This is a genomic window from Streptomyces luteireticuli, from assembly GCF_041519305.1.
Taxonomy (GTDB): Bacteria; Actinomycetota; Actinomycetes; order Streptomycetales; family Streptomycetaceae; genus Streptomyces; species Streptomyces luteireticuli.
This window is the reverse complement of the sequence record NZ_CP167928.1, coordinates 166,610-224,280: the sequence shown is the minus strand read 5'-3', so window position 1 is coordinate 224,280 and position 57,671 is coordinate 166,610. Positions and strand designations below refer to the sequence as shown.

Sequence of the window (57,671 nt, the reverse complement as noted above, 5' to 3'; positions counted from 1 at the left end):
CGACCCGTTGGCGGGATATCGCGCATTTCAACAGAGTGGATGACCCGAATCTGGTGGAGGCGGGGCGTCAGCTGGTGCTGCCCTCCCCACTGCGCGCTCTGGGGGGTGGACGGCGTGCCTAACACGGCCGAGGCGGTGGTGCAGCTGGCCGGTGCGAACCTTGCCCCGCAGTGGGTACAGGCTCTGACAGAGGTGTGTGTCGACACCTCACTGGCCCAACCTGCCAAGGCTTACCTGCGCTTCAAGGACCCTTTCCATCTGCTGCTGGGGACCTTGAAGGCAAAGATCGGTGTGCAGCTCACGATCGGTTTCTTGACCTCGGACGGACCTGCGGAGCAGGTGTTTGCCGGAGAGGTGACGGCCTTGGAGACCTCTGCTGACACCCAGGACGGAACGTTCACCGCAGTGTGGGCGATGGACGGAGGTCACCGTCTGTCCCGAGGCCGGCGTGTACTGACCTACGCGGACACCACAGTGAAGAAAGTCGTCGGTGCTGCTGCCAGCCGGGCTGGGCTGAGATGCGGGGAGGTAGAGGCCGACGAGCAAGCGATTCCCTATCTAGCCCAGCCCAATGTCACCGACTGGGAGATGCTCCAGCACCTTGCCTGCGAACGGGGGCTGCGGGTGAGCGTGGAAGGGGCCGCCGGGAACGTGCTGTGTCTGCGACGCGCGGCAGGGAAACAGGCATCAGTCCCTTTTGCCCTGGAACGAGGGAAGAATCTGCTGTCCCTGCGGGCCCAGCTGACCTCCATCGGTCAAGTCGACGCGGTCAATGTGCGAGGCTGGGAAGTGAAAGCCAAGAAAGCCCTCGCCAAATCCGAGAAGGTTCAAGGAAAAGACCGGGTGAAGGTGGGCATCACCTCCGCCGACACCAGCACTCCTTTCAAAACGGGCGAGGACTCGGTACTGCTGGTGAGCGGCCGGCCCTACGCCACAGGCCATGATGTGGACACCGCCGCGCGTGCCCTGGCCGACGACTGCGCGGCCGCCTTCGCGGAACTGGAAGCGGAAGCCGTCGGCCATGCCCGGCTGAAGGCAGGAGAAATGGTCACCGTGACTGGTGTCGGCGAACCGTTCAACGGCCTGTACACGGTGTCGTCTTGCCAGCACCGGATCGATCTCAGTGCGCCGGGAACCGCGGTGTTCCGCACAAGAGTGCTGGTGGGTGCCGTGCCCGCAGGACCGGTTCCACCGCCTGCTCCGTTGTCCGCCCACGGGGTGGCGATCGCGGTCGTCACCGATACCAAGGAACCGCACGAGGGCCAGCACGGCATGGTGCGGCTCAACTTCCCCTGGATGGGGCCCACGTATGTGACGGACTGGACACGAAGTGTGCAGTACGGAGGGGTAGGGGGCGGAGGCGTCCTGCCCCTGGAGCCGGGCGACGAAGTGCTGGTGGGCTTCGAACACGGCCGTCTGGACCGCCCGTTCGTACTCGGCGGCCTCTACAACGGACAGGACACGCCCAGCGAGCACGACGGCGTGGATCTAGTCGACCCCAAAACAGGGAAGGCCAACCGCCGGTCGCTGGCTTCCCGGGACGGGGACCGCATCGAAATCCTCACCCCGGCCAAAGGCGCACAAGGCATCCGCCTGATCACCGGCAAGGACCCCGACCGCTCCTCGCTCCTGCTGGACCGGTCCGCCAAAGCTGTCACCGTCTTCTCTGGAACGGACGACAACGCCGTCTCCCTCACCCTCGACCACGCCAAAAAGCATGCCGTACTCGCCTCCGGCACCGAAAAAGACCAAGAAAAAGAGCAAGTCAAAATCCTGCTCGACCAGGGCGGAAAAATCCTTACCCTCAGTGCAGGAACCGATGACAAGACCACGGTCTCGCTCACCCTCAGCCACAAAGAAAAAGAAGCCACACTCGCCTCCGGCACCGACCAGGACAAAGAGCAGGTCAAGATCCTCCTCAGTCAGAAAAGAAACCTCCTCACCCTCAACGCAGGAACCGACAGCCAAACCGGCATCTCACTCACCCTCGACCACAAAGGCCAGCAAGCCGTACTCGCCTCCGGCACCGACAACGACGCCGATCAAGTCAAGATCCTCCTCGACCGGAACAAAAAGTGCGCCCAGATCACCTCAGGAAAAGACAAACAGGAGATCAAGCTCGACCAAAAGACCAACACGCTCAGCATCTCCGGAGGAAAAGACGGCAGCATCGCCATCACAGGGACAAACATCAGCCTCAAGGCCACCGAAAAAATGGAGATGACGGCCCAAAAAAACCTGAATCTGAGCGGAGACCTGGGAGTCGCCATGAAGTCCGAGAATGGTGTGAAAATCGGCGGGTCCACAGTCGACATCAACTGAACGGCAGGGAAAGAGAGGAAACCATGTCTGTTCCTGACATCATCGGGGCCGGATGGGCCTTCCCCGCAGAAGAGGAACCCGACGGGAATGCGCGGCTCGCCACGGGTACGGACGACATCGAACAGGCCATGTACCTCATCCTCGCCACTGCGCCCGGCGAGCGCCCCATGCGCCCGGAGTTCGGCTGTGCCATCCACGACCTGGTGTTCGCCCCCGTCAATGCCAGTACCGCAGGGCTGATGGAACAGACCGTCAGACAGGCACTGGAACGGTGGGAGCCGCGCGCGGAGATCGACGACGTGAGCGTCCTCGGCGACGAAACTGCTCAAGAACGGGTGTACATCGACATCCGGTACCACCCACGCGGCAGCAACGATCCGCGCAACCTCGTCTTCCCCTTCTACGTCATCCCCGCACACGCTCGGGACACGCCATGACCGTTTCTCCTCCCCCACCCGACAACTCCTCCCCTGCCCCGGCCGGATCCGATCCTGCCGGGACCGCAGAAGAACAGACCACACTGGACACGCTGCGATTCCAGGACCTCGTGGACGATGCACGACGGCTGATCCCAGCCCTGTACCCGCAGTGGACCGACCACAACGCATCGGACCCCGGCATCACACTGCTGGAAGCCTGTGCCACCGAGGCCGACAAACTCTCCTACCAACTCGGCCGGATACCCGTCGCCGTACGCGACGCCTGGCTGAAACTCCTGGCCCCGCCACCCCGCCCGGCCACCGCCGCACGCACCCTGCTGACCTTCACCCGCACACCCGGCACCACAGCCGCAGAACCAATCACGATCCCGGCGGGGACCATCGTGACCACCGATCCCCAAGCAAGTCCCGTCATCGGCTTCACCATGCTGGAATCTGCCGTACTCCCCGCCCACTCCATCTACGCCTACGGCCGCCCCAGCGGCAGCAGGTTCCCCACCGCCGACAGCCAGGACTATTCCGAGACCCTCGATCTTGATGCCATCATGCCGGTCGGCAGGGGATCGGCAGGCGATCACAGCACAGGCAACGGCGCCTTGGTCCTGGTCCCCGACCCAGGGCCGGGAAAACTCCTCACCCTCTACATGGCGCTGTCACTGAACCCGCCCACAGCGGAGCAGTCGGCCACCGTGCACTGGGAGACACTCAGCATCTCCAAAGGCTGGGTGCCCATGAACGCCCTCGACAACGGCATGCCCGGCCGGCTCTCCGTTCCCGCACCCTTCACATTCCCCACACCTGTGGAGCAGCGGGTGCTGATCAAGCCTGCGCTCCGGCTGACGGGACGCCGGTACCCGGACAAGACAAGGCCGTCCTTCACCGGAGAGGGATCCATGGGACTTCTTGCCCTGCGGGTCACGGTCGACGGTCCGCCGAGCGCGACGTGGTCGATCGCCTCCCTTACACCGGCCGACGCCATCTCCGAACCGGTCCCAGCCGTCCAGAGCACACGTGCCTCCAAGCAACGCTGGACTTCGACCGGTGCTCCCGGTCAGTGCCTTGCCATCGCCAGCTTCCTGGCGCCTGAAACCCTGTCGTCCGCGGAGGTCCTCGTGTCCCGTGGTGGAGGCTATCCGACACAGACGTGGACCCAGTCCGAGTCGTTCGCCACCGCCGGCCCCGACACGCCTTACTACATCCTCGACCCGGCCGCGAATACCCTCCGATTCGGCCCCCTCATCACCACCAGCCAGGGCGCCAAACAATGCGGGCGGGTCCCGGAACCAAACGCGGAGGTCACCCTCGAAGCCGATGTCACCAAAGGTTCCGGTGGCAACGTCGCTGCCCACACCCTGACTTGCCTGAACTTGCCCGGAGACAGCTCCAGCCTGATCGACGTGACCAACCTCGCCCCTGCTGTCGGTGGCAGTGATCCGGAAACCCCCGAGGATCTACTCCGCAACGCTGCCGTCGGCATCAACCTACCCGCCCGGGCCGTCACCGATGACGACATCACACAGGTACTGCACGAGCGCCTTCCAGGCCTGGCCAAGGCCGTATGCCTCCCATCAGACGCCCCGGAACACTACGACCTACGTGTCGTCCTCATCCCGGAACTGCCGCTCGGTACCCCACCCTCCCCACGCTCCCTCCGGGTCACCGCTCCCCTGCTCAGCGCCGCACGTGAGCTACTGGACCGGCTGCGGTTACTGGGCACACGCCTCCAGCTCGCGGGCCCCGTCTGCCGACCCGTGAAAGTCACCGCCGACCTAATCACCGACATCCCCGCCCGGGGCTACCCACAACTGCGCGACCGGATCCGTGCCACACTCATCGACGCACTCCACCCGGCGACCGGCGGCCCCCACCACAACGGCTGGCCCCTCCTCCGCCTCCCGACACCAGGCGACATCGCAGCCGCCCTTGGCACAGTACCCACCATCCGCCTGCGCGCAGAGCCCGACCTCACCGCTCCCGGAGAGCCCCAGGGCCCCTGGCTCCCTTACCTGGGCACTCTGGACCTGTCCATCAACACAATTCGCTACTTCGACTCCACGGTCCTCGACCTGCAAGGAGGCACCGGCGCGGACCGCGGGCTGAAACTCACCGTCAATAACTCAAGCTACGGCTGGACCGTGCTCCACCCGGGCCTGTCCGGTGGGATCTGGTTCAAGGAGCCCCCCGTCACCATCAACAGCAACACCATCCTGGCCTGTCAGGCCTCAGAACGGGACGTCACCCTCAGCGGGTCCGTCACTTTCCAACTGCCTGGCACATCGGAAAGCGCAACCCTGACCTGGATCAACCCACCCTCCGGCGACAACACTTACACTCTGACTGCCACAGAACAGGTCTCCGCCAGACTCACAGGCGGTGACCATGTCTTGTCCCCAGACCGGGGAACAACCCTTCCCGCCATGATCACCGGAAAGGTCCTCGGCGGAAGCGGCCAGAACGCACACCCAGACCTCACCCTCACACTCGGCACGTCGCTCCAACGCTCGCTTACCATCCAAGCAACGGACATCAGCAAGGACCAATGGATAGCGGTGCCGTCTCAGCCCACAGGCACTAAGGAGGCACCCACGGTCAAGGACCTTGTCCTGAACGCAACAGCAGCCAACTTCAAGGACCCGATGTCCGGCACCGTCCTGTACACGGCCACCGCCACCGCCCACACCTCCGACATACACTCCGCCACACTCAAGTGGAGCGCCGCTCCCAACGGCACCGTCACCTACACCTGTTCCAGCACGAACAAAGTCCAGCTCACCCTCGACGGCAACGATCTCCCTCCGAACGAGCCAGTAGCCAGGAGTGCAGACCAGAAAGGGGGCGGTTTGAGGGCCCGCGCGCAGATCGCCCTCAGAGACACCTCTCACCGTCAGGTCAGCGTCACGATCCACAACCGCCTCCCCGTTACCCTGTCCTACGTTATAAAGGACCTGCAAAATGCATACTGGGCCTCGGAACCACCTCTTAGTATCCCAGCGGTAGCGCATTTTTCAGCCGTTGTCGACACCACCTCCGATAAAATGACAGGGCGTGCGACCTATCATTACGCGTTGCCCCACCAGGCAGGATCCGGTGACATCACCGTGGAGTGGTCGAGTTCGTCAAGCAATCCCCCCTCCTTCACCATCACCACCCCGGCCAATGCCAAAATCGAGCCCGGCCAGTCATGGAAGGTACAGCCCTCACATTGATCGGGTCGGGTGTGTCCGTGACTCCGTGTAAGTCCTGGGGTTTCAGTTGAGGGTAATACGGTCCTGGAAGTAGATCGAGAACGCGTTCAGCGCGGCCTTCCAGTGCGGCGCGACGTGTGTCTTGCTGCGGGTCTTCGGCTCGATCAGCTCGCGGATGGCCAGGTAGAGCACCTTGACCGCGGCCTGTTCCGTCGGGAAGTGGCCGCGGTTGCGGGTGACTTTCCGCAGCCGCGCGTTGATCGACTCGATCATGTTGGTGCTGTAGATCACCTTTCTGATCTCGGGCGGGAAGGCCAGGTAGGGCACGAAGTCCTGCCATGCCTGGGACCAAGTGCGGACCACAGCGGGGTACTTGTGTCCCAGGTCAGAGGCGGTGAACTCCTCCATCGCCTGCTCGGCGGCCTGTTCGGTCGGCGCCGTGTAGATCTTCCGCAGCGCCGGCACGCGCTTGCCGTGATCGGCCTTCGACGCGTATCGAAGAGAAGCCCTGACCAGGTGAAGCCGTCAAGAAACAACGCGTTGCTTCGCGGAGACGATCTCGTTGATGTGGTATGCGCATATCCGACGAGGTTCGCGTCCAGTTGGCGCGGCGGTTCGATGTTCTGTTCCCGCATCTGAACGAGCGTCAGCGGCGTCTGGCGCTGGCGACCGAGGCCCGGCTGCTCGGGCATGGAGGCGTCGGTGTGGTTGCGCGGATAGCCGAGGTCAGCGAGACGACTGTCCGCAAGGGCGTATGGGAACTCGAGGCCGGGGCCGATCCGCTGCCCGAGGGACGTGTCCGGCGTCCTGGTGGCGGGCGGATGCGGGCCGAGGCGGTCGGCCCCCGGCTGGTTCCGGCGCTGATGGCGCTGGTCGAGCCGGATGAGCGCGGTGATCCGATGTCGCCGTTGCGCTGGACGACGAAGTCGCTGCGGCACCTGGCCACCGAGTTGTCCCGGCAAGGGCATCGGGTGACCGCGCCCACGGTGGGTCGGCTGCTCAAAGAGCAGGGGTTCAGTCTGCAGGGCACCGCCAAGACCCTGGAAGGCGATCAACACCCGGACCGGGACGCGCAGTTCCACTATATCAACGAGCAGGTCAAGGAACACCAGGCCGCGGGCGAGCCGGTGATCAGCGTGGACGCGAAGAAGAAGGAACAGATCGGGCAGCTGCCGATGCCCGGGCGAGAATGGCGGCCGGCCGGACAGCCCGTTGAAGTCGAGGGACCACAGCTTCTTCGCCGGCCCGCACGTGGAGTCCGTGATCCCGTACGGGATCTACGACATGGCCGCGAACACCGGCTGGGTGAACGTCGGCACCGACCACAACACCGCCACATTCGCCGCCTCGTCGATCCGACGCTGGTGGCAGGCGCGCGGCCAGTACGACTACCCCGCGGCATCCCGGCTGCTGATCACCGCGGACGCCGGGGGCTCCAACAGCTACCGCTACCGGGTATGGAAGGCCGAACTGGCCGCGTTCGCCGCCGATGCCGGCCTGACAGTGACGGTCTGTCACTTTCCTCCGGGTACGTCTGGGTACGTCGAAATGGAACAAAATCGAGCACCGGCTGTTCTCCCACATCACCATGAACTGGCGCGGACGCCCCCTGACCAGCCACGAGGTCGTTCTCAACACGATCGCCGCGACCACGACCCGAAGCGGACTGCGTGTCGAGGCCGCTCTCGACGAGGGCTCCTACCCGACCGGCACCACCGCCCCCGCACCGCGCGCCGACGAACGGGCAAAGGCCCGCGCCGGGGCCCTGCAGATGCTCGCCGACCCCCGCCTGACCGGCATGAGCCCAGACGAACTGGAATCGCTGCGGGCCCAGTTGGCCCCGGCCCAGGCGGCAGCGGCCGAACAACACCGTTACATGCTCCGCAAGGGAAGACGCGTCGCCACCACCGGCCGCAGCCGATCCCTGTTGTCAGATGCGGACGAAGTCCTGCTCACCGTCATCTACCTACGGCAGGTCTGCCCGCAGAAGGTGCTGGGCGACCTGCTCGGGATGAACCCGTCGGCCACGGCATCAAGGCCACCCGGAAGCTGCTGGACGAACGGAAAATCAGCATCACGCCCACCGTCGTGCGCTACTTCACCCGTGCCGAAGACCTCCGCGCCTGGGCCACCGGCAGCGGCCCGGCCGAGCATGCTCCCGCGACACCGACCCGCCAGGCGCTGACGAACCCGGCTCTGACCGGCATGTCCCGCGAGGCACTGCATGCCTTGCTCGAAGAGCTGATCGTGCCCTATGCCGCCACGATCGAAGAGCGCAGGCACCGCCAGCGCGGCGGCAACCGGCGTCCGGGCACCCGCGGCGGCGTGTTCCGGCAGAAGATCACCGACGGCGACCGGATCCTCGCCACGATCCTCTACCGCCGCCGTGTCTGCGGCCTCGACGCTCTCGCCGAGCTGTTCGGCGTCTGCAAGCACCCCTGTGGAACGCGATCCGCGACGTCCTGTCGATCCTCGACGACCATCGCATCGACATCGCCCCCGCCGGCCACCGCCACCCCACCGCAGCCGACCTGCTCACCTCAGTCGGCGCCGATAACCACCAGGTTGTTTCTTGACGGCTTCACCTGGTCAGGGCTTCTCTTCGATACGCGTCGAAGGCCGATCACGGCAAGCGCGTGCCGGCGCTGCGGAAGATCTACACGGCGCCGACCGAACAGGCCGCCGAGCAGGCGATGGAGGAGTTCACCGCCTCTGACCTGGGACACAAGTACCCCGCTGTGGTCCGCACTTGGTCCCAGGCATGGCAGGACTTCGTGCCCTACCTGGCCTTCCCGCCCGAGATCAGAAAGGTGATCTACAGCACCAACATGATCGAGTCGATCAACGCGCGGCTGCGGAAAGTCACCCGCAACCGCGGCCACTTCCCGACGGAACAGGCCGCGGTCAAGGTGCTCTACCTGGCCATCCGCGAGCTGATCGAGCCGAAGACCCGCAGCAAGACACACGTCGCGCCGCACTGGAAGGCCGCGCTGAACGCGTTCTCGATCTACTTCCAGGACCGTATTACCCTCAACTGAAACCCCAGGACTTACACGGAGTCACGGGGTCTTCCAAGATTTTCGTAGTTGGTGATCGCCGGGCTCGCTGGAGTGTCAGTTGAGCAGGATGCGGTGGCGGAGGAGCGGGAAGCCGGCCCGGCCGTAGGTCTGGCGCTTGAGGAGTTTGATCTTGTGGTTGACGCCCTCGGTGCGCCCGTTGTGGAAGGGCAGGGTGAGGCCGGCGTCGACGGCGGCGCGGTCACGTTCCAGGCCGGTGGCGTAGGCATGGAGGAAGGGCAGGTCGGCTGCGCGGACGCGGGTGATCCAGCCGGTCAGGGCCTCGTCGTTGCCTGCGCGTGGGGCGAGGAGGGCGGCGAAGCCGGTCACGGCGGCGGCGAGCTGGGTCATCTGCGGGCAGGCGCCGGCGAGCTGGTCACGCAACACCTGCTGGTCTTCGCGCAGGTGGGCGGGGTCGGTGAGCAGGTAGCGGGCGGCCCGGCGTGGGGAGAGGGCGGAGTGGTCGGCCTCGACGCGGCCCTGGGTGATGTAGCGGACCAGGAGGTTGGCGCTGCCGGTGTAGCCCTGTTCGCGGATCTCGTGCAGGAGGTGGGTGACGGGCACCGCGGGATCCTCGGCGCGGCGCCGTCGCAGGTGGTCGCGGTAGGGGTCGACCAGGGTGGGCCGGTAGTTCGGGGCGCGGACCATGCGCTCGGGCTCGGCGTGGCGGGCGTAGCGTTTGACGGTGTTCAGGGCCAGGTCCAGGCGGCGGGAGCATTCCAGCAGGCCGACGCCGGCGTCCAGGAGCTGGTGGATCTGCTGCCAGCGCTCGCGGGTGCTGGCAGCGCGCTTGCCCTCGTGCAGCGGCGGGCCGATCTTGGCCCAGCAGGAGCTGTGCGCGGCGACCTCCTTGGCTGCCGCCTCGGCCAGTCCGTGCCACAGGTGCCAGCGGTCCAGCACGTGCACGATGGCGGGGTCGGCGGCGGTGACGGCCTGGGCGAAGGTGCCGGCTCCGTCCCGGCACACCACCGAGGTGCCGGGGTGGGCCGTGAGCCAGGCGGTCACCGTCTCGGTCCTGCGGTCGGGCAGGACCTCGACACGCCTGCCGGTCTCGGCGTCGATCAGGATCGTCGCGTAGCGGTGCCCTCGGCACAGCGCGAACTCGTCGATGCCCAGCACCTGCGGCATGGTCACGGCGGGCAACGGGATGCGCAGCAGACAGTTCAGCACGCTCGCCCAGGCCACCGCGTAGTGCAGCACGGCGAGGAGCCGGGCCCCGGCCGAGCCCGCCAGCGCCACCCCGACCGCCTCCACCACCCGCTGCAGGGCCGAGGTCCGCCGCTGGTAGCGCACGGTCAGCCCGTCCACCTGCTCGGCGAACGTCTTCCTGGAACAGTCCGGGTTCTCGCAGTACAAGCGGCGTACCGACAAGTCGATCACGACGGGGCGTCCGCCCACCGCCTCGTCCGCGACATGCCGCACATACCGGGAGTGCTCCCAGTCCGACGCCTGCCCGCACCCCGGACAAGCCACCGGGACACCGGCACGCGTCCGCGCCGTGATCCGTACCAGATCCCCGCCGGCCTCAACCGTCTCGACCTGCACCGCGGCCAGCTGCGGCAGCAGGTCCTCCAGCTCGATGGCACACGCGGACAGCTTGCCACCATCAACACCCCAGCACCACAGACCAGTTCACACGATCACCAGCTACGAAAATCTTGGAAGACCCGAGTCACGGACACACCCTAGTGTGATGCGCCAGAAATCAGAGGCGTAAGTGGCTAGGGTTTTCTCATGTCACCAGGGCCTCGTGCTGTTGAAATTGTGTTGTCCGCTGAGGAGTTCACGGAGCTGACGCGGTGGGCCGACGGGGCGGCAGGGGCGCGTCTGGCGGAACGGGCGCGGATTGTCCTGGCCTGCGCCGAGGGGCTGCCGACCGTGCGTGTGGCGGCGAAGCTCGGCGTGACGGCGGACACGGTCCGCAAGTGGCGAACACGGTTCGCTGAGCGGCGGATGGATGCTCTGACGGACGCGCCGCGGCCGGGCCGGCGCAAGGCGGGACTGGTCCTGACCGACGAGGAGCATGTCCAGCTGACGCGCTGGGCGAGGCGGGCGAAGACCGCGCAGTACCTCGCTCTGCGCGCGAAGATCGTGCTGCGGTGCGCGGAAGGCGGGACGAACAAGCAGGTCGCCGCCGAGCTGGGCATTGCCCATGCGACGGTGAACCGCTGGCGGTCCCGCTTCATCGCCCGCCGTCTGGACGGACTGGCGGACGAGCCGCGCGTGGGCCGTCCGCCGTCGATCCTGCTGGACCAGGTCGAGGACGTCCTCGTGGCGACGCTGGAGTCCACGCCCGGCCGGGACACGCACTGGTCGCGGGCCTCCATGGCGAAGCACTCGGGCCTGTCGAAGTCGACGGTCGGGCGGATCTGGAAGCGGTTCGATCTCAAGCCACACTTGCAGGACACCTTCAAGCTCTCCACCGACCCGCAGTTCGTCGCCAAGGTCGTCGACGTCGTCGGCCTGTACCACCACCCGCCCGAGAAGGCGGTAGTGCTGTGCGTGGACGAGAAGAGCCAGATCCAGGCTCTGGACCGTTCCCAGCCGGTCCTGCCGATGATGCCGGGGATGCCCGAGCGGCGTACCCACGACTACTTCCGGCACGGCATCACCAGCCTGTTCGCCGCCTTCAACATCGCCGACGGCACCGTCATATCGGAACTCCACCGCCGTCACCGGGCCATCGAGTTCAAGAAGTTCCTGGTCACGATCGACAAGGCAGTGCCGCGCGAACTCGATGTGCACCTGGTATGCGACAACTACGCCACCCACAACACCCCCGAGATCAGGACGTGGCTGGGCCGGCATCCCCGCTTCCACGTGCACTTCACCCCCACCGGTTCCTCCTGGCTCAACCAAGTGGAGCGGTGGTTCGGCCTGCTGACCGACAAACTCATCCGCCGCGGTGTCCACCGCTCTGTGAAGGCCCTGGAAGACGACATCAGGGCATGGATCGAGACGTGGAACGAGAACCCACGGCCCTTCACCTGGACCAAGACCGCCGACGAGATCCTCAACTCGCTCGCGGACTACCTCGCGAAGATCGCCCCGCCCGACACCAAGACTCCCTAGCCACTTACGCCTCTGATTTCTGGCGCATCACACTAGGGCCAATACCGCTATTTTAAGAGGTCATCTCATTTGGCGGTATGGTGAAGAAGGGGATCTGACCGGCCCGAACCCCGTCGACCGCGGCAAGTTCGGCTCGAAGATCCACCTGCTCACCGACCGCACCGGCCTGCCGTTGTCGGTCGCTATCTCCGGGGCGAACCTGCACGACAGCCAGGTGCTCGAACCCCTCGTCAAGAGGCATACCGCCGGTCCGCTCCCGCCGTGGGCCACGCCGGCGCAGGCCCGCCAAACTCCACGCCGACAAGGCCTACGACAACCGCCACCTGCGGCAATGGCTCCGCAGCCGCCACATCGCACCCCGCATCGCCCGTAAGGGAATCGAGAGCTCGCAACGTCTGGGACGCCACCGCTGGACCATCGAACGGACCATGGCGTGGCTCGCCGGATGCCGCCGACTCCACCGCCGCTACGAACGTAAAGCCGAACACTTCCTCGCCTTCGCCAGCATCGCCGCCACCCTCATCTGCTACCGCAGACTCACCAAATGAGATGACCTCTAAGGATGTTTCTGGCGTTTGCTGGTGGCTTTGGTGGGTGGCACCAGTCTGGGGACGGGGTCCGGGGGGTGGGGTGGGTTGCGGTGGTGGGGGTGTTTGAGGTGCCAGTTGGACATCTTGCGTTTGATGACGCGGGGGTTGGTGCGTGGTCTGCGGGGTGGCAGGAGCCGTTCCAGCAGTTCACGGGCGGTGTGTGCCAGGGCCCGGCTGAGTCGGGAGGGGGGAAAGTGCCGCCTGGTCCGTGACATGGCGACGGGTGGCGTTGAGGGTGCGGGTAAAGGAGATCCGGTCCGGGTCGAGGCCGGCCTGGTGGGCGGTGTGGTGCATGACGTCCCGGAGCGCGTGGTGGACGAGGAGGAATCCGTAGACCTCCTGCTCGACACCGCGGGGATCCCGCGAGCGTAGGACGAGATGTGCCCACCCTGGTGGGTCTTGATCTTGTCGAGAGTGTTCTCAATCTCCCACCGCTGGTGATAGAAGGCGGCGAGATCGGTGGCAGGTGCCTTGCCGGGGTCGCGGATAGTGGTGATCAGCCGGTAGGCCATGCCGTCGTCACGGCCATTGAGTGTGTACTCGATGACGCGGACCACGGCGGGATGGCAGCGTCGGCTGCGGTCGTCGGTGGCGACGATCTCGGACAGGTAGGAACCGTCTTCGAGGTGCTCGAGGACGGGGAGCACGATGTTCTTGCGGACTCTCCACAGCAGATCAGCACCTGTGTCCGCGGCTGCTTTCCACAGTTCGAAGCCGGTGATGCCCCGGTCGGCCAGGACCAGCATGCCCGGCTGAAGCCGATGGAGCAGGGCGGGAATGAGGTGCTGTTCATGAACCGAGAGCGGCCCCGTCGCGGCGGCGAACACCGCGTGTGTCCCGCACTCGACCAGAGCCGCGACTCTCACCTGCGGATACGCGCTCCGCTGCTGCCCACGCGCTGATCCGGGCCAGCCGAAGAACTCGGTGTTGGCGTCGGTGTCCGGGACGTCGAGGACGGTGCCGTCCACCGCGACCAGCCGCCACTGGCGATACCAGGCACCCGCCGTCTGCCGGCCGGCAACCGGTCGGCACACCCGGTCGAACAACACCTTCAGCGGTTCCGGCCCCAGCCTCCGGCGGGCCCGGCCGATCGCCCCGGTCGTCGGCACCCGCCACGGCTTCTCCCACTGCCGCACCCGCTCCAGCCCCTGCGTCAGCAACCGGGCGACTTCTTCATAGCCCTGGCCGGAGAACAGGCACATCGCCAGCACGAAGTACACCACCACGCGGGCCGGCAGCAGACGCGACCGCTGTTCCACCCGCCCGCACTCAGCGACCACCTCATTCACCAGATCCGGCGGGAACACCCGCGTCAGTACCCCCAGAGCGATCCGGTCCGACAGACGCTCACCCGACGACGACTTCAACTGACCAGGGCGCGGCACACCACACCCAACGACCCACGCCTCACAAAGTCACCAGTATTGACCCTAGGGCTTGTGGGTGGGGCGGTGGCGGGGTGTTGACGGTGGGGTGACGAACGGGCCACCCTGCTGGTTGGCAGGTCACCACAACTAGCCTGACCGGAAAACTCAGCGGTCAGGTGGGCATGGCGAAGTAGCCCCCGGTGGCGTGTGCTGAGAGCGTCGAGTGTTGTCAGGCGGCTGCCGGGGTGAGGGTGACGTCGTGGCCGAGGGCCTTGAGCTGGCGGACGAGGTCTCGGCTTTTGCGGCCCGGGTCGAGGTTGCGGGTGTGGAAGTCGGCGCCGAGGTCTCGGTAACGGGCGGTCGGGTCGTTCATGAGGTGCCAGACGGACACCAGGATGGAGCGGGCGACGGCGACCAGGGCTTTCATGTGGCCACGGTGTTTGGTGATCCTGCGGTAGCGGGCGCCGAGGAAAGTGTCGGTCCGTGCGGCGGAGATCGCTGCTTCGCCGAGGGCGCCGCGGAGCCAGGGGTTGCCCCTGCCGGTGGGGCCGGAGGTGTTCCTGTTTCCGGACTGCAGGGTGCGTGGGGAGAGTTTCGCCCAGGACACGAGATGGCCGGCGGTGGGGAAGACCGACATGTCCAGGCCGATCTCGGCGAGGATGACCTGCGCGGTGCCGGGGCCGACGCCGGGGATCTCGTCGAGGCGCTCGGTGTCGGTGATCGGCATCAGGGTGCCCTGTCCGGGGCCTTCGTCGTCCTCGGTGGTGGACAGTTCGGTCAGACGCAGGGTGATCCGGGCGGTGAGCTTGTCGATCTGCACGGTGAGGTGGTCGACGGTGTCCAGCAGCATCCGGCACATGAATGCGTGGTGCTCTTCGAACCGGCCGGTCAGGGCCTCGGCCAGGGTGCTGTGGCTGGCCTTGATCGTGCCGTGGGCCAGGTCCGCCAGGGCCTTGGGGCTGCGCTCGCCCGCGATCAGTGCCTCCAGCATCGCGCGTCCGGAGACGCCGAAGATGTCGGCGATCACGGTGGACAGCTTGATCTGGGCGTCCTCGAGGAGTTTCTCGGTGCGCTGCTTGTGGCGGGTGCGCTCGTGCGTCATGACCGCCCGGGCCCGGGTCAGATCGCGCAGTTCACGGACCGGCTTCGGGGGCACGAACGAGGGCCGGAGCATGCCGCGTTCGGTGAGCTTGGCCAGCCAGACCGCGTCCAGGCGGTCGGTCTTGGGCCGGCCCGGGACGTTCTTGACGTCACGGGCGTTGACCAGCCAGCACTCCAGACCACGCGACTCCAGCAGGAAGAAGTACGGCTTCCAATAGGTCGACGTCGCCTCCATCACCACCCGGGTGACGCCCTGGCAGATCAGGTGGTCGGCCAGGTCCAGGATCGCGCCGCTGGTCGCGACGGTGTTGAAGACCCGCTGCACGCGCTTGCCGGGCTTGTCCTCATGCGGCACCCGCACACAGACCATGCCCGACGCCTTGGCGATATCGATCGCCGCGACACGGGCCACGAGCTCCTCGGCCTGCTCGATCTCCTCGACGCCACCGCTGTCGTCGGTGTCCGCCATGCGCCACTCCCCGGTATCGATCCGTACGGGCCGACGCCTGCCCAGGGGGCCGCGGGGGGAGCGAGAATCTGACCGGCGTGCTCGATGGCAACAGTGCGTGGCCCCTCTGCGGCCCCGGCACCAGACTGACCTACGGGCTCAACGTCCCAACGAGCTACCGGCATCGGCGGGCAGGCGCCGCAGCCATGTTTTCACGCCGGCAAGGCGCACCCGAAGGGATCAGGGGGACTGACCTGCGGAGATGCCCCGTGTTCTCCTATCCTGCCGGATGCGACGTCGACGAGGAGCTCCTGGAGCTGGTCACGATGGTGATCGCTTCGTGCGAGGGCGACCGGCTGTGCCGGCTGCGCCCGTACGACCGGGCCCGGTGCACCCTGGTCTACCTGCGTAAGCACGACACTCTCGAACAGCTCGCCGTCGGCTTCGGCATCGGAGTGGCCACGGCATGGCGCTACGTCAACGACACGATCGGGTGTCTCGCTGCGTTCACGCCCTCGTTGACGGAGGCCCTCCGCAGCCATCACGCCGACAGCGACGTCCTGCTGGACGGCACCGTCGCCGAGACCGACCGGGTGCGGGCCGAAGGCCACTTCTCGGGCAAGGTCCACCGTGAAGGGGTGAACCTGCAGATCATCGCCGCAGAGAAAGGGAAACTGCTGTGGATCTCCCCCGCACTGAGCCTTTTCCAACCTGGTGGTGTGGTGTGGGGCAGTGGGGGTGCTGAGCTGGACGGAACGACGAAGCTCCTGGTAGACGGGTTGTCGACCAAGATCAACCGTGTCCAGCCAGGAGCTTCGTGTGCTTGTCTACCCGTCGGCGATCGATCTGTCCAGCTCGCACCTGCGGTTCCTGGCCCGTGAGCTGGTGGTGCGCCGCCGGGAGACCGGGACGCGGTGGCGGCGACTGTCGGCGGGCCGGCAGGCGCTGGTGGTCCTGGCGCATCTGCGGTGCGGTGACACCTACGCCCGTCTCGCGGCGGGCTTCGCGATCGGCATCGCCACCGTCTGCCGCTACGTCCACGAGGGCATCGACGTCCTGGCCGCCCTCGCCCCCACCCTGCAGCAGGCGGTACAGACGGCCACGGGCAAGGTGTTCGTGATCCTCGACGGGACCCTCCTGCCCATCGACCGCGTGGCCGCGGACCGGCCCTACTACTCCGGGAAACACAAGCGGCACGGGATGAACGTGCAGGTCGTCACCGATCCAGTCGGCCGGATCGTCTGGGCCTCACCAGCACTGCCGGGCACTGTCCACGACATCAAGGCCGCCCGGATGCACGGCATCATCGACGCCCTCGCCACAGCCGGCGTCACCTGCTGGGCCGACAAGGGCTACCAGGGAGCCGGCGGCACCGTCCGCGTCCCCTACCGAGGCCGCCGGAAGAACCTCTCCCGCGGCCAGCGGGCCGTCAACCGCGCTCACGCGAAGATCCGCGCCATCGGCGAACGCGCCATGGCCACCCTCAAGAACTGGCGGCTTCTCCGGAAGCTCCGCTGCAGCACCACCCGCATCACCCCCACTGTCCACGCCATCCTCACCCTCAACCTCCACACCCACAGCTAAGATTGGAAAAGGCTCACTGGCCGGCGGGACCCACGACGCGAAAGCCACCCGTGAGCACGACATCATGGACGTCTGCGCACAGCTGGACCTCGAGATCCTCGCGGACAAGGGCTACCAGGGTGCCGACGGCACCGTCATCAAGCGCCGCCCGGACACCGAACTCGCCGACAAGCATAAGAAGTCGAACAAAGTGCATGCGGCACTGCGCGCCCCCGTCGAGCGCACCATCTCCCGGATCAAGCAATGGAGGATCCTCCGGCATACCCGGACCAGCCCGAACAGACTCACGTCAGTCGCCGCAGCGATCCTCACCCTCATGATCTACACGTGAAAAAGGCTCCGGGACCACACCAAGATCAACCAGTTCTGAATAACCTTCCGGTGTCCGTCCGGTGACCAGCCCGGCGCGGTCACGCACTTCGCGTAATTCCGACGTATTCCCCCGGACCTGCCCCTTTTCCCACCGTACCCAGGTACGGACAGTTTCCGGGACCAAGTCGAAAGCACGAGCCGCCTTCGCGGACTGTCACCGGTTCCAGGACGGCCTTCATAACCTCGGCCCGCAGCTCAGGCGAATAATTCGGGGACTTGCTCGACAATTCCTCTTCCTTCCGGAACTCTCTCGAACCCTACGTGAGTCCGCGTCCGTCAGGCTCAAGGCACGTCACTCTCGCATTTGAAAGGCAGGAACCATGAGCAACAATGGCTCACTGATTCCCACAGAAAATAACCCTGATCCCAGCAGCATCCGCATCATCCTCGAAGGAGGGAAAATCTCCCCTCCAAGCAACCTTAAAATTGAAACCGACGGTCAAACTTTATCATGGCAGCCCCCAACCGAAGCCGACAAAGAGACCGCCTACCAAATCACTTATACGTCCGCCACCGACGTGCACACACAGTCCGCTAAAGACGCCAAAACCACCGTAGCCTCCGACCTAAAAGAAAGAAGGTACAGCGTCGCCGTGCGCGCTGTCAAGAATGAAAACTTCTCAGGCGCCACCAACCCGCTCTTCATCACTGATGGTCGCATCCCCAAGGACATCGTTACCTCTCTTCTCGTACAGCCCATGGGTCTGGCGTTGAGCAACGACGGCTGGCTATACATCAGCAACTTTGGCGGGCACACGGTGATGAAGGCGCGCACGAACGGTAAAAATGAGGAAGTCCAGACCATCATCACCTACTCGGAGCCCAATCACAACTTCGGCACTGCCCGGGGTATAGCGTGGAGCGACGGTTGGATCTACGTCGCCTTCCAACAAATGGTGCTGAGGATGCCCGCAAACGGTAACGAGAAAGATATCGTTTACATCGCCACCAACCTCAACGATCCCTGCGGCCTAGCGTTAAGCAACGACGGCTGGCTATACATCACCATCCCTGACGACGGAAAGGTGGTGAAGGTACGCGCAGACGGCAGCGAACACACTACCCACAACTTCGCCACCAACCTCAACCATCCCTACGACCTAGCGTTAAGCAACGACGGCTGGCTATACATCACCATCCCTGACGACGGAAAGGTGGTGAAGGTACGCGCAGACGGCAGCGAACACACTACCCACGACGTCATCACCGACCTCAACCGTCCCTACGGTCTAGCGTTAAGCAACGATGGCTGGCTATACATCACCAGCCCTGGCGACGGAAAGGTGGTGAGGGTACGCGCAGACGGTAGCGAACACACTACCCACGACGTCATCACCGACCTCAACCGTCCCTACGGTCTAGCGTTAAGCAACGACGGCTGGCTATACATCACCAGCTTCGACCAGAAAGTGGTGAGGCTGCGTGGTGGTGAAGATTGGGTGGAAGCGGGGAGTGTCTGATTTGTCCATCCCCTCTGAGCGTAGAGAGTTTCGTTAAGTGGCTTGGGGTTGTTGTTCTTTGGCGTGGTGTTGGTTCTCGTAGTCGATGGGTGACAGCCAGTCGCAGGCGGAGTGCCGTCGGCGTCGGTTGTACCAGTCGGTGATCCAGGTGGCGATCTTGATGCGGGCCTCGGCCCGGGTCCGGAATCGCTGCCGGTGGATGTACTCCACCTTCAGGGTTGAGTTGGTCGCCTCGGCGACCGCGTTGTCCAGCGCCGAACCCACGCGTCCCATGGACTGCACGACGCCCAGGCGGTCACAGGCGTCGCCGAACAGCTTTGACGTGTACTCGCTGCCGCGGTCCGAGTGGAACACCACGTCAGCGACGTTGCCGCCGCGGGTCGCTGAGGCCATCGACAGGGCCGCGACGACCAGTTCGGCGTCGTGGTGGGCGTCCATGCGTAGCCGAGCAGGCGGCGGGAGTGCAGGTCGATGACGGTGGCGAGGCAGAGCTTGCCCTCGCCGGTGACGATCTCGGTCATGTCCCCGGACCAGAGCACGTCCGGTGCCGGGGCGGTGAAGACGCGGCCCACCCGGTCCGGGGCCACGGGACGCTTGCCCTGCAGGGTCAGCGACCGCCGGCGCCGCTTGACGCGGCCGGCCAGCCCGAGCTCAGCCATGGTCTTCGCGACCGTGTTGACCGATACCTTGAGCCTTTTCCAATCTTAGCTGTGGGTGTGGAGGTTGAGGGTGAGGATGGCGTGGACAGTGGGGGTGATGCGGGTGGTGCTGCAGCGGAGCTTCCGGAGAAGCCGCCAGTTCTTGAGGGTGGCCATGGCGCGTTCGCCGATGGCGCGGATCTTCGCGTGAGCGCGGTTGACGGCCCGCTGGCCGCGGGAGAGGTTCTTCCGGCGGCCTCGGTAGGGGACGCGGACGGTGCCGCCGGCTCCCTGGTAGCCCTTGTCGGCCCAGCAGGTGACGCCGGCTGTGGCGAGGGCGTCGATGATGCCGTGCATCCGGGCGGCCTTGATGTCGTGGACAGTGCCCGGCAGTGCTGGTGAGGCCCAGACGATCCGGCCGACTGGATCGGTGACGACCTGCACGTTCATCCCGTGCCGCTTGTGTTTCCCGGAGTAGTAGGGCCGGTCCGCGGCCACGCGGTCGATGGGCAGGAGGGTCCCGTCGAGGATCACGAACACCTTGCCCGTGGCCGTCTGTACCGCCTGCTGCAGGGTGGGGGCGAGGGCGGCCAGGACGTCGATGCCCTCGTGGACGTAGCGGCAGACGGTGGCGATGCCGATCGCGAAGCCCGCCGCGAGACGGGCGTAGGTGTCACCGCACCGCAGATGCGCCAGGACCACCAGCGCCTGCCGGCCCGCCGACAGTCGCCGCCACCGCGTCCCGGTCTCCCGGCGGCGCACCACCAGCTCACGGGCCAGGAACCGCAGGTGCGAGCTGGACAGATCGATCGCCGACGGGTAGACAAGCACACGAAGCTCCTGGCTGGACACGGTTGATCTTGGTCGACAACCCGTCTACCAGGAGCTTCGTCGTTCCGTCCAGCTCAGCACCCCCACTGCCCCACACCACACCACCAGGTTGGAAAAGGCTCAGTGTCCACGATCGAAGTCCTCTCCTGCCGCCGTGACCACATCGCGGACGGGGAGGCCGTCCCGCCTCTTGAGCAGATGACCGGCCTGGCCGGAATCCTGGACGCACTGCCTGACCCGCGGCGGCGTCAGGGCCGCCGCTACCGGCTCGGCCCGCTGCTGGCCCTGTGCACCGTCGCGGTCCTGGGCGGTTGCTCCACGCTGGCGGCGATCGCCCGGTTCGCAGCCGCCGCCCCTGATGAGGTCCGTGCCCGCCTCGGCCTGGGGCGACGGGTGCCGCGGGCCTGCACGCTGGGCCGGCTCCTGGCACGCGTCGACGGCGACGCGCTGGACCAGGCGGTCGGCAGCTGGCTGGCCCGCCAGCTCGGCCCCGGAGACCGGCCCGGGCTGCGGGCCGTGGCGGTAGACGGCAAGTCGCTGCGCGGTTCGCGCACGGCCCTGCGGACTGCGGTGCATCTCCTGGCGGCCGTCGTCCACGGCGAACGTACCGTCATCGCCCAGCGCCAGGTGGACTCCAAGAGCAACGAGATCACCGCTTTCCAGCCGCTCCTGCGGCCGATGGACCTGACCGGCACCGTGGTGACCTTCGACGCACTGCTGACCCAGGCCGGCCACGCCCGCTTCCTCGTCGAGGAGAAGAGGGCGTACTACATCGCCCTGGTCAAGGACAACCACCCCACACTGCGTGCGGTGTTGAAGAAGCTGCCCTGGCGGGAGGTGCCGCTGCTGCACAAGGCGCGCGCCACCGCGCACGGACGCGATGAGATCCGCCGCCTGAAAGCCGCCGCTGTCTCCGGCCTGCCGTTCCCTCACGCCGTCCAGGCCCTGCAGATCGTCCGGCGCCGCCGCGACGTGCGTACCGGCAAGGTCACCCTGGAACGGGTCTACGCGGTCACCAGCCTGACGGCCGGGCAGGCCAACGCCGCCGAGCTCGCGGCCCTTGTGCGCGGACACTGGCAGATCGAGGCCGTGCACCACGTGAGAGACGTGACCTTCACCGAGGACACCTGCCGGGTCCGTACCGGCACCGCACCCCGGGCCCTGGCAACCTTCCGCAACCTCGCGATCGGCCTGGCCAACCTGGCCGGCTGGACCAACTGCGCCGCAGCAACCGATCACTACCGGTCACGTCCCGACCACGCACTCGACCTGATCAAGCCCACCACCTGAGAACGCTCGCGCCCTGGGGTTGGAGGCAGGGCTCCGGCGTGGTTGCTTGACGTCCGGTTCGTGATGATCTGCTGGCTCGGTGAGGCTCCGGGAATGTGACAGGCACGGCTTCCAAGATCATGGAGTTCTCGACGCCCCGTGATCCGAGTGGAAGACCGTGCCTGCCGACGCATCATCCCCGATCCCGCCTGCCTTTGACCAACTCCGCCGTCATCCCAGGGCCGTGCCCGAGGAGATCCCGGGCCTGCTGGAGCGGCTGAGCGAGGTGCCCGATCCGCGAGATCCGCGCGGTGTGCGGCACGCTCTGGTCGTCGTGCTCGCGCTGACCGCGTGCGCGGTGCTGGCCGGAGCGACCTCCCTGCTCGCGGTCGGCGAGTGGATCGCTGATGCCCCGCCGTATCTCCTGGAACACCTTGGCGTACGACCCGATCCGCTATGCCCGAAGCGATGTCTGCCTGCGGAAACAACGGTGAGGCGGCTACTGGGCCGCATCGACGGCGACGCACTGGACCAGTCGGTGGGCCGCTGGCTGGCCGACCGGCGCGGCAGTACCGAGGGGCGGCTGCGCGGACTGGCGGTCGACGGCAAGAGCCTGCGCGGCGCCGCCAGGGCGACCGGACGCAAGATCCACCTGCTCGCTGCCTGTGAGCACACCACCGGCCTGGTCCTGGCACAGCTCGACGTGGGTGAGAAAACCAACGAAATCACCTGCTTCCAGCCGTTACTGACGGCCGTCGCCGACCTGGCGGGCGCCGTCGTGACCAGCGATACGATGCACACCCAGCGCGAGCACGCCGAATACCTACTCGGCCGGTGCGCGCACTACATCGTGATCGCCAAGGGGAACCAGAAAAAGCTCCGCGCCCAGCTGAAGTCCCTTCCCTGGAAGCGGATCCCGATGCAGGGCCGCACCCGCGGCACCGGCCACGGCCGAGGTGAGATCCGCCGGATCAAGGTATGCACCGTGAACAACCTGCTCTTCCCCGGGGCGCGTCAGGCCACGCAGCTCAAGCGTCGCCGGGTCGACCGGAAGACCGGCAAGGTCAGCATCAAGACTGTCTACGCCGTCACAGACCTGACTGCGGAGCAGGTCACCCCGGCCCAGCTCGCGGCGCTCATCCGCGATCACTGGAAGATCGAGTCACTCCACCACATCCGCGACGTGACCTTCGCCGAAGACGCCTCCCAGTTGCGGACAGGCACCGCACCCCGCGCCATGGCGACCTGGCGAAACCTCGCCATCGGCGCCCTCCGCCTGGCCGGCAAAACCAACATCGCTTCCGCTCTGCGACACAACGCCCGCGACGCCTGCCGACCGCTCGCCCTCCTCGGACTCATGTGATCACGAACCGGACATCGAGCAACTTTGCCGAAGCCCTGGGGGCCGGGCCCGCCTGGTTTTCAGGATGCTCGTCCATCACGGCCGCAAGGCCGAGAAGAAGGGGTTCAAGGAGGCGGACTTCGCCGCCCTTCTGGACTCCGCCCACCAGCAGCTCGGCTCGAGAATCGTTCTGGTGTGGGACAACTCCACCCAGCACAAGGACGCCACGATGCGCGAACTGCTGGCAGCCCGCGAGAGCTGGCTGACCGTCTTCCGTCTCCCCGCGTACGCACCGGACCTTAACCTCACGCTTTCGCGGGGTGGGCCGTCCGAAGGCTGGCAGCAAACAAGAGAAGTGCTTCTGGCCTGCAACGATGGGACTTGTCTAGGGTCCTGTTGGCTGCACGGAAAGAAGCACTTCTCAGGTGCGGAAGCGTATCGGGTTCTACCCGTGTGTGCGTGTCGAGGGCAGCGGTCGTGGAGCGGTCTCCCAAGCCGGTGCCGTGCTGTTGGTCGAGATGGTCCGCAAGTGCGGGCTGGACCAGGCGATTTCAGGTGCGCTGGCACCATGGCGCAAGGTCCGGGCCGTGAATGATCCGGGGAAGGTCCTGCTGGACGTGGCGCTCGCGGTCGCGCTCGGCGGAGACTGTCTGGCGGACGTGGCCATGCTGCGGGCCGAACCATCGGTGTTCGGACCTGTCGCCTCCGACCCGACCGTCTCCCGTTTGATCAGCACCCTCGCCGCGGCCGGCACCAGGGCCCTGTCCGCACTGCGCCGGGCGCGGGCCGAAGTCCGCGAGCGCGTATGGCAACTGGCCGGCGCGGCGGCCCCCGACACGGGAGGGCAGGTGACCGTGGACCTGGACGGGGTACTGGTCATCGCGCACTCCGACAAGGAGGATGCCGCCGCGACCTGGAAGAAGTCCTTCGGGCATCACCCGCTGGTGGGATTCGTCGACCATGGCGCCGACGGGTCGGGAGAACCGGTTGCGGCATTGCTGCGGCCCGGCAACGCCGGCTCCAACACCGCCGCCGACCACATCGAGGCCACGCGCCTGGCCCTGGCACAGCTGCCCAAAAAGTACCGGCGCGGACGGCAGACACTCATCCGCACCGATTCCGGCGGGGGCACGCATGGGTTCGTCAACTGGCTCTCGGCACGGGGCCGCTGGCTGTCGTACTCGGTCGGTATGACCATCACCGACGCCATCCATCAAGCAGTTCTGAAGGTTCCGGACAGCGCGTGGACCCCAGCCGTCGAAAGCGACAGCGAGATCCGCGACGGCGCCTGGGTGGCCGAGCTCGCCGGTGACATCCTTCACGGCTGGCCGGGCGGGATGCGGCTGATCGTCCGGAAAGAACGGCCCCACCCCGGCGCCCGGTTACGGTTCACTACCCTCGACGGTATGCGGCTGACCTGCTTTGCCACCAACGCCTCCGGCGAAGCGATCGCCGCGCTTGAACTGCGGCACCGCCGACGGGCACGCTGCGAGGACCGCATCCGCGCCGCCCGCACTACCGGCCTGCGCAACCTTCCCCTGCATCATGCCCCACAGAACCAACTGTGGCTGGAGATTGTCCAGATGGCTCTGGACCTGCTGGCCTGGATGTCCATGCTCGCCCTCACCGGCCCGGCCCGGCTGTGGGAACCCAAACGCCTGCGCATGCGGCTGTTCCCCGCCGCCGCCCAGCTGATCACCACCGGCCGCCGGCGCCTCCTCCGCTTCGCCCAGCACTGGCCCTGGACCAACCTGATCACCACCGCACACCAGCGGCTGCACGCCATACCCCACCCCGGCTGACCCACCACCCCGACGAGCTGAACCACACCCCGGAGCCGTGGAACCCGGCGCCCACCCGACGCGACAGCCGGGCCCTCGCCACACCCGCAACTACAGCCAAGAGCCCAAACGGCCTGCCAATGAAACCGACGGACCGTCATGAAAGATCGAGGTTAACCCTGGGTATTCAGCGGAATTGGACTGCCTGACGCCCCGATAGCGAAAGGTGCCGTTGACCTGCGAGGATGCGGGTGTCTAGGTCGTATCCACTGCAGAAGTCAGGGCACCTTTCTGGTGGTTGAGCGTACAGGGTGGGGCCGTCGGCTGTCGGTGGTTGCTGACGGGAGGAAGCTGATCGGGCATGCTGGGGTGGTGTTGCTGCGCCGGTGTGCGGACCGGACGGGGCTGACGGACGCGCTGGCGAAGGTACTGCCGTCCAGCGCGGCGGCCGGCTGGCGGGACCGTGCGGCAGTGCTGGTTCACCTGGCGGTCGCGATCACGCTCGGGGCCAGGAACCTTTCGGATGCCGAGCAACTCCAGGTGCATCACCGGGCGTTGTTCGGGATCGCGGCCTCGGATTCCACCGCCCGCCGTATACTGGCCGCACTCGACGAGCTGGCCCTGGCGCGGATCATGAAGGTGCGGGCGCGGGTGCGCCGGCACGTGTGGAGCCTGCTGTGTCTGCGGCCGGGCGGATTCCCATGGCTGACAGTGGCGGGCAAGCGGCTGACCAGCTGGATCGTCATCGACGCCACCGTCATCACCTCGGCATCGAAGAAGACCGGGGCCGCGGTCACCTTCAAAAAGACATTCGGGTTCCACCCCCTGGCCGCCTGGTGCGCCAACACCACCGAGTCCCTGGCCATGCTCCTGCGCCCCGGCAACGCCGGAACGAACACGGTGAGCGACCACATCACCGTGCTCACCGATGCCCTCGCGCAGATCCCCGGATCGGCGACGGCGAAGATCCTCGTCCGGGTGGACGGAGCCGGAGCCACCCACGGACTGCTGGAACACCTCGAAGCGCTGAACACCGCACGTCGCACAGTGCGTTACACGGTCGGGTGGAAGATCACCGGAGAGGATGAACAGGCCATCGCGAAGCTGCCCGAGACCGCGTGGGAGACCTCCCTGCACCAGGACGGCAGCCTTCAGGAAGGTTACTTCGTCGCGGAGCTGACCGGGGTGAACACCCGCGAGGGCTGGCCGGAGGGAACGCGGCTGATCGTGCGGCGGGTCCGCCCGACCCGGCGGCACCTGAGGAAACTGACCGCGTTCGAGAAGAAGGCCGGCTGGCGCTACTGCGTGACCGCCACCAACATCCGGCACATGTGGGGCATCGCCGGCTCAGGACACAGCCAGTTCCTGGACGTACTGCACCGCTCCCACGCCGCAGTGGAAGACCGGGTCCGCACCAACAAGGCGATGGGCCTGGGCAACCTGCCCTCCGCCTCGTGGGAAGTCAACCGTGGCTGGATGCTCGCCGCGAACCTCGCCGCCGATCTCGACGCGTGGGTGAGGCTGCTGGCCCTGCACGACATCGACGGCCTGGCCGACGCGGAGCCGGACACCATGCGCTTCCGCCTCTACCACCTGCCCGCCCGCCTCACGGACCACGCCCGCCGCCGCTTCCTGCGGATCGAACGGACCTGGCCCTGGGCGCAAGCGTTCACCACCTGCTGGCAACGACTGACCAACCTGCCCGCCGTCACCTGACGACCGGACCACCAACTCCGACGAGACAAGGGAGGGAAGCAGACCCGCACGACCTCCGGGTGCCGTGGAACCCCGGCGCAGCCGCAGCGACACGCGAAGGCCCGCACGCGACCACGCAGGACAAACAGGGCGAACGACCAAGCCGGTCAAGCGATCTCGACCGCTGAAGAATCGAGGCTAACGGCGGAGGGAGTGTGGGCCCACTTGAAGAAAGCGCTGGCCAACCTGGCCGCGGGCACCATCGACCAACTCGCCGCACACATCCGGACCCGGCTGAAGAAAATACAGTACCGTTCCGCCCTCCTCGACGGCTTCATCGCCGAGACCGGGCTCACCCTCGCCCCACCATGACCGTCACCCCAAAGCGAAGACCTCAGAAGCTCCTCGCCGCCCGCATCGAGGAACTGCTGGAGGCCCACTTTCTCTTTCCCCGGTCCTGACCTCCATGCCCGGCATCGGGGTCAGGACCGCAGCCCGCATCCTCATCGACGTCGACGACGCCAGCGCCTTCTCCACGGCCGGCCACCTGGCCACCTACGCCGGACTGGCACCCGTGACCAGGAGCTCCGGCTCCTCCATACGCGGCGAGCATCCCTCCCGACGAGGCAACAAGCAGCTCAAACGAGCCTTCTACCTCGCTGCGTTCGCATCACTGTCCCAACCCGAATCACGCACTTACTACGACAAGAAGCGACGGCAGGGAAAGCACCACGTCGCCGCCCTCGTCTGCCTCGCCCGGCGGCGCATCGACGTGCTCTTCGCCATGCTCCGTGACGGCACCTTCTACGAGCCCCCAACCGCCATCGCCGCTTGACGAAAACGATAGGGGCACGTTACGTGATGCTGGTGAAGGTCCCCGGCAAGGACACCGACAGCGTCGTCACCGCCTTCACGCAGCACGTCCGGATCCTCCCAGGTGCACTGATGAAAACCCTGACCTGGGATCGGGGCGCCGAACTCACCGGTCACAAACGCTTCACCATCGCTACCGACGTCAAGGTCTACTTCTGCGACCGAAAATCCCATGGCAACGGGGGCCCAACGAGAACACGAACGGTCCCCTCCGGCAGTACTTCCCAAAAGGCACCGAGCTTTCCCTCCACACGCAAGAAAGCCTCGACGCCGTCACACTGCGGCTGAACACCCGCCCCTGCCGAATCCTCGGTTACGAAACCCCGGCTGATAGGCCCGCGGCAGTGTTGCACTGACCGGTTGAGATCAGGCGCTTTTCACAAGAAGGCGTTCTCCATCTCAAGTTCTCGGATACTGGTCCTGTTCCTTCAACCGTGCCCGTTCCCTGACGCTAAGTTCCGCCCCGGGGGCTGATTCCTTTTTCCGCTGGCACCTCGCATAGCCCCTCTCGCAGAGCTCCAGACCCTAATCGACGCGGTCACCACCAGCCACGGCATGGCTCTCTACCGACGGGTTTAAGGAATTACTGGTAGACACTCCCTCTCCAGGAAAGGCTCCCCCGATGCCCGATATCACCATGCCTCTGTCTGCTACAGGGGCGGTGGGCAGACTCCGGCCTCCCCCACTGATCACCCGCCTCGACACCGAATCTAGCAGAAAATCCCCTCCTTTCCCCTTGGTGTTCCAGCGCATGCTGGCGCCTCTCGCAGACAAGTTCAACCAACTCGCCGAGAACGGCCTACTGACCATGGCTCGAGCCCTGGGCCTGCATCCTCCCCTCGCTGCCCCGGCCCGCGTCACGATGGCACTCGACCTGGCACCGGGCCTGGACCAGACCGTCATGCTGCCCGCAGGAACCACCTTCGCCACCTCCTCCAGCGAGCCCGGAACCTCTATGGCGTTCACCACGCTCGGCGAATACGTTCTGCATTCCGCCTCTCTGATCACCACCGGGCTGCTGCCTGCCAGCTGGCACCCCGACCACAGCGACGCAGCCAAGCAGGCAGCGTCGTTCACCCCTCTCGGCAAAGGCACCGAGGTAGGCCCGGAACAGTGTCTGATCCTGGTCTTCTCCCGGCCTCTACCCGGCATGACCTGCCAGGTCTCCCTGCCCCTGGAACCAGGCACCGAGACCGGAAGCCTGAAATGGGAGGCCTGGCATACTAACGGCTGGACTCCATGCGGGACCAACACTGGTACAGGCCTGTCGGCAGCCCCCCGCTCCCCCGAATTCGCCGTCCCAGTGGCCTCCGCGCACACTGCATGCGTCTTCCCCGCCACGGGAAAACTTCCCCGCCATGAAGCCATCAGCTTACTGCGCTGCTCACCCTTGACCGGCACCTTCACTCTGGCCGACGACACAGTGCCGGTCACTGTCCGTGGCTGGGCCGACGCCGTCGAAGGCGAACTTGTCAGAGGCGAGCAGCTGGGCCGCTCCGACGGTACGGCAGGGCAGGCCTTCCGGCTCAACCGCCCGATCTCCACCACTTACCGGCGCCCGTACCTGGAAGCCGCCCAGGACACTGGAACCCAGATATGGACGATGGTGGACTCCTTCGCCGATTCCCAGCCTACAGACCGCCACTTCATGGCCGACGCCGCACAAGGCCGGATCCGCTTCAGCCCCAGCCCTCAGCGCGGCAGCAGCCCTCCGGCCGGCAGCGTGCTGCGCATTCCGCTGTATCACAGCGGTGGAGGCGCCAGCGGCAATGTCGCACCCGGCACTATCACTATCCTCAAGAACCCGCGACCTGAGATCACCGCCGTCACCAACCCCGACGCCGCGACCGGCGGCAGTGAACCTGTACCGGCCGCCTCCTGGTACCGGGCTTCCCCGGGTCCCACCGTGTCCCTGGCGACCGCCCAGGAACTCGAACAGCTAGCGTTGCTCCTGGGCCTGGGCATCGCTGTCGTTCGCTGTCTTCCCGCCAATCCCCAGCGTTCTTCCCCTACCGTCCAGTTGAACGTCCTGCCCACTGTGCGGGCCGACGCTCTCGACCGCATCTCCTCTTCTCAGCTACGGCTCACCAGTGATGCTGAAGACGCCATCCGGCGCGGAATCGGTCCCCGCCTGCCATCGGGCACCATGTTGGTGATTTCTTCCTTCCCCATCACCGAGGTCAGCACCGAGGTTACCGTGCGGTCCCGGACCTGGGCTTCCTCCGAAGAACGCAAAGAGCTCGTCCGCAACGCCTGCGCAGCACTACACCGCTACTTCTGTCCCCTGCCCGGTGCCGGGCCCGCGGGCCAGGGATGGCCCGTCGGCCAAAGCGCCTATGTCGGGGACATCCACCAGGCGCTGGCGGGTGTCGCTGGCCTGGAGAGCGTGGAGCAGGCGGTCTTTGTCTCCGCCAGCACCGCTGTGGTTCCTGACGAGTTCGGGTTGCTCTGTTCGGGTCACCACACTATCAAGTGTCCCTCGGTCGGCGCCCAGAATGCTGACACGGTGGTTTTCACCTCTTGACGGCAAGGCCGTTGACAAGCGCCGTCAGTGGCAATGGCCTCCGGCCCGAGGGGCATGTCTCAAATAGCCGACTATTTGCAGACCGTGAAGTGCAGATCCCCTGGCACGTTGACATGTGCCCTCCGGGGATATGGGCAGACCGCCAGCTGGGCTGCTGCCTTTCGGGAGCAGGCCGACCCGGGCGTTGCTGGCCTAGGTGCTGTCGCTCCTTGTCCGCCGGGCCTTCATCAGCTCTTCATCCGCCGTTGCTGGCATCTTTCCACTGCCGCATGCTGTGACGATTGGGATTGCTATGACTCCTCAGGACCCGTCTGCTCCCCCCGATATGCCCACTGTGCTGGCGCAGGACCCGGCCATGCAGAAATTCGCGATGGCGGTGGGCCGTATGCTGGCGCCTTTCCGTCGTGTTCTGGCGGACTTCCCCCGCCTGTTGGATGCCTGGCGCACTGACCCGGCGTGGCTGGCCTGGCTCTCGCAGGTCAGTGGTGCACCGGATCTGACTCAGTGGGACGAAGCCGCACAGCGTGCCGCTATCGAGTGTGCGCCCAGCTTGGCTGTCAGCCGCGGCACGCTGACCGCGCTCCTGCAGGAAGCTTCCCTTCTGGGCTGGGAGGTATCGGTCGCCGATCCGGGCTGGGCTCAGCCAGCGAAGGACATGCCTGCTGATCTGAGGCGATTTCCGCTGGCTGTGGCGATAGCCTGGCCCCCGGAATCCTCTCTGGATTTGCCCAGTGTGCGTGACCGGCTGACTAGGCTCGCACGCGATAACTCTCCTGCCAGTTTACCGGTGACAGTGCTGGTCGGAGAAGGCAACTCCCCCACCGCCGCCTTGACGCTCCCGGCCGCCAGCCATGCTGTCTCGGGGGATGCCAGGACCGTGTTTTTCTACGGCCCGACCGCTCCGGCTGACCAGACTGTCGGCTACAACCTGGCCAGTCGGCACCCTGTCCCCGGGCCGTCCCCCCTGGCCGAACGGTGGGAAGGCCTGAACAATCGGGGAGAGGGAAAGTTTGCGCAAGGCTCCATCGATGCCGCGGTGTACTCTCCCGAGGCCAACGGTTTCTTTCTTTTCTCCGGACAGCAGGCAGCCCGCTGGGACGAGAAATCGGCCAGCTTCACCTCCATAGAGTCTACGCGCGACCTTTTTCCCGGACTCGGCACATCACATATCTCAGGGGTTCTGTACGCCGCGCAGCCGGGCGGGAACAAGGTCCTGCATGTGTTCAGCGGGACATCGTGCTACCGGTATAAACATTTCGGAGAACAGGGTGGGGAGAACAATCGGATCGAGATCCAGCAGCTCTATTCGCCGAACCTACCCGAGCAGTATGTGCACGATCTCACTGCTGTGGTCGATGACCCCTACCAGGAGAACGTCCACTACCTGATCTCCGGCCCGATGTGTGCTGAGATCGATGGCTTCACCTTCAAGGCATCCCATCTTATTCGCGACCTGTGGCCCGGCCTTCCTATCCACACTTCCTCTCACGAACGTGGAGGAGGATCCCTCAGTACAACCGAATTCATCGTTTTCGGCGAGGACGTCCGTGTCTCCTACTACACCCGCTCCCCATGGAAAGATGGAACTGTATACCTGCACACCGGCCCTGGGGTCACTGTCGAAAATGTGCACACGTTAAAAAACTTCCTGGCTGAAATAAAAGCATCCGGAGTGAGCGGCGACATCATAATTCCACATGCAACAATCAAGACACCGGGCATCCATGCCCTCTACTACGGATCTCCTTCCTTCGACTCATGGTCATCCAACCCTCACGAGTTTACGGTCATACTCCCCGAAAGTCTTCTTTCGAATTGCCAGTTCGAGGTGTACAGCAACCCTGCAACATGTGGCACCGCGATAGAATGCGGCTGGCTAATCCCTGAGGATGAATGGCGCGAGGGTGCCTCGGTCGCCTTTTACAGGCAATCAGAAAACAGTCGGCTATTCGAGCAGAACAATAGGGTTGTTGCGTCCACGCCCCCCGCCTCCGAGCCTACGCTCTTACCCTCTGTGCATGAGTTCTCGGATAATTCTGGGACCCTTACGATTCCGAATCCGAGCCTGCCACCCGGGCTCTACGCCGCATTCCTCCTTGCCTGCGGCGGGCGAGCCACCCTTACCTACGGTGCTCCCCTCGTCATCGACTTGCCGCCGCATGGACGTGGAACCCTGAAACTCAGGGGAAGAGACGCTGCATCAGTCCCTCCAGACGAAACGGTCACCTTCGATCTCACCCCGGGGCAAGCCGACAACTACCCGTGGCCCGACGGCATGTTATGCATCTTCGCTGGGCAAGACCCCTACACCCCGGACAGAAACCCCGTGTCAAGGGAATCCATCGGGAAAGACCAGCGACAGTACACCACACAGTCCTTCTTGCCCGGCGGCTACACAGCCCGGTGGTCCCCCAAAGACGAGTTCCTGCTCCTCGCCGATCAACTGGACTTCACTGTCACCACGAACAGTGCCTGGTACGGCAAGCTGGAAGCACAACCGAGCAGCGGCACCGATATAAACCTGAACTACTCCACTACCTACATCCCGACAAGCGCGAACATCATCTCTATATTTGAGAAAACATCCGACGCTCAGGCCGGACCGCAAATTAACACGCGGAAGGAGTCCTGGGGCTCCAGCGCCATCCACGTGGTCGGCACTGCAACGCCGTCCGGCTCCGTCACGATCAGGGCAGGCGATTTCTCCGAGGCTTCCCCCTGGGCACCTGGGGACTACATCATCCACTTCACCGGCAGCGGCGGAGGAGGCCTGGCTGAACCGATCCCCTTCTGTGCCACGCTTCCCTCGCTCCCCGAGGCATTGACTATCGACCCTTCTGAGAACATCACTGACCAGATCACAGCAACTTACCGAACAGACTATTCCAGCCCGCGCGACATGCTTGAGATCTATGAAGGCGCCTACGATGGGGCCTCACTACAGAAACCCGACGGAGCCCCGTTCCTGCAACATCCGGCGCAACAGGGAAGAGATATCATCGCCCTGAGTGACCTCACACCAGGTAGATATACTCTGTATTATACGGCGCGAGGATCGAGAGCACTGCTCGCCCAGCCGAAAACCTTCTTGCGCAACACAAGCACGGGAGAGACAGGATCCATTGAAATCCCTGGCGGGAAGACCTATACGCTCGGCGACCATATTGTTATCGGATACAAGACGCAGTTCAGCGACAAGGATTCCAAGGTCAAGGAAAACCGCATCAGAGCAGTACAGAACAACAGGGAAATAGCGTACCAGGAAGCCCATGATGATTCCGGTAAGGTGGACCTGGGTGCGTTGCCTGCCGGCAGCTATCAAATCGAGTTCACCGGCAAGGACGGCAGCACGCTGGCTCCCCCTCTTCCCCTCACAGTCCATGCACGCACTATCGCCCTGACCTTCAGAGCCGACAAGAACGACAACTGGAACCTCACCAAGCAGACACTCAAAGACTGCACCAGCAGCGTCCCGCTCTCTGAACATCCGACGGTCACGAACCAGAAGGCCCAGGTCATTACCTACACTCAGGAATCCAGCAAAACTGTTGCGATGAGCGGCACGCTGACTTTCACGAGCACCGACCGCCGCGCGGTTAACGTTACCTGGGCGATGGCGGACGGCGGAGAGGTCTCCTACACAGCCACAGGGCCCAAAGGAATCCAGGTAACACTCGCCCCCAGCACGCTGCTCAGCACCACTGCCCAGACCGTAACCCCGGTACCCTCACCGAACGGACCTTACGCGCAGGCCACCGTGAGCCTCACCGACACACAGCACCCTCCTATCGTGGAGACCTGGCAGAACCACCTCCCGTTCGCCCTGACCCTGGCACAGAACCAGCCAGTCTCCGACAACTCCACCATAAAAATCACACCTGCACCCACCATAGATGCTGGCGGGACCAGCAGCATAGAATTCACCACAACCATCTCGTCGCTCCCCTCACAAGGCAGCGTGACATACACGTTCATCCCACAAGGCAAAACAGATCCGCAGCACATCACCCTGCTCTGGAAGAAAACCCCGAACAATCCTCCCACCTACACCTTTACCATCCCACCCGGAGCCGAAATCAAGGCGGATACCGAGAAGTGGAAGCACATCGAATGAGAAAGTCACCCAAAAAGTGACCGCCCTTCCTCCCTTCTGAGGCTAGGCCTTTTGTCCGTTCCGACGTACAAGGACCACACCTATGTCACTCAAAGAGATAGACCAGCTCCTGGAGCAGACCATCACGACTCTGGTGGGTGATGGAGACATCCAGGTGAGCTTCAAGACGCCCATGAAACCTGGATTTACACCCGATAGCGGCATAAGCTCCATCAACGTCTACCTCTACGAACTGCACGAGGACATGGAACGCCGGTCAACATGTCGCGTCATCAACCGGTCCGACAACCCAAAAAACCTCGCCAGCGGTCCCCCACGCCAGACGGATCCCCCACGGTATCTCAAGCTCTCCTACATGATCACAGCCTGGTTCAGCGACCCTCCTGTCGCCCACGAGTGGCTGGGTGCACTCTTCACCGCCTTTGCCCAGCGCCCTCCCCAGTACCTCGAGAACGGGGACCAGATCATCATCGACGTAGGCCTGCCCCCTGTTCAGGACCGGATCCTCACCGAACTGTGGAGCACGTTCCACAATCCGCTCATGCCATTCCTCAACCTCACCGTCACCGTGCCGATGACCGTCGCCGTCACAGAGCACGTCCACTACTACTACGTCAAGGACCGCGAGTCCGTACTCATAGGGGCAGATTCCCGCGACCATGCACCGGGCACTGGGCCGAGGCCGTCGTGACACAGGCCGACACAGACACCGAGACAGCTCCTCGCATCCGCACCGGGCTCGACTACACCCTGCGCCACCTGGCTGTACTGCAATGGCGCATCCACCAGCTGGTAACCGACCGTTCCAACACCACCACAGGCCTCTCACCACTGCCACGAGGCCTGTTCATCTCGGACGAGACCGCCACCCAGCTGTCCGCCTGCCCGACCCAACCGGTCACCACGGACCCCACCGAGGACACCTGGGTCGAACAGACCGAGGAACTCGCCGACAACGCCGAGGCCCAAGGGATACCCCTACCGCTGCGCGACCTGGCCACCGCGTACGACCTCGAACCAGCTGACCGGCTGGTCCTTCTCGCCGCCCTCGCCCCCGAGATCGACCCCCGCTTCGGACAGCTCTATGGCTACCTCCACGACGACAGCACTCGCCAGCACGCCTCCTGCGGCCTCGCCCTCCAACTCTGCGCAGCCGAACAGCACGACCCCCACGCCCGCAGCCGCCTCACCCACGGCCCCCTCATCACCCACCGACTCCTCCAAGTCTCCAACACCGACTGGCCCTTCCCCGCCCGCTCCCTGATCCTCTCCGACCGGATCACCGCCCACCTCCTGGACCAGCCCTGGCCACCCCACGCCCTCAGCCCCGGCATCACCCTCACCCACAGCACCGCCCCCCCACCACCCTCACCGGCCACGAAAACCCTCGTGGACCAGGTACACACCGCTCTGGCCCAAGGAAAGCTGGTCCATCTCCAAGGCCCCGTCGACAGCTGCCGGCACACTGTCGCCGAAGCCGCACTCCACACCCTGTCCCCCACTCTGATCCACCTCGACCTCAGCCAACTCCACGACCCTGCCACCGCCCAGGCAGCCGTGGCCGAAGCCACCTTGGAAGCCCGCCTCCGCCACTGCGGCCTCCTCATCAGCCCCCTACCCCGGACAACTACCTCCGACGACACCGACACCACCCCAAACACACCCCTCACCCCCCTCTCCGACACCCCCGTACCCACTGTGACAGCCGACAGCCGGCCTTGGTCCCCCTACGGCTGCACCCGCCGCCCCCTCGAACTCACCTGCCCCACCCCCACCACCGCAGAACGCACCACCGCATGGGACCACGAACTCCGCCCCCACATCCCCGACCCCACCGAACGCCACACCACCATCAACACCCTGCGCCCCTACCGGCTCAGCCCCACCGACATCACCCAAACCGTCCGCACAGCCCACGCCCTGGCCCTCGCCCGCCACGAACCCCTCAGCACCCCCCACCTCCAAACCGCCGCACGCCGCCACCGCCCCATCCCCCCCAGCCGCCTCACCCGCCGAATCCAACCCACCGCGCGATGGGACGACCTCGTCCTCCCCGACCTCCCCAAACGCCAGCTCCAGGACCTCATCCACCGTGCCCAATACCGCGAACAAGTCCTCAGGGACTGGAAAATGAACCCCGGATCCATGCGCGGAACCAGCACCATCGCCATGTTTACCGGTGAATCCGGAACCGGAAAAACACTCGCCGCAGAAACCATCGCTACCACCCTCGGCCTCGACCTCTGCCACATCAACCTCGCCACCATCGTCGACAAATACATCGGCGAAACCGAAAAACGACTCGACCAAGTATTCGAGCAGATCGAAAACACCGACGCCCTCCTCCTCTTCGACGAAGCCGACGCCCTCTTCGGTAAACGCTCAGAAACCACCAGTGCCCACGACCGCTACGCCAACATCGAAACCGCCTACCTCCTCCAACGCCTCGAAACCTTCAACGGCATCGCCATCCTCACCACCAACCTTTCCGCCAACATCGACCAAGCCTTCACCCGAAGACTCGACCTCATCATCCATTTCCCTCCGCCCACTCCACATCTCCGCCACAGGCTCTGGAGCACCTGCCTACCCTCCACCCTCCCCCGCACACCCGACATCGACCTCAAAACCCTCGCCACCACCCACAACCTCACCGGCGGCAGCATCCGTAACTGCGCCATCACCACCGCCTACCACATAGCCGCCCGCAACACCCGACCTCTCACACAAAACGACCTCGAAAACGCCATCAACGACGAACTCCGAAAACTCGGACGCACCCCACCACCCGAGTAGTTGGAGTGCGTGGTCGGTTCGTGACCGGTAGTGGTCGGTGGCAGCGGCGATGTTCGTCCATCCGGCTTGGCGGCTGAGGCCGATGGCGAGGTTGCGGAGGGGGGCCATCGCCCGTGGTGCGGTGCCGGTGCGGATGCGGGAGGCGTCCTCGTTGAAGGTCACGTTCCGGATGTGGTGCAGGGCCTCGACCTGCCAGTGTCCGCGGATCAGCTCGGCGAGGCGGGCCAAGGTGGCCTGTTCGGGAGCGAGGCTGGTCACTGTGTAGACCGTCGTGAGGGTGGTCTTGCCGGTGGTGCGGAAGGCGCGGCGGCGTTTGACCTCGATGGCCTGGACGGCGTGGGGGAAGAGCAGTCCGGGGCGGGCGGTGCAGGCCTTCAGGCGCCGGATCTCGCGGCGGCCGTGTCCCTGCTCGCGTGTGCGGTGCTGCAGCGGGACCTCGCGCCAGGGCAGGCTCCGCAGCTGACGGCGGAGGTTCTTCTGGTTGCCCTTGACGGTCAGAATGTAGTGGGCGCCCTGGGCGGTGATCTGCTCGGCGTGGCCGGCCTGGGTGTGCATAGCGTCGGCGGCACGACGTGGCCGCGCAGGTCGAGCGGGCTGAGGAGCGGGGCGAAGGCCGGGATTTCGTTGCTCTTCGCAGCGATCTGGCGCTGTGAGACCACTGCCTGGCTCTCGTGGAGGATGGCGGCCAGGAGATAGGCCGCCGTCTGGCCGCCGTGGCGGCTGCCACGGACGGCTTTGCCGTCGACAGCCGGGCCCACCAGGGCCGGCTCGTCGTCAGGGTCAGCCACGTGCCGGGCAAGCCAGGCACCCACCGCGTCGTCGACGGTATCCCCGTCCATGCGGGACAACAGGCGCCCCAGTGTGGTGACATGCGGGAGACGCGTCAGGCCGAGCCCGGCCCGGACCGCGGGGGACGCGTCGGCGGCATACCGGGCGATGCCGGCCACGGGCCTGGCGCCGCCGAGGACCGCGAGCAGACACAGAGCGAGCAGGGGCCCCAGCCGGTAGCGGCGGCCCCGGACCCGTCTGGGATCCGGAAGCCGCTCCAGCACCTCGCGCAGCGAGACGAGCCCCCCGGCCGGGCAGCTCAAGTCGGCGTCCACGCAGTGGCGCTGCAAGACACCGATCAGGCAAGATGATGCGCGAACGCGAGCCCTGTCCGTGATCAAAGGCTTCGACAACCTTGATCATCGGGGGTCGCGTTCGCCGTTTCCACCCCGGGCATCTCGCCAGCACCAGCCCACATGCACGCGAACAGCTCATCTCGATGGATGAGAACGCATCAACCCTGCCTGATGGCCAGTCAGCTCGCTGCACTGGAAAACAAGCCTTTGACCAGCGACGATAGCGAACCGTAACTGGAGTACACTCACGCGCTGGATCGCGGCGGTCCGCGGATCCACCCTGCCCCACCTGCATGCCTTCACCTGGGGGGCTGGAGCGAGACCGCGACGCTGTGATCGCTGCGTTCACGCTCCCGTACAGCAACGGCCCGACCGAATGCGTCAACACCAAGACCAAGCGGATCGCACGCCAGATACACGGACGAGCAGGCTTCACCCTTCCTACGCCACCACATCCTCCTCGGATAGCAGCACGCTCCGTCACCACCAAAAGCGAGACAGGCCCGTTAATCAGACACTCCCGAGCCACGATGGCCGGGAGAGGAAGGCAAACATCGCCGTTCGTGACCTTCGCCCTGTAGGCTTCTGGGAAGACTTGCAGGAGGATCACATGGCCGCTGAATTTCCCGAATGGATGATCCCACCCCGCCCGACTGGGTGGGAGGCTGACGACCTCGACCACCTGCCGGACGCTCCCCGCCATACCGAACTCATCGACGGAGCACTGATCTTCATGATGTCCCCGCAGCGGTCGTGGCATTCCCGTCTCGTGGAGAACATCACCTTCAGCCTCCGGCAGGCCGCACCTGACAGTATTGAGGTAGAACGTGAAATGACCGTGCGCCTCGACAAAAAGAGCCGCCCGGAACCCGATGTCCTGGCAGCGCGTGTCCCCTATGATCCCCACCGCACACGATACCTGCCGGAAGAAGTCGTCCTAGTCATCGAAGTCGTGTCGGATGAGTCAGCCGACCGGGACCGCTCCATCAAACCCTTCAAATACGCCCAAGCCGGTATTCCACACTTTTGGCGAGTGGAAGATGAAGACGGTTCCCCTGCCGTGCACATCTATGAGCTGGACGTCGTCACCCGATCCTATGTGGCCACTGGGATCCATCGAGGACGGTTGAAGGCCTCTGTCCCCTTCCCTGTGGACATCGATCTGGAGTCCCTCGTTCCATAACGGGATCTTCAAGAGTGGCCGCGTCGGGTCTGTCCAATCAGCGGCCCTCTCGCTTTTGGTGGTGACGGAGCGTGCTGCTATCCGAGGAGGATGTGGTGGCGTAGGAAGGGTGAAGCCTGCTCGTCCGTGAGCCTTTTCCAATCTCAGCTGTGGGTGTGGAGGTTGAGGGTGAGGATGGCGTGGACAGTGGGGGTGATGCGGGTGGTGCTGCAGCGGAGCTTCCGGAGAAGCCGCCAGTTCTTGAGGGTGGCCATGGCGCGTTCGCCGATGGCGCGGATCTTCGCGTGAGCGCGGTTGACGGCCCGCTGGCCGCGGGAGAGGTTCTTCCGGCGGCCTCGGTAGGGGACGCGGACGGTGCCGCCGGCTCCCTGGTAGCCCTTGTCGGCCCAGCAGGTGACGCCGGCTGTGGCGAGGGCGTCGATGATGCCGTGCATCCGGGCGGCCTTGATGTCGTGGACAGTGCCCGGCAGTGCTGGTGAGGCCCAGACGATCCGGCCGACTGGATCGGTGACGACCTGCACGTTCATCCCGTGCCGCTTGTGTTTCCCGGAGTAGTAGGGCCGGTCCGCGGCCACGCGGTCGATGGGCAGGAGGGTCCCGTCGAGGATCACGAACACCTTGCCCGTGGCCGTCTGTACCGCCTGCTGCAGGGTGGGGGCGAGGGCGGCCAGGACGTCGATGCCCTCGTGGACGTAGCGGCAGACGGTGGCGATGCCGATCGCGAAGCCCGCCGCGAGACGGGCGTAGGTGTCACCGCACCGCAGATGCGCCAGGACCACCAGCGCCTGCCGGCCCGCCGACAGTCGCCGCCACCGCGTCCCGGTCTCCCGACGGCGCACCACCAGCTCACGGGCCAGGAACCGCAGGTGCGAGCTGGACAGATCGATCGCCGACGGGTAGACAAGCACACGAAGCTCCTGGCTGGACACGGTTGATCTTGGTCGACAACCCGTCTACCAGGAGCTTCGTCGTTCCGTCCAGCTCAGCACCCCCACTGCCCCACACCACACCACCAGGTTGGAAAAGGCTCAGGTGATGCAAAACTTCTTGCCGATCACCGTCCGGACACGCTCCAGCGTCCACCGCTGGTCCTCCCAGCCGTGCGCGGCCGGCCCCCCTGGCCAGCTCTTCCTCCAGCCGGGCGAACCGAGCACCGGACAGCTTCGGCAGCTTCACCGGCCCCGCCGACTTCAGCACGGTACTGCCGCCCTCACGCCACTCACGCCACGCACCGCTCCACCGAACACTCGCTCACCCGCAGGCCCTTGGCGATCACCGCCGTCTTCTCACCACGGGCGAACCGCTCCCCGGCCTCCAGCCGGACCCGCTCCCGGACAGCCTGCCGCTCAGCAATCAGACCCCCACCGTTCCTATTCAGTCCCTATTCAGTGAGCAGGAGTGAGTCTTGGGCCCACGCCTGGTCTCTGCGGGCATCCCGAACGGTTTTGGGTGCCCTGGTCGCCCGCTTTCGCTCCGCATCCGGCTGCACGGATCGTGTCCGTGGTCCGGGAATACGGGGGCGGGTTTCCTCACGCCCTGGGACACCACGATCGGCCTGGACGGTCCGATGCCCGCGACGATCGCTCCGGTCGTCGTGGGGCGGTGCCGTCCGTCGCCGGATCGGATGTCCGAGGGCGCGCCTGCCGATCGCCACCGAAGCGGCGTCATGGCGAGTCATGGTGCGTTTGGTGCTCGTGAGGGGCTTGCGCCAGTGCTCATCGCCCCGTCGGGTAGGTCCCCCGCATTGCTGCGGGAGGCCCCCCTCAGAACCGGACTGGCGAGTTATCCCCGCATCCGGCTCAAGCAGACCGCAAGGGCCGTGCAGCGGCAATCCTGCCGTTCTCCCACCTGTCACCTGCGTGGTGATGTTGGTGGCATTCCGAGTGCATAAGGCGGAGGTTTGTCCGTGCGTCCGACCCGCCGAGACTTCGATAGACGAGGTGATGTTTCTCCAGCCTCTTCTTTGCCGTTGCGAACCATTCGATCCACTCGCGCGGATTGTCGGGCCGGTATTCCGCGTCGGCGATCAGCGCTTGACGGCACACTGGGCAGACTCCCTTTTGAAGGTAGGCCATCGAAAGGGTTTTCTTATCCAGCGTCGTCGGTACCGTCTTGTGCAGCCTTTTGTCCCAGTAGTCGACCAAGGTGGGGTCATCCACTGATGCCGATCCCTTGACCATGTCGTGGCGCACGATTTTTGTCCAGGCGAACTTGACCAGGTAGGAGGTGTTCTCGGGGTTGCCGAACACCCACTTGTCGTCCTTGGACGGGTTGAATCTGCCGAAGTACCTGTTGGCTACCCAGGTCCTCGACTTTCTTGGATGCGTGTGTCGCGCCCACTTGAAGGTGAGCCGCCACACGTAGGTGTCCAGTAAGCTGAATACCTTGCTGGACACCGCGACGCGGTAGTAGGCCGACCAGCCCCGGATGGTGGGACTCAGCTTGGCTATCAGCGCGGCAGCGTTCGAGCCACGCAGGGCCTTGACCTCTTCCCGTAGCCGCTCCTTGATTCTCTTGATTGCCGTGCGACTCGGTTTGATCAGGGCTGGTTCAAAGTCCGGGTGATCATGTCGAGTTGCAGGTCAGGCCAGTGCGAGCAGGTCGAGCGGGCGGGCGAACGGCGCGTAGGAGACCTCGCGCAGTCCGGCGGCGATGCTGCGGTGGCCGGCATCCCGCAGGATGTTGATCGCGAAGTTCCGCAGCGTGGCCATGTTCTCCGGTCCGTATCCGGTCCGGATCTTGGAGGCGTCCTCGGCGAACGTGACGTCTCTGATGTGGTGGACGGCTTCGATGCCCCATTGTGACCGGGCGAGACGGCCGATGAACTGCGGCGATGCCTCGCGCGGCGTCATGTCGGTGATCGCGTGGACCGTCTGCCGGGTGACCTTGCCGGTCTTGAGATCGGTGCGGTGCCGCAGGATCTTCGCCGCTTGGACCACGTGGGGAAAGCCCAGGCCGAGACCGGTGACGGTGAGCGTGCGCACCGAGCGGGTCTCGCGCCGTCCGTGCCCGGCCTCGCGGTCGTAGCGGCGGGCGGTCACCTCCTTCCACGGCAGGGACTTCAGCGCCGCGTGCAGGGCCGGCTGGTTGCCCTTGACGATCAGCAGGTAGTGCGCCTGCTTCGCCTCCACCAGCCATTTCGCATGCTCGCGCTGGGTGTGCAGGGCGTCGGCGGTCACCACGGTGCCGGTCAGGTCGAACGGGGCCAGCAGAGCGGTGAAGCCGGTGATTTCGTTGGTCTTGTCCGGCACCCGCAGCTGGCTGACGGCGCGGCCGGCGGCCGTGACAGCCGACAGAAAGTGGGCGGCCGGGGCGGTGTCGGTGCGGGAGCCGCGGGCGCTCTTGCCGTCAACGGCCAGACTGTCGGCCCCTGCCGGGTCGGTGCCGAGCAGGTCGGCCAGCCCGCCGGGGCACACCAGGGTCAGCACACGGCGCAGAGTGGAGAGTGAGGCCGGGCGGCGCACGCCGAGTGGTCCACGCGCAGGAAATCCCAGACGGGCGAGGGTGTCCTGGGGTGCGTGGCGGGTCCACTGGCCGATGGCCAGGTAGGAACGGGCGCCGGCCAGGACCGCGCAGGCGGCGGCCAGCAGGACCGAGGTGAGGGGGTGGCGGCGTCCGCGCCGGTCACGGGGGTCGGGCAGGACGGCCAGCCGGGCTGCCATGCAGGGAAGTCCGCGCTGTTGACGCGAAGGCGACTTGGCGAGGCAAACGGTGGCAGACTGACGGCACATCGAAGCTCCGGGTGTTCAGGGCGACTTGAGAGGTCACCCCGTCAACCGGAGCTTCGGTGCGTTCGTCACGGCCATCCTCAGAGCCCCCACACGGCCGTGACCAGCAGCTCCACATGATCACCCCGACTATGAATCAGCCCTGTCGGTTTGATGAGCAGTTGGCCGTCGTACCGACGTACGTTGAACCCGAGAAAATCGAAACCTTAATTCAGATGGACCGTCTTGGTCTTCTCCGTGTTGAAGGCGAGTCCCCGCGGGGCCAACCACTCTCCGAGCCGCCTCCTGACCGTGTTCGCTTCTTCTTCCGTGTGGCACAGGGCCACGAGGAGAGTCGGCAGCGGGAATCTCACCCGCCGCCGCTCGCAGAACCGTGCGGAAACCTCTCGGCTTACACGGCTCCCATCGCCCAGCCATCAGGCTTGAGACCGAACCGCCAGTGGGCGAAGAGGTTCGGATTCCCTCGCCTTCTTCTCCCGGCGGTGAAGTCGTTTGTACTTCCGGCAAGCCCAACGCACCAAGTACTCGTTGATGCGCCGGAGAAGGGGATACGGCACTTCCCCCTGTCACAGGGCCATTGACGCTGGGCTTCGACGCCGGAGTTTCCCTCCGTCGCCGCCAGCCTGCTACCGGGCCTCCTGGCAGCTACCCGGACCGGACTCCCACCGGCAGGCGACGACGAGCTTCCGAACAGCAACAACACCGCTACGTCACGGTGCCACCTCCTGCTCTACTGGGCGCACGAAAGACGTTCAGTGGCAACCGAACTCAACGCACGCCCACGATGTATCCTCGACTACCGAATAACCGCAGAAGTCTTCACCGAGCCCCTCACTAGCTCAACCGCTTCCACCGACCGACACCACCCTTTCTATAAGCAGAGAATAGGTAGGCAACCATGGCTCCTCGCATCAGAGAGAAGCGTAAAACCCGAAGAGAAAAAATCGAAGAGAGAAAGAAAGATGAAAATAAGCAAAAAAGAGAACTAGACGACGCAATTCGCCGGTCGCATATAGGCGCAGGCGATACCGAACAGCAGCAACCATTCATCCCGCGCATTCAATCAATGCGAGATTTTTTCGTTATGGCCCTATACGGCTCAGACAGTCTCAAACTGCCTCATAATCCTCCACCGTGGACTGGCACATCACCCTCAGGGGCAGCGACAGCTATCGAAGATATTAAACAAAACTCCGCGCCCCTCACCCAGCTCCCCAGCGCTCAGCGACTTGAAAGTGGAGAGCTAGGTCGACAGCGAAGGAGGCGCGATATCGGGGATCAATTCCGCAGGGACTTTCAGATATTCGACCCCGATTTCCATTTCCGAGTCATGGACGTTCCCGACAAATGGTATTCAACATTTTCCGATTTGTACAAAATTGCAGAGAATGCTGCCGGGTACTTAGCAAACGCTCTCGGGCCAGTCTTTTCTTCATCCGCGCTTCCCGAACAAGCCACCGACCCGGTCAGTGACTTGAGTGTGCAGACTGGGATCGAAGGTTCACTTATGCTTGATAAAAAACTTCCGAGTGTGGCGGATATGACTAAAGTAACGCCGGACAAGTTGGCATACCTTGCGGCCGCAGTACTCAAAAGACTGGCAATACTGCACAAGAAAATCAATGACGCCAATAAAGCCAATAACGAAGGAAAATCAATCAAAATCTCCGATTCATACGACACTCTCGTCTCCAAGGGTATAATAAAAGATACGGACTTGCCTCTCGAAATCAGATTCAGCCACGTCCTTCGCGGTACACCTGGGCTGCCTGCGACCAACGAGCAGATTGTGATCGGTTTCGGTAAGGCTGCACGAGTACGTAAGGGTTGGGACATTGCACTTAAGCGAGCATTCTCACAGGCAATCCCACCTCTAAAACCAGTCGATTTAGGAATCCAAGCTGTTGGGCTGGTCGACCGAATCAGGAATTCCGACCTCGCATGGCTCAGAAAAAACTACCCCGCCGAAGCTGATGTCGTAGACAAAGCACTCAAGTATCTCCACTATACCGAAAGTACGACTTTTATCGAAAAATTGCAGGAAGGATTGAAGAGTAACGCCACATCGAAGGCTGAAAACTATAATCCTGTACCCAGCACGGACGTAGCCAATTCATTACTCTCGGTAGTCCAGTTTGCCTGGGGTAACATTAAAGACGCGGTTGCCGGAGACATCTACGCAAGCTGGAATAAGTACGGTGCGTTCACTAAATACGAGCTCGGACTCCTCAAGAGTGCTGTATACCACTGTTACCAGTTGGAGAAAAGTCTGCTCAACAAGCCTAAACCTCATGAAAGCTACGGGAGACCCGAACCCGAGGGGAAGGTGAAAGCAAGCATCCGGAATAACTGCGGACACGACCTAAAGATCGCATCTTACAAAAAAGAATCACACCGGGGTCAAGATCAGCTCACGCTGATCGAAGAACTTTCGATCAAACGAGGGGAGAACTTCCCAAAAGTGGTTTTCGGGGACCTTTTCTCAATCATCCAGAAAGACACCGGAGAAACGATTGCGGATTTCAGCTACGACTCGATAGATATGGTAATTAATATCCCCAAAAAACTGCCGGCCGGCATCGTAGTGAGCAATGGCTTCGGTAAAGATTCCACCTTAGTAAGGTTTACTAAACCAGGCCGACATACTTTCCCTGTCCCTGCCCCCAATAAGAAACAGAATCTCATCCACATCGCCATCAACTCGCCGGTTACACAATGGCCATGGCCAGGGCTTAGTCGCGCCGAAGCAATAAAAAATGGTTGGATAACAGGACAGGGTGTTTACGAAACGTAGAAGACTATCCAGGAAGGGGCCTGCCGGGAAGGTTATTCAGAAGTGGTTGATCTTGGTGTTGGTCCAAGCGCGGAGAAGTTCGAGCTGGATCACGGTGTCGAGGGTTTCGGGGAAGCGGCCGAGGGGGTCGCGATAGTTCTGGTAGAGGATGTTGCGATTTATCGTCGCTGGTCGAATCGTTCCTCGAACTTGATCACTCGTGGTGATAACTGCTGGACAGCAAGGCGGCCTTCGTCTGGATCCTGTGCTCCGTCACAGACGGCATGGGTCCAGTCGAAGACCGTGGGGTGAGTCTGCTGCACGACTATATTGAGCCTTTTCCAACCTGGTGCTGTGGTGTGGGGCAGTGGGGGTGCTGAGCTGGACGGAACGACGAAGCTCCTGGTAGACGGGTTGTCGACCAAGATCAACCGTGTCCAGCCAGGAGCTTCGTGTGCTTGTCTACCCGTCGGCGATCGATCTGTCCAGCTCGCACCTGCGGTTCCTGGCCCGTGAGCTGGTGGTGCGCCGCCGGGAGACCGGGACGCGGTGGCGGCGACTGTCGGCGGGCCGGCAGGCGCTGGTGGTCCTGGCACATCTGCGGTGCGGTGACACCTACGCCCGTCTCGCGGCGGGCTTCGCGATCGGCATCGCCACCGTCTGCCGCTACGTCCACGAGGGCATCGACGTCCTGGCCGCCCTCGCCCCCACCCTGCAGCAGGCGGTACAGACGGCCACGGGCAAGGCGTTCGTGATCCTCGACGGGACCCTCCTGCCCATCGACCGCGTGGCCGCGGACCGGCCCTACTACTCCGGGAAACACAAGCGGCACGGGATGAACGTGCAGGTCGTCACCGATCCAGTCGGCCGGATCGTCTGGGCCTCACCAGCACTGCCGGGCACTGTCCACGACATCAAGGCCGCCCGGACGCACGGCATCATCGACGCCCTCGCCACAGCCGGCGTCACCTGCTGGGCCGACAAGGGCTACCAGGGAGCCGGCGGCACCGTCCGCGTCCCCTACCGAGGCCGCCGGAAGAACCTCTCCCGCGGCCAGCGGGCCGTCAACCGCGCTCACGCGAAGATCCGCGCCATCGGCGAACGCGCCATGGCCACCCTCAAGAACTGGCGGCTTCTCCGGAAGCTCCGCTGCAGCACCACCCGCATCACCCCCACTGTCCACGCCATCCTCACCCTCAACCTCCACACCCACAGCTAAGATTGGAAAAGGCTCCGTAGGTGCCGTCGGAGTACTTGTGAACCTTGCGTATCCGGTCCGCGAGCCGGTCGTCGGCGGCCTGCCGTGCCGCCCGCGCGGGAGCGGTGCGGCGCCAGTAGTAGAAGCTCGAGCGCGCGATCCCGAGGATGTCGCAGAGCCGCTTGACGCCGAACCGGCGCTGGTGATCGTCAACGAACTGGCAGCGGTTCACCAGCGCGTCTCCCCCGCGAAATACCGGGCCGCCTTGCGGAGAATGTCGCGCTCTTCCTCCAGCTCCCGGATCCTCTTCCGCGCGGCGGCCAGCTCCGCCTGGACGGCGTCACCGCCAGGCTGCGGAGCGGCCGGCGGCGCGGAGTGGGCACCGGAGCGGCGTCCATCGGCAGCCCGGATCCAGTTCCGCAATGTCTCGGTGTTCACTCCGAGATCGGCAGCGACCGACTAGCCTCGATCTTTCATGACGGTCCGTCGGTTTCTCTGGCGGGCCGTTTTGGCTGCTCGGGCTGTTGAGGGGCATGCCGTGGGCCCGGCTGTCGTGTCGGGTGGGCGCCGGGTTCCACGGCTCCGGTCTGGGTGATGCTGCTCGCTGGGACGGGAAGGTGCTGGTCAGCCGGGGTTCGGCAAGGCTTCGAGTCGTGCCAGGGCATTGGTGATCACACTGGTCCAGGGCCAGTGCCGGGCGAGCTTGAGGATCCGGCGTCGGCCGGTGCTGACGAGGCGGGCCGCGGCGGAGAACAGCCGGAAGCGCAAGCGCCTGGGTTCCCAGCACCGGGCCGGGCCGGTGAGGGCGAGCATGGGCATCCAGGCGAGCAGGTCGAGGGCAGTCTGGACGATCTCCAGCCAGACCTGGTTCTGTGCTGTGTCGTGGAGGGGGAGGTTGCGCAGGCCGGTCGCCCGCGCGGCCCGGATGCGGTCCTCGGCCCGGGCCCTTTGACGGTGCCGCAGTTCGAGAGCGGCGATGGGGGTGTCCTTGGTGTTGGTTGCGAAGCAGGTCAGCCGATTGCCGTCGGCGTCGGTGAACCGCAACCGGGCCCCGGGGTGCGGTCGTTCCCTGCGGACGATCAGGCGCATCCCGGGTGGCCAGCCGGCCAGGATGTTCCCGGCGAGTTCGGCCACCCAGGCCCCGTCGCGGACCTCGCCGCCGGGCTCGATGGCAGGAGTCCACGCGGTGGCAGGGACCTTCAGCACCGCCTGGTGGACGGCGTCGGTGATAGTCATGCCGACCGAGTACGACAGCCACCGGCCCCGCGCGGAGAGCCAGTTGACGAACTCGTGCGTGCCACCGGCGGTGTCGGTGCGGATCAGGGTGCGGCGTCCACGCCGGTACTTCTTCGGCAGCTGGGCCAGGGCCAGGCGCGTGGTCGCGATGTGATCGGCGGCGGTGTTGCTGCCCGCGTTACCCGGCCGCAGCACCGCGGCCACCGGCTCGCCGGATCCGCCCGGCCCATGGTCGACGAAGGCGGTCATCGGGTGATGACCGAAGGTCTTCTTCCAGGTCGCGGCCGCGTCCTGTTTGTCGGAGTGCGCGATGACGAGTACCCCGTCCAGGTCTACGGTCACCTCACCGCCCGCGTCCGGGCTGTCGTTCCCGGCCAATGCCCAGACCCGCCAGCGGACATGGGCCCGGGCCCGGCGGAGCGCGGTCAGCACGCGTGTCCCGCCGGTGGCGAGGGTGCGGATCAGCCGGGACACCGTCGGGTCCGAGGCCACCGGCCCGAACACGGCCGGCTCGGCCCGCAGCATCGCGACATCGGCCAGGCAGTCCCCTCCCAGCGCCACCGCGAGCGCCATATCCAGCAGAACCTTTCCCGGATCGTGCACTGCACGGGGCTTGCGCCACGGCACCAGCGCCGCCGACACCGCCTTGTCCAGGCCGGACTTGCGGACCGTCTCGGTCAACAGGACAGCCCCCGCTCGGGAGATCACGGCAGAACCACCGCTCTGCACACGTACACACGGGTAGAACCCGCTACGCTTCCGCACCTGAGAAGTGCTTCTTTCCTTGCAGCAACAGGACCCTCGACAAGTCCCATCGTTGCAGGCCAGGAGCACTTCTCTCATTCGCCGTCAACACACGGATGACCAAGCCCGCGAAAGCGCGAGGCTAAGAAGCCATCTCATTTGGTGAGTCGGCGGTAGCAGATGAGGGTGGCGGCGATGCCGGCGAAGGCGAGGAAGTGTTCGGCCTTGCGTTCGTAGCGGCGGTGGAGCCGACGGCATCCGGCGAGCCAGGACATGGTGCGCTCGATGGTCCAGCGGTGGCGTCCCAGACGTTGGGAGTTCTCGATGCCTTTGCGGGCGATGCGGGGTGTGATGTGTCGGCTGCGGAGCCATCGCCGCAGGTGAGCGTTGTCGTAGGCCTTGTCCGCGTGCAGTTTGGCGGGCCTGCGGCGGCGGGGACCCCGGCGGGAGCGGATGGGCGGTATGCCTTTGACGAGGGGTTCGAGGGCCTGGCTGTCGTGCAGGTTCGCCCCGGAGATCCCGACGGAGAGGGGCAGGCCGGTACGTTCGGTGAGCAGGTGGATCTTCGAGCCGTACTTACCGCGGTCCACGGGGTTCGGGCCGGTCAGATCCCCCTTTTCACCGCGCGCATGTTCACCGAGTCCACTGCGCACCGCGACCAGTCCAGCTCGCCGCGGGCGCCGAGTTCGTCCAGGACCAGCCGGTGGAGCTTCGCCCATACCCGGGCCTTGGTCCACTCCGTGAAACGCCGGTGGGCCGTTGCCCCCGAGGGCCCGAACGAGGCCGCCGGAAGCTGCTGCCATGTACAGCCCGAGGTGGCCACGAACACGATCGCGGCCAGCACTTCACGGTCCCCGTGCCGTCGCCGGCCACCGCCTTGCGGCCGCATCGGCGCCTCCGGCACCACCCGCTGGAACAGCTCCCACAACTCGTCCGGCACCAGCCGCTCAACGATCCCCACCATGATCCGAAGCCTATAGCCAAATGAGATGGCTTCTAACTTCCCGGCCTTGGGGCAGGGCCCAAGGCCAACGCAGCCTTCACCGGCCCCGACGACCTCACCCGAACCCTCCGCCATGGTCTTCGACAGCTGCAGTACCGCCCTGACCTGATCGACGGCTGTCTCGCCGAGACCGGCCTCGCGATCACCGGACACACCCCGACCTCACGCCGAAAAACTCAGTAACTGGCTCTTTACCCTACTGAGCAGCAGAGGTGCGCGATGAAAAACATCAGTCCGAAGCACTCTTCGCCGGAGTCGCAGCAAGATCGTGCCGTTACGGGAGGATCCCAGGGTGTGGCTCCGGGAGGGAGTTCTCCACGCGCTAGGTTCAACAAGGAAACGTTCACTGCTCTGTTGGCAACGGAGAGAGATCCTACGGAAGGGCGAGCTCCTCGACAGCTAGCAGAGATTTCCGATATTTATCGTTCTTATGGCCCGGTGGACAAGGCATTGTCAGATGAGGAAAGAAGCTGGCGCAAGAGCAATGAGGCTGAGGGCACTGCGGTCGTAGAAGGCGGGGCGGGAACGAAAGTAACGCTTTATTTTGGTCTGGGGCCTGACGGCGGAAGGCGTTTGTTAGATGTAGTGGATCTCGGGGGTGGAATTTGTTGCACAGGAGCGGATGTACTGGACGTCCTACGTGCGGTAGGGGTCCATCCGCGGGAGGGAGGAAGGGGTATCCAGAAGTATGCACAAGGCGAGGTACAGCGAGCGCAGCGGGTGGGTCGAAGGGCCGAGGAGAAGCGAGCACAGCAGGGTGCGGATCGGGAGGATTTTCCACGGTATGTGAAGGGTCTCTTGAAGTTGCTTGCGACGCAGCCTTTGAGTTCGACGGAATGGGGGGCCCCATACAAATCGGGGTCGGCTTTGATTGATTCGGTGAGAAAACTTATTCCCGTTCCGGCGGCTTGGGGGGGTGAGCGTGGAAGCAAGCGGGCAGCTTATAGTCGGGATGAAAGTACTGGCCGTAGTCGGCAGGTCCTGGAGGAGGTTGATCTGTCATCACCTTTCAGGCTACGGGAGAGCGGGTTGAGGATCATTATTGCTAATGCGGGCAGGAATGCGTCGAGGCGTGATGTTTTTCCTGGTGATTTCGAGGAGGCCCAGGATGGGTCGGGGACGTGGGCTGTCCTGTCGGTGCCGTACGGGGTGATTGAAGAGCGGGAGGGCACGCTTCAGCGCCCAGATGTCATGCTTGGCTATCAGTTGGCTATGGCCACGCATGTTCTCAGCGGGAGCTGGAATCCGTGGGAGTCAGAGCTGAAGCTTGTGGGTTCTCTGAAACATCTCACGTCCTTCGAGTTGGCTTCAGCTTCTCTAACTGAGTGGGCAGCTCTCGGTAACGAGGTAGCACTGCGGGACTATCTAAAGACGTCGGGCGAGAATCCTGAGGGACCTCTTCCACATGTGAGGCTTGCTGCGGTGAAGGCAGCAGATTTCGCGGATCGTCTTTCGGAGGCAATCGCGGCAGGTACTCTGGATGCTGAGGAATGGGGGTCGGTTCTTGCTTCTGTACAAGAGCTCGATATGGTTCGTGCTCAGGCTGCATCGATCACGTGGCGGAGTCTGGCAAAGGAACGTGATCTACCTGTTCCGAAGTCGCCTGTGGCGGGGGGCGCGCAGAACCATCTGTGGGCCCAGTATGAATTACTTGCTGATCCGCTTGAGATCACGAACACAATGGCGAGAAATCCGCGTCAGACAGCAGGGGAATCCGCGTTCTATAACCTTCTCACTCCAGAGATTCCTTCTATTTTAGGGAAAAAGAAGTACCTCTGGGAAGGGATGGGATGGGGATCGAAAGTGATCGGCTTTATAAACAATGCAGGTGAGGTTTCCAGATCCGCTCTTGAACGGGAAGGCGCGAACGAAGCCGAACGCAGAATTTTGAGTACAGCCGGGCATGCTGTAGACCTGGCTGCCGGTGTATTTGTTAAGGAACCAGCTAAGTATCTGAAAAAACTTCACAGTAGCGCTTTGTACGCCGGGAGCCGGATTGAGGGAAGAAGAAACTTGGAGACTATGCGGAGGAACGTTGAGCGTGGTCTTGCCCATCCCTTAGTGGCAGTGGAGGGGGCTGGAGGATTTGTACGGCAGTTTGTACCTCATGCCGCGGAAGAGCTTCTTAAGGCTGGTGTGGAGGCGGCAGCAACAGGCTTCGCTGACAAGATACCTGCTGGAGAACAAGTCAAGGAGCTCGCTTCAAAAGGTGCCTACGAGGCAGCAAAGGCTGGAACTAACATAGAGTCTCTCAGAGCTGTGGCACAGGCACGCAAGTCCCGTAAGCCAATGAACCTTATGGACCGTGTGGAGAAGAAGCTTAGCCGAGCGCGGCGATTCAGAGACCAACACCGTGGGGTCAGTGGTCCTTCTATTGAAGCTTTTTATCGTGGAGGCAGCCTCGGTACCTGGGATAGTGGAGGCAGCCACTCTGCCAAACACGTTATCAGTAGCTGGCCAACGCTTGAGCACCTGCCGGCACTGGGAAACCAGCGGGAGGAACCCGAGGCCGAAGCTATCAAGAAAGAGACCTTAGATATCCCGGTAGGCAAAGACGACCCTTTCATCAACGCACACATGCTCAACTGGATACGTTGTGTCAGTGACGCGTCGTCGGGAAGTGTGAGTGAACAAGACGCCGCCAAGATCGTGATGGAATCAATAGTCGCGGTTGGGGGCTCCATATCGATGGCGGGGACAGGAAGAGAGGGAACTCTACTGTCTTATCAACCAGATTTCGGGGATGGGTGCGGCCGCGCAGCCCTGGCTGTAGGAGACATGGCTACAGCGGAGTACGTTGCGGTCCTGGTCCCCGGCATGGGCAATTCACTGAAGGATCTTCCAGAGCTGGCCCGACATGCGCGCAACCTCCACACTGAATGCCTGCGCACCCGTCCCGGGGCCAGAGTCGCTATCGTGGCCTGGATGGGGTACAAGGCCCCCAAAGACATCCGGCAAGGCCATCTGGAGGTCATGGGGGAGATGCCAGCCCAGGAAGGCGCAAAAATCCTCAAGGAGGATCTCCGCATATGGCGTCATTACTGGCAGGAAAAGGAAAATCCTGCACGACGCCGCGCGAACCTTCCTGCCCAGCCGATACTAACGATCAGCGGAGCCAGCTACGGAAGCGTCGTTGCCGGCCACGCCGCCGTGGCAGGTGCCGCCCCCGAAAATCTCGTCTTCCTTGGCAGCCCCGGCACAGGCCTTCGCGCCCAACATCTCAATGTCCCTCCGAGCAATATATTCGTCGCCGCCACTGGCAAAGATATAGTCAGCGTGCTCGACTGGTTCAGTATCGACCCGACACACAAAAACTATGGCAACGTCACTCGCATGAAGGCCGACTATCACTGGAGGGAGGAAATAGGGATCGCCGAGAATCTGGAAAAAGCACATACGAGCTACTATGCCCCCGGTACGGAATCCCTAACCAACATCTCTCGCGTAGTTGTAGGAAGAGCGGAAGAAATAACGCAGGAAGAACAGCGCACCAGGAAGGCATTCGGAGGTTATCGGATGCTGCTCAGACGCCCCTTCGCCAAGCGGCGGCTAAAAAAACCCAAGACGAGATCCAGGATAAGACGGCAAGCAGAAGCTACCGGAAAAAACAAAGGCACCTCGCCTGTCGCTAATTTTGACCTGATGAAGGAGATAATAAATCAAAGACAATATAAAATGGAGGCAAGGGTACCCGCAAGCGTCAGAAAGCAAACTATAGACTTCGTGAGGAGTCGCCTCTCTGCAATGCAAGGCTCCGATAATGCAGAAAGAACCCATCTTGGAATTTTGCGAAAAGATTACAGCGGATACGCCTTCATGTCGGCGACTATTCTAGGAGAGTGGTACGGAATATTTCGCGAAGACTCGCCCAGCGGGCCGCCCGGGAGCCCTCAGGAAACGCCAACAGTTCACCAATCCGGCGAAATCTATCTCCTGGATGTCACCCCAACGGGCCTGGGCCTCCAAGATAGACTCGGCTCAGGGAAAGTCTTCACGCTAAATAAAACTTCATCTGCATTCCTTTCTCTGCCTCAAGGTGGTGAATTCAGGTGGACAGCTAAGGGAGCGGAAGTGAAGTGTCCACCGCCACTCTCCACTACGGGTGAGCGACTTCCCATACTGGCTCTGGTCGGCCTCGGCAGGTACAAGGGGCTGATAGGTATCATCTCAATGGACAACGAATGGCACCCCGTATCACTTGACGTGCAGCAGACAAGACGCGGATTCTCTTACATTGCCGTCGGTGCCATCGTCACAAACCGCTTTGAAAAACGTGCTCTTCCGCACGGATTGGATCAGGGAGAAGTACTCGAACCTTACCCCCAGAACATTCGGTACGAAGAAAATGACCAGCTGAAGAAGACGGAAGATTGGTTCGATGAACTAGTGCAGGAGGGGTATAGCGAAGTCGACGCTTCATTCGACTGGAGAGGGCTAGCGCGGTCAACTGACCCTCTGCTCGGCGTCGCCCAAGATTTGAAAATTGGTGAGGGTTTACACGACCTCAGCAGGGTGACGTTAAAAGGCATGCTTGAGACCCCTTCTAAGGGCAATCCTCTCATCGACCAGGCGAAGAAGACAATAGCCTCAGGGGACGAGTATATAAGCAGAATCAATCAAACAAGAATATTCCACCGGCACGTCTATCCAGACAAATATACAAGTAAACCATTCCCGAGCGAAATGGAAGTCCTTGCCGACCTGAAGGAGATGAAGCCTGACTTTTGGACTGTAAGCTACAGGAAGCAGTGGACTAAAGCAACAGACGCCTTATATGCCGCCCAGAAGAAATTCCACAAGGAAGTCGGCGAACTTCAGCTTCAAGTAAACAGCAGCAAGGGTCATGTAAGAACCGACCGCATCAAGATCCCTGCAGTTCCGACAAAAGCCTTAAACGCTGCTTTCACGATCTTAATGGCTACCAACCTCGGAGTTTCTATATTTGCTGGCGGAAAGGTGGAAGGTGACAGCCTGGCCAAAATGGTAGCAGCAGGATCCAGTATAGCTGTCTCCATGCCTCTGATCGCAAACTCCATGAGCAGACTGGGGTACGAAGCCGGCGCCACGATGATTGGGAGAGCTACGCCATTCGTATCGCTGTTCGCAAACCTTCTCTCATTCGCCAACAATATCACTCAAGAGAATATTGATATATGGGCCTTGACCTTCGACGTCCTGGGATTAACAGCAGACGTCATAGCAATCCTTGCCCTGAAGTATGCTGCGTTCACTGCCTGGGCCGGCCCGGCTGGACTGGCCCTGGCCGCGCCAGCTGTAATTTACATGCTTGCGCACTGGGGAACGAAAATTCCCCCCCCGGATAAATTCGTGAAAGATATGGGCGAAAAACTGGCTGTCGCATTCAATACATTGCACGAGGACTTTAGGGTCGATTTTCATCAGCGCTACAAATCTCTCCAGCACCCGTACGAAAGGATTGCAGGGGTTTGGAACACAAGCCTAGAGTCGCAGGTATCAAAGCAAATGCTTGAGCAGCTTGAAAAAGAAGTAACATCATCCCCGCTCATTAGCAAAGGAGAGTGGCTATCACTTGCCAACGAGGCAAAAACCGTTTTGCAAATACAAGCGGCAATCAAGGTAAGAAAAAATAAGATTCACTCTATGGGACTGAAAGACTCCCTCGTTAATGAGTTTGTTGACATGCTTACCACAAGTCCATCAGAAAAGCTCTACCACTCCCTGAGATTTACAGATGAGGAGATACTTCAATTTTACACTGAACTCATGAAGTACTGCATTAGGAAGATATCAAACACGCCACCCGAGCTTCGAAAGGACCTGAACCGTGAGTCCTTCTCGCTCTGGGACTGGACATCAACCAAAGAAGCGGGCTCGTGGATAGACCGATTCGGTACCGGCGTCACTGGATATTAAAAGAGCTAGTACCCAATCATGGCCTACGGTTGTTTAGCCGTCTCCAGCACATTAGGCCGCAATATAGGGCTGTTGCAAAGCAATGCCGCGAGGTTACAGCTGAGGTGGTGCTGTCAGTAAACCTCTTTCACCCTGAGTAGCGCTGCAGGTCAGACATCTCATCGTGTTTGGTGCCAAGCGGGGGCCTGGGCGTACTGGGCTCAGGCGGTGGCTTCGTCGTAGCGGGTGCGGGGGTCTTGAGGCAGCCGTGGAGGATGCCGACGAGGCGGTTGCCGACTTGTCGGAGGGCGGAGTTGTAGTCGAGGTCGCGGGCACGCTGCCGGTCGTAGTAGCGGCGGACGCCGGGTGAGTTCTGGAGTGCGCAGAAGGCCTGGCGCTGGAGGGCGTCGGCGAGGCGGTTGTTGCGGACGAAGCGGGCCTGGACGGTGCGGACTTTGCCGGAGGCGCGTGTGATGGGGTTGGTGCTGGCGTAGTTCTTGCGGGCTTTCGCGGAGGTGTAGCGGGTGGGGCCGTCTCCGAACTCGGCGAGCACCCGGGCGCCGGTGACCTCGCCGATGCCGGGCATCGAGAGGTAGATCTCAGCGTCCGGGTGCGCGCGAAAATGCGCCTTCACCTGCACTTCTATCGCTTCTATTTGCTCGTTCAGCGATCAGCACTCTGGCGTGAGCGGTCACCGCGGCCACGTAGGCGGCGGTGACCGGCTCAGGCAGGGTGAGCTGCCGCTCACGCAGCGCGGTCTGGATCGTGCTGGCCTTCGCGTCCCGGTGGTGCCGGCGGTGGCGGGCCAGCACATGGGTGATCTGCGTGCGGGTCAGCTTCGCGCCCGCCCGCGGGGTCGGGGCCTTGATGAGCAGTTCCAGGGCATCGGTGCTGGTCCGGGCGAGGTCGGCGTAGGCTGTGAGGGCGGCGGGGTAATACTCGCGCAGCGCGGCGCGCATCCGCTGGAAGGTGCGGATGTGTTCCCAGATCAGTGTCTGATGGGCGCGTGCGACGACCCTGACAGCCTGGGGCCTGGTCGCTGTCGCCCGCGACCGGACGCAGCTGGGCGTGATCGATACGGACCATGTCCGCCAGCGCGTACGCGTCGCTCTTGGCCCCGGAGGTCGCATACTGTTCCTTGAACCGGCCTGACGCGGGTTGACCGCGAAGTCCCGGTAGCCCGCAGCGATCAAGCCCTGCACCCACGCGCCCCGGTCCGTCTCGATGCCGATCGTCACCTCGGACACGTCCAGGTGCTCACCGCCGTGCCGGGCAACAAGCGGAAGACACAGCTCGCGCCCTAGTGGATCCAGTGCTCACGCCCGGCACCCCGGCGGGCACGCCATCTCATCGGCAGTCATGGCCTCCCGGCCGAGCGGCAGGGGCACGGTCTGACTACAGAACTCGAACGGCTCCGAGGGTGTAGTGCTCACCTGCCAGCGGCTACGACGTCGAGTCTGCTACAACCCGATACGCCCCATTAGGAGGGTCCTACGTTGTTCGTGGGTTGGACGGGCCGTCGTAAGGTCCAGAGATCCAGAGACACCGGGTATGGCTTTCAAGGGGTTGCCCTCGATGGTTTTTGGCACCTGGCCGCCCGGTGTCTCACGACGACTCGGCCGCTGATTAGGAGCTGCGGGCCCCTGCGGGTGCATCGCTGAGTAGGACCACGCTGGCGAGGTCGTCCGGGAGAACAGCGCATCGAACGACCGGAGGAACAGGTGGTCCGGATCTGGGCGGGTACGGACATCGGCAAGACGCATCACCACTGCGTGGTCCTGGATGCCGAGGGCAAGCGGCTGCTGTCGCGGCGGGTGCTGAACGACGAGCCGGAGCTGCTGGCTCTTCTCGCCGACGTACTGGCAACCGACGAAGATGTGGTCTGGGCGGTCGATGTCGCCGACGGCATGGCCACCTTGCTGATCAACATTCTGCTCAACCACGGACA

37 protein-coding genes and 12 pseudogenes (2 of these 49 running past the window's edge) are annotated in these 57,671 nt (G+C 64.0%); 30 read left to right on the top strand and 19 right to left on the bottom strand.

Annotation, left to right across the window (positions count from 1 at the left end; translation table 11 throughout):
* The 4 genes in view from AB8735_RS36615 to AB8735_RS36600 are tightly spaced (at most 23 nt apart) and all read left to right on the top strand, a layout consistent with a single transcriptional unit that may run on beyond the window.
* Positions 1 to 122: the end of a peptidase M23 gene (locus tag AB8735_RS36615; protein ID WP_372412157.1), read on the top strand. It extends 604 nt beyond the left edge of the window; only the last 122 of its 726 coding nucleotides appear in the window; its start codon lies beyond the left edge, outside the window; the stop codon is at positions 120 to 122.
* A complete protein-coding gene (locus AB8735_RS36610) occupies positions 115 to 2,322 on the top strand; it encodes a VgrG-related protein (RefSeq protein WP_372412156.1) in 2,208 nt (735 codons plus the stop codon). The genes AB8735_RS36615 and AB8735_RS36610 overlap by 8 nt, the downstream gene beginning before the upstream one ends.
* 23 nt (positions 2,323 to 2,345) lie before the next feature.
* Positions 2,346 to 2,759, top strand: a complete 414-nt coding sequence (locus AB8735_RS36605; protein ID WP_372412155.1) for a GPW/gp25 family protein — start codon at positions 2,346 to 2,348, stop codon at positions 2,757 to 2,759.
* On the top strand, positions 2,756 to 5,968 hold the full coding sequence (locus tag AB8735_RS36600) for a hypothetical protein (RefSeq protein ID WP_372412153.1): 3,213 nt from the start codon (positions 2,756 to 2,758) through the stop codon (positions 5,966 to 5,968). The genes AB8735_RS36605 and AB8735_RS36600 overlap by 4 nt, the downstream gene beginning before the upstream one ends.
* A 42-nt stretch (positions 5,969 to 6,010) precedes the next feature.
* On the opposite strand, the gene AB8735_RS36595 is transcribed toward AB8735_RS36600, so the two are convergent.
* Positions 6,011 to 6,463, bottom strand: coding sequence for a transposase (locus tag AB8735_RS36595; protein WP_372412462.1), 453 nt, complete (start codon positions 6,461 to 6,463; stop codon positions 6,011 to 6,013).
* Between the two features lie 56 nt (positions 6,464 to 6,519).
* Between AB8735_RS36595 and AB8735_RS36590 the strand changes: the two are divergent.
* A pseudogene (locus tag AB8735_RS36590) lies at positions 6,520 to 8,523 on the top strand (ISAzo13 family transposase).
* 9 nt (positions 8,524 to 8,532) lie between these two features.
* Positions 8,533 to 8,985, top strand: a complete 453-nt coding sequence (locus tag AB8735_RS36585; protein WP_372412462.1) for a transposase — start codon at positions 8,533 to 8,535, stop codon at positions 8,983 to 8,985.
* Positions 8,986 to 9,060: 75 nt separating this feature from the next.
* Here AB8735_RS36585 and AB8735_RS36580 read toward each other — a convergent pair whose 3' ends face one another.
* Complete coding sequence (locus tag AB8735_RS36580; RefSeq protein WP_372411837.1) at positions 9,061 to 10,569, bottom strand: ISL3 family transposase; 1,509 nt, start codon at positions 10,567 to 10,569, stop codon at positions 9,061 to 9,063.
* Positions 10,570 to 10,737: 168 nt separating this feature from the next.
* Here AB8735_RS36580 and AB8735_RS36575 point away from each other — a divergent pair, with 168 nt between their 5' ends.
* Entirely contained in the window at positions 10,738 to 12,075 is a 1,338-nt protein-coding gene (locus tag AB8735_RS36575) for an IS630 family transposase (protein ID WP_372406756.1), read from the top strand.
* A gap of 88 nt (positions 12,076 to 12,163) precedes the next feature.
* Positions 12,164 to 12,623 (top strand): annotated as a pseudogene (locus tag AB8735_RS36570) (IS5 family transposase); the annotation flags it as partial.
* Positions 12,624 to 12,812: 189 nt separating this feature from the next.
* On the opposite strand, the pseudogene AB8735_RS36565 reads toward AB8735_RS36570, so the two are convergent.
* Together AB8735_RS36565 and AB8735_RS36560 are read right to left on the bottom strand one after the other, a co-directional pair.
* Positions 12,813 to 14,050: pseudogene (locus AB8735_RS36565) on the bottom strand (IS4 family transposase).
* 211 nt (positions 14,051 to 14,261) lie between these two features.
* A complete protein-coding gene (locus tag AB8735_RS36560; RefSeq protein ID WP_372406596.1) occupies positions 14,262 to 15,602 on the bottom strand; it encodes an IS110 family transposase in 1,341 nt (446 codons plus the stop codon).
* Between the two features lie 248 nt (positions 15,603 to 15,850).
* On the opposite strand from AB8735_RS36560, the gene AB8735_RS36555 reads away from it, so the two are divergent.
* The 4 genes from AB8735_RS36555 (at position 15,851) to AB8735_RS36540 (ending at position 18,997) form a co-directional block, all read left to right on the top strand.
* A complete protein-coding gene (locus AB8735_RS36555; RefSeq protein ID WP_372412152.1) occupies positions 15,851 to 16,462 on the top strand; it encodes a transposase family protein in 612 nt (203 codons plus the stop codon).
* A complete protein-coding gene (locus AB8735_RS36550; RefSeq protein ID WP_372412137.1) occupies positions 16,401 to 17,165 on the top strand; it encodes a transposase family protein in 765 nt (254 codons plus the stop codon). The genes AB8735_RS36555 and AB8735_RS36550 overlap by 62 nt, the downstream gene beginning before the upstream one ends.
* Positions 17,122 to 17,496, top strand: a complete 375-nt coding sequence (locus AB8735_RS36545; RefSeq protein WP_372412460.1) for a transposase family protein — start codon at positions 17,122 to 17,124, stop codon at positions 17,494 to 17,496. The genes AB8735_RS36550 and AB8735_RS36545 overlap by 44 nt, the downstream gene beginning before the upstream one ends.
* A 361-nt stretch (positions 17,497 to 17,857) precedes the next feature.
* Positions 17,858 to 18,997, top strand: a complete 1,140-nt coding sequence (locus tag AB8735_RS36540; protein WP_372412151.1) for a fibronectin type III domain-containing protein — start codon at positions 17,858 to 17,860, stop codon at positions 18,995 to 18,997.
* Positions 18,998 to 19,030: 33 nt separating this feature from the next.
* Here AB8735_RS36540 and AB8735_RS36535 read toward each other — a convergent pair whose 3' ends face one another.
* On the bottom strand, positions 19,031 to 19,435 hold the full coding sequence (locus AB8735_RS36535) for a transposase (protein ID WP_372412150.1): 405 nt from the start codon (positions 19,433 to 19,435) through the stop codon (positions 19,031 to 19,033).
* A 266-nt stretch (positions 19,436 to 19,701) separates the two neighbouring features.
* A complete protein-coding gene (locus AB8735_RS36530; protein ID WP_372412137.1) occupies positions 19,702 to 20,466 on the bottom strand; it encodes a transposase family protein in 765 nt (254 codons plus the stop codon).
* A 123-nt stretch (positions 20,467 to 20,589) separates the two neighbouring features.
* Between AB8735_RS36530 and AB8735_RS36525 the strand changes: the two genes are divergently transcribed.
* From AB8735_RS36525 to AB8735_RS36470, 12 genes and pseudogenes are all read left to right on the top strand, one after another.
* Positions 20,590 to 21,756, top strand: coding sequence for an ISAs1 family transposase (locus AB8735_RS36525; protein ID WP_372412149.1), 1,167 nt, complete (start codon positions 20,590 to 20,592; stop codon positions 21,754 to 21,756).
* A gap of 157 nt (positions 21,757 to 21,913) precedes the next feature.
* Entirely contained in the window at positions 21,914 to 23,098 is a 1,185-nt protein-coding gene (locus tag AB8735_RS36520) for an ISAs1 family transposase (RefSeq protein ID WP_372412148.1), read from the top strand.
* Positions 23,099 to 23,162: 64 nt separating this feature from the next.
* Positions 23,163 to 23,324, top strand: a pseudogene (locus tag AB8735_RS36515) (IS630 family transposase); the annotation flags it as partial.
* A gap of 178 nt (positions 23,325 to 23,502) precedes the next feature.
* Positions 23,503 to 24,879: an IS1380 family transposase gene (locus AB8735_RS36510; protein ID WP_372412147.1), complete on the top strand. Its 1,377-nt coding sequence runs from the start codon at positions 23,503 to 23,505 to the stop codon at positions 24,877 to 24,879.
* A 351-nt stretch (positions 24,880 to 25,230) separates the two neighbouring features.
* Positions 25,231 to 26,574 (top strand): IS1380 family transposase, encoded by a 1,344-nt coding sequence (locus AB8735_RS36505; protein WP_372412146.1) that lies wholly within the window; start codon positions 25,231 to 25,233, stop codon positions 26,572 to 26,574.
* Between the two features lie 204 nt (positions 26,575 to 26,778).
* A complete protein-coding gene (locus AB8735_RS36500) occupies positions 26,779 to 26,925 on the top strand; it encodes a hypothetical protein (protein WP_372412145.1) in 147 nt (48 codons plus the stop codon).
* A 62-nt stretch (positions 26,926 to 26,987) separates the two neighbouring features.
* Positions 26,988 to 27,388, top strand: a pseudogene (locus tag AB8735_RS36495) (transposase); the annotation flags it as partial.
* Between the two features lie 17 nt (positions 27,389 to 27,405).
* Positions 27,406 to 27,782 (top strand): annotated as a pseudogene (locus tag AB8735_RS36490) (IS30 family transposase); the annotation flags it as partial.
* Between the two features lie 380 nt (positions 27,783 to 28,162).
* The gene (locus AB8735_RS36485; RefSeq protein WP_372412144.1) at positions 28,163 to 29,950 is read left to right on the top strand and encodes a hypothetical protein; all 1,788 of its coding nucleotides are present in this window, start codon (positions 28,163 to 28,165) and stop codon (positions 29,948 to 29,950) included.
* Positions 29,951 to 30,146: 196 nt separating this feature from the next.
* The gene (locus tag AB8735_RS36480; RefSeq protein ID WP_372412143.1) at positions 30,147 to 34,064 is read left to right on the top strand and encodes a phage tail protein; all 3,918 of its coding nucleotides are present in this window, start codon (positions 30,147 to 30,149) and stop codon (positions 34,062 to 34,064) included.
* An 82-nt stretch (positions 34,065 to 34,146) separates the two neighbouring features.
* A complete protein-coding gene (locus AB8735_RS36475; RefSeq protein ID WP_372412142.1) occupies positions 34,147 to 34,755 on the top strand; it encodes a Pvc16 family protein in 609 nt (202 codons plus the stop codon).
* Positions 34,752 to 36,596: pseudogene (locus AB8735_RS36470) on the top strand (ATP-binding protein); the annotation flags it as partial. The gene AB8735_RS36475 and the pseudogene AB8735_RS36470, both read left to right, overlap by 4 nt.
* 54 nt (positions 36,597 to 36,650) lie before the next feature.
* Here the strand turns inward: AB8735_RS36470 and AB8735_RS36465 are convergent.
* Both AB8735_RS36465 and AB8735_RS36460 read right to left on the bottom strand, forming a co-directional pair.
* A complete protein-coding gene (locus tag AB8735_RS36465; RefSeq protein ID WP_372412141.1) occupies positions 36,651 to 37,415 on the bottom strand; it encodes an ISAs1 family transposase in 765 nt (254 codons plus the stop codon).
* Positions 37,355 to 37,963: a transposase family protein gene (locus tag AB8735_RS36460; RefSeq protein WP_372412140.1), complete on the bottom strand. Its 609-nt coding sequence runs from the start codon at positions 37,961 to 37,963 to the stop codon at positions 37,355 to 37,357. Before AB8735_RS36460 ends, AB8735_RS36465 begins: the two co-directional genes overlap by 61 nt.
* Positions 37,964 to 38,228: 265 nt before the next feature.
* Between AB8735_RS36460 and AB8735_RS36455 the strand changes: the two are divergent.
* Together AB8735_RS36455 and AB8735_RS36450 are read left to right on the top strand one after the other, a co-directional pair.
* Positions 38,229 to 38,452, top strand: a pseudogene (locus AB8735_RS36455) (transposase); the annotation flags it as partial.
* A gap of 142 nt (positions 38,453 to 38,594) precedes the next feature.
* A complete protein-coding gene (locus AB8735_RS36450) occupies positions 38,595 to 39,167 on the top strand; it encodes a Uma2 family endonuclease (protein WP_372412138.1) in 573 nt (190 codons plus the stop codon).
* A gap of 143 nt (positions 39,168 to 39,310) precedes the next feature.
* On the opposite strand, the gene AB8735_RS36445 is transcribed toward AB8735_RS36450, so the two are convergent.
* The 5 genes and pseudogenes from AB8735_RS36445 to AB8735_RS36425 all read right to left on the bottom strand — a co-directional run.
* Entirely contained in the window at positions 39,311 to 40,075 is a 765-nt protein-coding gene (locus tag AB8735_RS36445) for a transposase family protein (protein WP_372412137.1), read from the bottom strand.
* Positions 40,076 to 40,548: 473 nt separating this feature from the next.
* Positions 40,549 to 40,890: pseudogene (locus AB8735_RS36440) on the bottom strand (IS200/IS605 family accessory protein TnpB-related protein); the annotation flags it as partial.
* A 76-nt stretch (positions 40,891 to 40,966) separates the two neighbouring features.
* Positions 40,967 to 41,677, bottom strand: a complete 711-nt coding sequence (locus tag AB8735_RS36435; RefSeq protein ID WP_372412458.1) for a group II intron maturase-specific domain-containing protein — start codon at positions 41,675 to 41,677, stop codon at positions 40,967 to 40,969.
* Positions 41,678 to 41,749: 72 nt separating this feature from the next.
* Entirely contained in the window at positions 41,750 to 42,829 is a 1,080-nt protein-coding gene (locus tag AB8735_RS36430; protein ID WP_372412136.1) for an ISAs1 family transposase, read from the bottom strand.
* Positions 42,830 to 43,038: 209 nt separating this feature from the next.
* Positions 43,039 to 43,221, bottom strand: a pseudogene (locus AB8735_RS36425) (hypothetical protein); the annotation flags it as partial.
* Between the two features lie 572 nt (positions 43,222 to 43,793).
* On the opposite strand from AB8735_RS36425, the gene AB8735_RS36420 reads away from it, so the two are divergent.
* The gene (locus tag AB8735_RS36420) at positions 43,794 to 45,689 is read left to right on the top strand and encodes a hypothetical protein (protein WP_372412135.1); all 1,896 of its coding nucleotides are present in this window, start codon (positions 43,794 to 43,796) and stop codon (positions 45,687 to 45,689) included.
* A 433-nt stretch (positions 45,690 to 46,122) separates the two neighbouring features.
* Entirely contained in the window at positions 46,123 to 46,887 is a 765-nt protein-coding gene (locus tag AB8735_RS36415; RefSeq protein ID WP_372412133.1) for a transposase family protein, read from the top strand.
* A gap of 10 nt (positions 46,888 to 46,897) precedes the next feature.
* Here the strand turns inward: AB8735_RS36415 and AB8735_RS36410 are convergent.
* The 4 genes and pseudogenes from AB8735_RS36410 to AB8735_RS36395 form a co-directional block, all read right to left on the bottom strand.
* A pseudogene (locus AB8735_RS36410) lies at positions 46,898 to 47,169 on the bottom strand (IS3 family transposase); the annotation flags it as partial.
* 39 nt (positions 47,170 to 47,208) lie between these two features.
* Positions 47,209 to 47,304: pseudogene (locus tag AB8735_RS36405) on the bottom strand (hypothetical protein); the annotation flags it as partial.
* A gap of 186 nt (positions 47,305 to 47,490) precedes the next feature.
* Positions 47,491 to 48,867, bottom strand: coding sequence for an IS1380 family transposase (locus AB8735_RS36400; protein ID WP_372412132.1), 1,377 nt, complete (start codon positions 48,865 to 48,867; stop codon positions 47,491 to 47,493).
* A 134-nt stretch (positions 48,868 to 49,001) separates the two neighbouring features.
* Positions 49,002 to 49,810, bottom strand: a protein-coding gene (locus tag AB8735_RS36395) for an IS5 family transposase (RefSeq protein ID WP_372412130.1) whose coding sequence is annotated in 2 segments (ribosomal slippage) — positions 49,002 to 49,462 and positions 49,462 to 49,810 — 810 coding nt in all. Because the reading frame shifts where the segments join, the coding sequence is not laid out codon by codon here.
* 1,068 nt (positions 49,811 to 50,878) lie between these two features.
* On the opposite strand from AB8735_RS36395, the gene AB8735_RS36390 reads away from it, so the two are divergent.
* Positions 50,879 to 55,744 carry an alpha/beta hydrolase gene (locus AB8735_RS36390; RefSeq protein ID WP_372412129.1) on the top strand — a complete coding sequence of 1,622 codons (4,866 nt, stop codon included), beginning with the start codon at positions 50,879 to 50,881 and terminating at the stop codon, positions 55,742 to 55,744.
* A 127-nt stretch (positions 55,745 to 55,871) separates the two neighbouring features.
* On the opposite strand, the gene AB8735_RS36385 is transcribed toward AB8735_RS36390, so the two are convergent.
* Together AB8735_RS36385 and AB8735_RS36380 are read right to left on the bottom strand one after the other, a co-directional pair.
* On the bottom strand, positions 55,872 to 56,357 hold the full coding sequence (locus tag AB8735_RS36385; RefSeq protein ID WP_372412128.1) for a transposase: 486 nt from the start codon (positions 56,355 to 56,357) through the stop codon (positions 55,872 to 55,874).
* Positions 56,323 to 56,682 (bottom strand): hypothetical protein, encoded by a 360-nt coding sequence (locus AB8735_RS36380; RefSeq protein ID WP_372412127.1) that lies wholly within the window; start codon positions 56,680 to 56,682, stop codon positions 56,323 to 56,325. The genes AB8735_RS36385 and AB8735_RS36380 overlap by 35 nt, the downstream gene beginning before the upstream one ends.
* A gap of 762 nt (positions 56,683 to 57,444) precedes the next feature.
* On the opposite strand from AB8735_RS36380, the gene AB8735_RS36375 reads away from it, so the two are divergent.
* Positions 57,445 to 57,671: the beginning of an IS110 family transposase gene (locus tag AB8735_RS36375; protein ID WP_372412126.1), read on the top strand. 964 nt of this gene lie beyond the right edge of the window; only the first 227 of its 1,191 coding nucleotides appear in the window; the start codon lies at positions 57,445 to 57,447; its stop codon lies off the right edge, out of view.

Excerpts from the sequence above, each read along its gene's own strand:
- AB8735_RS36535 (WP_372412150.1), bottom strand. The coding sequence starts at position 19,435 with ATGGACGCCCACCACGACGCCGAACTGGTCGTCGCGGCCCTGTCGATG.
- AB8735_RS36560 (WP_372406596.1), bottom strand. The coding sequence starts at position 15,602 with ATGGCGGACACCGACGACAGCGGTGGCGTCGAGGAGATCGAGCAGGCC.
- AB8735_RS36575 (WP_372406756.1), top strand. The coding sequence starts at position 10,738 with ATGTCACCAGGGCCTCGTGCTGTTGAAATTGTGTTGTCCGCTGAGGAG.
- AB8735_RS36540 (WP_372412151.1), top strand. The coding sequence starts at position 17,858 with ATGAGCAACAATGGCTCACTGATTCCCACAGAAAATAACCCTGATCCC.
- AB8735_RS36450 (WP_372412138.1), top strand. The coding sequence starts at position 38,595 with ATGGCCGCTGAATTTCCCGAATGGATGATCCCACCCCGCCCGACTGGG.
- AB8735_RS36475 (WP_372412142.1), top strand. The coding sequence starts at position 34,147 with ATGTCACTCAAAGAGATAGACCAGCTCCTGGAGCAGACCATCACGACT.
- AB8735_RS36430 (WP_372412136.1), bottom strand. The coding sequence starts at position 42,829 with ATGGCAGCCCGGCTGGCCGTCCTGCCCGACCCCCGTGACCGGCGCGGA.
- AB8735_RS36465 (WP_372412141.1), bottom strand. The coding sequence starts at position 37,415 with ATGCACACCCAGGCCGGCCACGCCGAGCAGATCACCGCCCAGGGCGCC.
- AB8735_RS36600 (WP_372412153.1), top strand. The coding sequence starts at position 2,756 with ATGACCGTTTCTCCTCCCCCACCCGACAACTCCTCCCCTGCCCCGGCC.
- AB8735_RS36420 (WP_372412135.1), top strand. The coding sequence starts at position 43,794 with ATGGCTCCTCGCATCAGAGAGAAGCGTAAAACCCGAAGAGAAAAAATC.
- AB8735_RS36605 (WP_372412155.1), top strand. The coding sequence starts at position 2,346 with ATGTCTGTTCCTGACATCATCGGGGCCGGATGGGCCTTCCCCGCAGAA.
- AB8735_RS36380 (WP_372412127.1), bottom strand. The coding sequence starts at position 56,682 with ATGCGCGCCGCGCTGCGCGAGTATTACCCCGCCGCCCTCACAGCCTAC.